Genomic DNA, 56,647 nt, shown 5'->3' with positions numbered 1-56,647 from the left:
GGCAGGACGTCAAGCTCAATAACATCGGCCTTGTCAGCGCCGCGCTGTCTTTCCTGCTCGCCATTTTCCTCGCCGCGAACTTTCCGAGCGTGCCCGTACCCTTGCTCGGATTGTTCCTCGGGCTCGATCTCATTTCGATGGCCGTGGTGCCGCTTGCCGGACGAGAGAGCAGGCGCGGCCCGGTCTGACTGGACCGCCGACTGCAGGGCCGCGTCATCCGCGTGAGTCGTGCCGCATATGGCGCATACGGCGTCGACGCGCGCCTGCGAAGCCCGTGTTAGCCTGCGGTTGCAGTTCCCCACACGAAAAACCGACGGAGGGCATTCATGATCTTCGCAAATGGCTTTACGTTTTCGAACTTTATTATCGATGCATTTTCGATATTCATGTTCATTCTGTGGTTCTGGCTGTTCATCACGATCACGAGTGACCTGTTTCGCCGAACCGATATATCGGGATTTCTCAAGATCGTATGGGTGATCTTTCTCATCGTGCTGCCTTATATCGGCATATTCGCCTATATCATCACGCAAGGCAGGGACATGGCGCATCGCAACCAGGAGCGGGCGCAGAAAGCGCGCGACGAATTGCGCCACATGGTGGGCTACAGCGTCGCCGACGAAATCGAGAAGCTGGATAAACTCAAGACTACGGGTTCGATCACGGAAGACGAGTACAGGCGCCTTCGCGCGCGGCTCGTCGATTAAGAAGGGCGTCAGGCATGGCATTCGTGCATGCCTGGCTATCGCAAGTCATGGTGGATAAATCGCGGCGCGGGCTATGATGGCATAGCCCGCCGCGCCATCCGACCGGTCACTCGGTACCCGCAACGATCTTCGCGATCTTCCAGTTGCTGCGGTTCACCAGCACGTAGTCGCCGTTCACCCCCAGCCATTGCTGGCCACGCTTGGGCGCGTCCAGGTTGTGCGATTTCCAGTCGTTTCCGTTCATCACAAAGTTGTAATGCCGGTATTTCGAAGGGACTTGCTGGCCCTCGTGCCAGTCGCGATGCGGCATGGTCGGCATGACCTGCTGGCGACCTGTCCCCTGGCTTTGGTCGCCACCGGATGTGCCTTGCGTGTCTTGAGCGATTGCGGATGAGGACACACCGACGACGAGAGCAGCAATGACCGAGAGGACGAGTTGGCTTTTCATGATCCGATCTCCTGAGGCAAGAAGATGATTAACGTCGCCATGAGTGATGGCTTCTTCGGTTATAGAACATCCTGAAAGCCGTGATAACCGACAGTGCGAATGTGCCCTAAATGAGCAGGGGCGATGGCTTGAAAATGAAAAAATTTTGGGGCGTGAGTCGTCTATCCATAGTAGTAGAGGGAATTCCGACTTCAAGTAATTTGCGACTGGCGAATTTTCTCGAAGTTCTGGGTAATTCCTGTGAATGAGTGAACTTATCGTTAGATAACAATTAGCAGTCCCCGCTCGTACTGCGCACATCGGAGGCTGAAAGACGCCGTTTGAGTGAATATCTTGATGAGCCGGTCACGCGCCTGCGCAATCAGTGATCCCACGGCGGAGCGTACCGTCTCCATTGAATTGGGGAGCCTGCGTGCCACATCAGTGCCAATTCAGAAGCTATCGCCCCTGCCTGCTCGCCGTCGCGACTGTAGTGCTGCTGGCGGCTTTCGGATGCCGCGACCGGCAAGCCCCCACTGGCGCCGTGCCGCCGCCGAGCGTGCTCGTCGAAACGGTCAGGTCGAAACCCATTCCACGCGTGATCGAACTGCCCGGACGCATTGAAGCGATCCGCTCCGCAGAGGTGCGCGCGCGCGTGGACGGTATCGTCGAGCGGCGCCTTTATGAAGAAGGCACCGATGTGCGCGCCGGCGCGCCGCTCTTTCTCATCGACTCGCGCGATTACGAAGCCGCGTTGGGGCAGGCGCAGGCGGCGCTTACCCGGGCTCAGGCCGTGCAGGGCAATGCAGCTTCGGAAGTGGCGCGCTTCAAGCCCTTGGTGGCGCGCCAGGTGGTCAGCGCGCAGGAGTACGAAGCCGCGTTGAGTGCGCGGCAACAGGCCGACGCGAACGTTGCGGACGCACGCGCCGCGCTCACGCTGGCGCAGTTGCGGCTCGATCGATGCACGGTGCGCGCGCCCATTGCGGGCCGTGTGGGGCGCGCGCTCGTTACAGAGGGAGCGCTCGTCAGTGCAGCCGGCGCGACCTTGCTCACGCAGATCAATCAACTCACGCCCGTGAACGCCGTTTTCACGCAATCGAATGTTTCGTTGCTGGAAGTACGCAAACAAATCGCTTCGGGCGCGCTCGCGGCGCCAACCGACCGCGTGCAGGTGTGGCTCACGCTTTCGAACGGGGAGGAATTCAAGGAGCCCGGCGTGCTCGACTTCACCGATCTCGTAGTCGAGCCTTCAACTGGCACGCAGATCCTGCGCGCGCGTTTCAACAATGCGCAGCGCATTCTCTTGCCCGGACAGTTCGTGCGCGGTCGGATCGTAATCGGCACGATCCCGAATGGCATGGCCGTGCCCGTGCGTGCCGTGCAGTTCGACAACAACGCGACGAGCCTCTCGCTCGTGGCCGACGATGGCACCGTCGTGCGGCGTAACGTCGTGCTCGGCCCGCAGGAAGAGGGGCAATGGGTCGTCAAGGACGGCCTCGAGCCGGGCGAGCGGGTCATCGTCGATGGCTGGCAGAGGGTGCAGCCGGGGCAGCGCGTCGACGCGCATCCCGTTGCCGCGAACCCCTCCTGAGCGCCGCACCCATGAAGCAATTCTTTGTCTACCGGCCGGTTTTCGCGTGGGTGGTCGCGCTTTTCATCGCGCTCTTTGGCGGCCTCGCGCTCATGCTGCTGCCGGTCGAACAGTACCCGGACGTCGCGCCGCCATCGCTCACGATATCGGCGGTCTACAGCGGCGCTGACGCGCAGACGCTGGACCGCACCGTGACGTCGATCATCGAAAACGAAATGAACGGCGTGGACAACTTCCTTTACATGTCGTCGCAGAGCCGCTCGAACGGCACCGCGCAAATCACCGTCACGCTCAGGCCCGGTACCAATCTCGATGTCGCGCTCTCGCAGGTGCAGGACCGCTTGAGCCGCGTGGAGCCGCGCCTGCCGCTGGAAGTGCGCCAGATTGGCGTGCGGGTCACGAAAGCATCGTCGGGCTTTCTGATGCTCGTGGCGCTGCAATCCGCCGATGGTTCGATACCGGCCGTCGAACTCGGCAACTTCGCGGCGAACAACATCGTCAATGAATTGCGCCGCATTCCCGGCATTGGCGACGCACAGCTTTTCGGCTCGTCGTATGCGATGCGGATATGGATCGATCCGGAGAAGCTCAGCAGCTTCGGTATTTCGGCTAACGAAGTGATGACGGCGATTCAGGAGCAGAACAGCCAGACGGCGGGCGGCGGTCTCGGCGACCAACCCACTGCGCCGGGTGCGGAGCTCAACGCGCAGATCGTCATGCGCGGCCGTTTCTCGACGCCCGAGCAATTCCGCGAAGTGATCGTGCGCTCGAATCCCGATGGCTCCACGGTGCGGGTGGGCGACGTCGCTCGCGTGGAACTGGGCAACGACAGCTACGGATTCGCCTTTCGCGTGAATGGAAAGGAGTCCGCGGGAATCGCCATTCAGCTCGCGAGCGGCGCCAATGCGCTGGCCGTGGCCAGCGCCGTGCGGCAGCGTCTCGCGCAATTGCAGCCGACCTTTCCGAAAGGCGTGACATGGGTGGTTCCGTTCGATACGACGCCGTTCATCACGACCTCGCTGAGCGGCGTGTTGCGCACCATGGTCGAGGCGCTGCTGCTCGTGACGGTCATCGTTTTCCTGTTCCTCCAGAAGTGGCAGGCCACGCTGATCCCCACGCTGGTCGTGCCGATCGCGCTGATCGGAACCTGTGTTGGCATTTATCTTTTCGGACTCTCGATCAATCTGCTTTCGTTGTTTGCCATGGTCGTCGCGATCGGCGTTCTCAATGACGATGCGATCGTGGTGGTGGAAAGCGTCGAGCGCGTGATCCAGGTAGAGGGGCTCGGTTCGCGGCGCGCGACCGTCAAGGCGGTCGGCCAGATTGCGGGCGCCGCGATTGCCAGCACGCTCGTGCTCATTGCGGTGTTCGTTCCGATGGCCTTCTTTCCCGGCTCGACGGGCGCGATCTATCGGCAGTTCTCGATCACGCTCACCGTTTCGATCTTTCTGTCTACCTTGCTTGCGTTGACGCTGGGCGTGGCGATGTCGGCGACACTGCTGCACCGCAAAGCGAAGGCCGGTGACGGCTCGCACGGGCATACCGTCATACGTTGGCCGGCGCGCGTCCAGCAGCGCGTTTTCGACGCATTCAATCGCGGCATGGACTCGGCCACCGAGCGCTACGTGCGCGCCGTGGAGGCCATGCTGCGCGCGCCGGTGCGCTGGCTCGCCGTCTTTCTCGTGGTGTGCGTCGCGACGGGGTTTCTCTTCACGCAACTGCCGCGCGGCTTCATTCCGGGCGAAGACCAGGGGCATATCTTTGTCGCGTACACGGCCGCGCCTGGCGCGACCGCGCAGCGCACGCAACAAGTCGTCGATCGGGTCGAGGCCTTTCTCAGGCAGCAGCCCCAGGTGCGCAATATCGCGTCGGTCACCGGATTCAGCTTCTTCGGCCAGGGGCAGTCGGCTGCGATGTCATTCGTCGACCTGAAGCCCTGGGCGGACCGGCCAGGCGCGGCGAACTCCGCGGCGGCGCTGGTCGGGCGCGCGAACGCCGCCTTCCGCAACATTCCAGAGGCGCTCGTGTTCGCGCTCGATCCGCCGCCCATTCCCGCACTCGGCAATGCCAGCGGGTTCACGATGAAGATACTGGATCGCAGCGGGGTAGGCGGCGCGGCGTTGCAGCAGGCCAGCGCGCGCATGCTGACGGAGGCGTCGCGCAGCCCGCTGCTCGTGGGCGTGCGTCCCGACGGTTTGCCGCCCGCGCCGCAACTGTACGTCGATATCGATCGCGTGAAGGCGCGCGCACTGGGTCTGCAGATCGGGCAGGTCAACAGCGCGCTCGCGCTCGCGTTCGGCTCGAACTACGTGAACGATTTCGTCTACGAGGGAAATGTGCTGCGCGTGCTCATGCAGGCCGACGCTGACCAGCGCATGCGGCCCGAGGACATCAGCGCGCTGCGACTGCGCAACAACCTTGGCGAGATGGTGCCGTTTTCGGCGTTCACGAGCGTGCACTGGACGACGGGCCCGCAGCAGGTGGAGCGCTATAACGGCTTTCCTTCGGCGACGATATCGGGGCAGGCGGCGCCAGGCCGATCCAGCGGCGCGGCGCTCGCGGAGATGGAGCGCATAGCGGACCAGGTTCTCACCGGCAACATGACCTATGAATGGACCGGCACGGCCTACGAAGAGCAGCAGGCAGCCGGGCAGATCGGGGCATTGCTGCTGCTTTCGCTCGTCGTGGTCTTTCTCCTGCTGGCGGCGCTCTATGAGAGCTGGGCGATTCCCGTTGCCGTGCTGCTCATCATTCCGCTGGGCGTGCTGGGCGCGGTGCTTCTCACCATGGCGCGGGGCTTTTCCGCCGATGTCTACTTCAATATCGGCCTCGTGACCATCATCGGGCTCGCGGCCAAGAACGCCATTCTGATCGTCGAGTTCGCCATCAAGGAGGAGGCCGCGGGCAGCGATACCGTGACCGCCGCCACAAACGGCGCGCGCCAGCGCCTGCGGCCGATCCTGATGACGAGCGTGACCTTCGTGCTGGGCATGCTGCCGCTCGTGCTCGCCACGGGCGCGGGCGCAGCGGGGCGGCAGGCCGTGGGCACCGGCATCATGGGCAGCATGTTCACCGCCACGCTGCTCGGCATCTTCTTCACGCCGGTGTTTTATGTGGTTGCGCGCAGGTGGCTGAGCCGCAAGCGGTCGCCCGACGACGAGGAAGCGGATGCGCTGCCCGCGGGAGAGGGCGATGCTTAAGTATGCCAACCATTCAGCGGGAGCCGGGGTCGTAGTGTGCCTGCTGCTCGCCGCGTGCAATTTCGCTCCGCGCTACCAGCAGCCGGATTTGCCCGTGGCCAACTCGTATGAGAGCGCGGATATCGCCACCTCGGGGGGCGACCGGCTCGCTTCGGAGCTCACGTGGGAGACGTTCTTTCGCGACCCCATGCTCAAGCGGCTCATCGCTTTGGCGCTGGAGCAGAATCGCGATCTGGCCGCATCGGTCGCGCGCATCGAGCAGGCGCAGGCGCTTTATCGCGTGCAGCGTTCCGCGCAGTTACCACAAGTAGCGGCGGGCGCGGACGCCACCCGCACGAAAACGCCGCTTACCTCGGTCGAACCTGAACTGCCCGACAACAACACCTCGATCCACTTCACCCAGTACAGCGTGCAGGTGGCCGTCACGTCGTTCGAACTCGATTTTTGGGGGCGCGTGGCGAACCTGAGCGAATCCGCGCGCCGCAACTTTCTGGCGACCGTGGAGGCCAATGAAGCGTTTCGTCTCTCGCTGATCAGCAACGTGGCGGCGACCTACTACGCCATTCTTTCGGGCAACGAGGGTATCGACCTCGCGCAGCATACGCTCGAGACGCGCCAGTACGCACTGGAAGTCGCACAGCTGCGCCTCGAAGCAGGCGCGACATCGCTTGTGGACTATGAGCAGGCGCGCATTCTCGTCACGCAGGCGCAGACGCAGCTCGCCGAACTGCAAAGAACGACGGGGCAGCAGCGTAATCAGTTGGCGGTCCTGATCGGTGGTCCGCTGCCAGCCGGCACGACGGAGCACCACGCGCTCGCGGACGCCGATCAGTTCGGCAATCTCGACGCGGGCCTGCCTTCTTCGCTGCTGACGTTGCGCCCCGACATCCGTGCTGCCGAGCAGTCCTTGAGAGCGGCCGACGCGGATATCGGGGCCGCGCGTGCGGACTTTTTCCCGCGCATCTCGCTCACGGGCAATTTCGGCTACGTGTCTCCCGAATTGAGTGACCTGTTCGTGCCTGGCAAGCAGGCATGGCTCGTTTCCGGATTCGTTACGCTGCCGATATTCGACGCGGGGCGCCGCAGCGCGCAACTTGGTTTGTCCAAAGCGCGCCGCACCGAACTCGTGGCGAACTATCAGAAGACGGTTCAGGTGGCCTTTCGCGAAGTGTCCGACGCACTGATCGCTCGCCAGCGCCTGAACGAGCAGATCGCGGCGCAGGAACGCGCGGTGGCCGCCGAGGCGCGGCTCGCGCAAGCGGCCGATCTTCGCTACCAGAACGGCATCTCCATCTACCTCGAAGTGGTCGATGCGAAGCGCAGCCTGTTTGCCGCGCAACAGCAATTGATCCAGCTGCGAGCGGCTGCTCTGCAAAACGGCGCTTCGCTGTATGTGGCACTTGGGGGCGGGCAGCTTGCCCCACAGCGCTAATCGTCGTTGCCCGGCAGGCGCGGAGCGTTGTGCCGCGATGCGCGCGATTCGGGACTTCGCCGCCGTCAACACCCACGCGATTACATTTCTATTACGCCTTATTTTGTCAGCACAGGCGTATTTATCCTGATTGCTTCGGCTTGCACCGCTGTGCAGAAATGCGCATGGATATTGTCGAGAATGGCCAAGACGAAGTGATATTGGCTTCCTATAGTCGTTTTCAGCGAGCGTTCCGGCATGTCTCGTTTGGAGCGGTCGTTCAATACCACGCCTTTTCAGGAGGAGCATCACACGCAGTCAATGCAAACGGGAGCCGCGAACCGGCAGCCGCCGCGACCGCAAGAAAGCGGGAAAAGCGGGTGAGCGAAGCCGGCGTGCGCCATAGCAGTGAACATATGCTTGCCGACAAAGGATAAAAGATGCGTTTTGCGAAGACTCTTTCCCCTATCGCAGTGGCAGTTGGAGCACTTCTCGCAGTTGCACCGCTCGCTTCTCGCGCGCAATCGGTTGTCAAGGTCGGCTTTGCCGCGCCGCTCAGCGGACCGAACGCCAACTACGGCAAAGACCTGGAAAACGGCGTCAAAATGGCCCTTGAGGACGCCAAGGCGCAAGGCGTCAAAATCAACGGTCAGCCCGTCTCGTTCGAACTCGTCGCCGAAGATGACCAGGCCGACCCGCGCGTGGGCGTGCAAGTCGCGCAAAAGCTCGTGGACGAAGGCGTGTCGGTTGTGGTCGGCCACTTCAACTCGGGGACGACCATTCCCGCGTCCGATCTCTATGAAAAGGCGGGCTTGCCCGACATCGATCCGGCCGCCACGAACCCGGTCATCAGCGGCCGGGGCTTCAAGAACATCTTCATGGTGATTTCGAGCGACGCGCAAAACGCCGGCACCGCGGGCGCCTATGCAGTCACGACGACGAAGGCGAAGCGCATCGCCGTGATCGACGACCGCACGGCATTCGGCCAGGGTGAAGCCGATGAGTTCGTGAAGGCGGTGAAGGCGCACGGCGGCGAGATCATCGATCGCGAATACACCACGAATCAGGCAACGGACTTCAAGACCCAGCTCACGAACATCAAGAGCAAGAACCCCGATCTGATTTTCGTGGGCGCCCTCAATCCTCAGGCGGCCGGCATCATGAAGCAGATGAGCCAGCTCGGCATCAAGGCGCAGTACGTGGGCGGCGGCGGCGTCAAGGACGTCGACTTCATCAAGCTCGCGGGCGACGTGTCGGAAGGCGCGATGGCATGGGAGTATGGCCGCCCGCTCGACAGCACGCCGGTGGGCGCGAAGTTCGCCGAGCGCTTCAAGCAGAAGTACGGCGACGACGTGCTCTCCTACGCGCCGTTCGGCTACGACGCCGCCTGGGCTGCCATCAAGGCGATGCAGGCGGCCAATTCGACGAAGCCCGGCGATTATCGCGCGAAGCTGCAAAACATCAGCTTTGATGGCATCACTGGCCATATCGAGTACAACGCCAATGGCTCGCTGAAGAATGGGTCGTCTACGGTCTATCAGGTGAAGAATGGCCAGTGGGTGACGGTCAAGACGGTAAGCGGCCTCTGATCGCAGCGTGCCGGCGGGTGGGCGCCCGCCGGCACGCCGATACCCGAAAGCGGCAATTTCGTTGCCTCCGCACTGACCGGCTCGATGGCGGAGGCGTCGGCATTTGCAAGTCAGCGGACGTGCGAGGACCGCGGGGTTTGCAAGACGCATGGCTCGACGACCGCAAGCCGGCCCGCCGCGAAAGAGCGTTCGCTCTATCGCGGCAACGGTCTCGGGCAACCACGCAGCATCGCGCCAGTGCAGCGCGCTACGCGTTACGGCTTCGTATCGTCATACGGAGTCGTGTGCATACCGTTGGTGTTGGCCGGAACATTCGCGCGCGACGGCGCGTTCTGCTTCGCGCGCGGCGGCCCCAAATACACCATCCCTGTGCGCGTGAGAATCGGCGGGCCGTAGCCGCCCGTATCCAGCGCGGTGCCGGCCCTGGCGTCTGTCCTGGCGCCTCCGGGCGGGCCATAGTCGTTTGCGGCCGGCGATGGAGCCGCATGCGCGCTCATCGTGCCGCTCTTGCTGGTCGCGCCTGGCGGTCCGTAGCTGTTCACCCCGGGCGGCGGAGCCGCACGGACGCTCATGGCGCCGCTCCGGCTGGCGGCACCCGACGGGCCGTAGCTGTTTGCGACAGGCGGGGGAGCCGCCCTTACGTTCATGCCGTCGCCCGAATGGGCCACGCTCGGGTGATCGTAGCTATTCGTATGCGGTGCGCTGGGGGGCTCGACTTTTACAATAGTTGTAGTGACCCCCAAACGCGCGCTCGTAGCTGCCAACGCGCCGCCCATCGGTCCGCCTGGGCCACCTGAACCGGCACTACCTGCACCGCCGCTACCTGCACCCGCGCCGCCTGCACCGGCACTGCCTGCACCCGCGCCGCCTGCACCGGCACCGCCTGAGCCTGCACCGCCTGAACCGGCCCCGCCTGCACCGGCACCGCCTGAGCCTGCACCGCCTGAACCGGCCCCGCCTGCACCGGCACCGCCTGAGCCTGCACCGCCTGAGCCTGCACCGCCTGAACCGGCACCGCCTGCACCGGCACCGCCTGAGCCTGCACCGCCTGAACCGGCACCGCCTGAGCCTGCACCGCCTGAACCGGCACCGCCTGCACCGGCACCGCCTGCACCGGCACCGCCTGAACCGGCACCGCCTGAGCCCGCACCGCCTGAGCCTGCACCGCCTGAGCCTGCACCGCCTGAGCCGGCACCGCCTGAACCGGCACCGCCTGAACCGGCACCGCCTGAGCCGGCACCGCCTGAGCCGGCACCGCCTTTGCCAGCACCGCCTGAGCCCGCACCGCCTGAGCCCGCACCGCCTGAGCCAGCACCGCCTGAGCCAGCACCGCCTGAGCCCGCACCGCCTGAGCCCGCACCACCTGAGCCCGCACCACCTGACCCGGCACCAGCGCCGGCGCCACTAGATCCGGCGCCTGCACCCGCACCCGCGCCGGCACCAGCGCCACCAGCGCCCGCTCCGGCTCCAGCCCCAGCTCCGCCGCTGCCATGACCGCCGCCATTGCCAGCGCCGCCACCCGCACCGTTGCCGCCATTGCCGCCGCCACTTCCGCCGCCACTTCCGCCGCCATTGCCGCCGCCACTTCCGCCACCACTGCCGCCCCTGGCCGCTGCGGGGTAACCCGCGCCCGATAGCGCCAATGCCAACGCCCATATCACTGCGCGTTTCGTCGACTGCTTCATTGTCCTCCCCTCCATTTCCAAGCCGCTTCACAAGCGCGTCCGAACTGTCAAAGCCGCGCCGCGCGCATGCCGACAAAGCGGCGCGCAAGGCATGTGCCGCGATGCAGTGGGGGAGCCGTATCGCTATTCCTCAGAACAACCGGTATGACCGCTGCCTGCCATTCGTCGTGGAATGCACGCGGTCGCTGAAGGACGGCGCAACGATTTCAATGAAGCAAGCCGCCGGAGATAGGATTCGGATCGCAAATCAATGCGGTGATTGCGGTGCATTGTCATCGCATGACGCCGCAATCACTGCCACATGGCCGCAGATGCCAGGCGCCAGCATCGGATAGGCGGACGACGAACAGCATGGGGGCGAGAGCGGCGTCGAAGCGCCACTTCCCAAGGGACGGCTGTTGGAAGCCTCATAAAGGGGGCCGGAAAGCATGCCGCCAAAGTTGACGATGATATCCGGGCCTTGCATTCGGATATGCCCGAGCAACGCTCCAACGGGGGACAGGGTGTCGCCGCGATCTTCATGGTGAGTTCGAAGGCGGCCGGCCCGAGGAAGCCGTCAAATGGCGATGCTCGCCGACCCCACCGTCGGGCGCGCGATCGTGAGGGCGTTCGCCGGGCCGCTGGCCCGGCTTGCGAGCAAGGAGAAAACGGCATGGCGCCGCGCCATCGACGGTAGCTAAAGCACAGCACCGCGCCAAGCCTGGCGGCGAAGTATCAGGCGCGCTGCGCGTAGACGTTGCACCAGCCGTCGGCCGCGACCGCCTTGCCGGAAAACATCGGGCATGCGCCTGCTGCTTCGCCCGCGGCGCCCGTAAAGAAGCGGCAATTGGCGCAGCGCTGACCTGCGGCATATTTCGGAAATTTGCTTGCGTCGACGCTGCTCGCCTTGGCACGATAGCCCAGCGACTTGGCCGTGGCGTCGTTCTCGTCAACGAGCGCTGGCGCTGCGAGCGCCCGCCCGGCCGTGGCGAGTGCGGCGCAGAGGCCGGCGGCGTGAAGAATGAAGGTTCTGCGATTGCGGGTATTCATGCGGATGTCCGGAGTGAGATTGCAAATATTTCGTACTGCCATGGTTAAAGGGAAGCCTAGTGCCGAGGGCCGGCATTGAGCGGCGTGGTCGACGATTGCGCGGCTTCCGAAGTCAGCTTCGCGTCGCCCGCGTCGTAACCGTTGGTGTAGAGCAGGAACGCCATCAGGTCCGCGTACTCCTGATCACTCATCTTGCCGGGGCGGTCGGCCGGCATGTTGGTCGACATGTACTGGTAAATGCCACCGATCGTCAAATGCGAATTCGCGGCCGGGGCAAAGGCCGGTCCGCTCAATGCGGGCGCTGTAATGCCTTCAAGCTGCGCGCCGTGGCATTTCGCACAGGAGTCCGAATAAAGGTGTTGGCCGTGTTCCACCTGTTCGTGATCGAATGCCGGTGCGTTGCCGCCGGTGGTTGCGGCCACCTTGATGATGTGCCCCGCTGCGCGTACGTTGTCGCGCGCTCGCCGATACGAAGTCATTGCGTCGTCGAAATGTGGAGCATCCGCACGCGCCTCGCTCGTAGCACCTTCTGGCAGTGTCCAGCCGCGCGTGAGTGCGGCGAGGCGTCCATCGCCATTCATATGCGTGAGCGCGTCGTCGATGCGCGCTTGCAGCGCACGCATGCCGGGTCCCGAAGCGAAGACGAGATTCCAGTCGGCATACGGGGAGGGCGCCGCTGCCACGGCGAATTGCTGCTCGGGATGTGTGCGCTGGTAAGCAACGACGGCCGGGTACCAGACGATCGCGCGCTGGGCGCGTCCTTTGGCGACCGCGTCGACAGTCAGTTCGGACGTGTTCTCCAGGTCGAAGCGCACATTCTTCTGCTGCACGGCGATCAGCTGCGATGGGCTCGACCAGGTCGCCGCAACGGTTTCCTTGCCGTCTGCGGCAGCCGTTGCGGCGTGCGGACCGCGCAAGGTGATGCTCACATAGCCGGAGCGCAGATAGCCTTGAGAGAAGACCATCTGCGAGCCCGACGCGTCGGCGATCGACGAGCGCGGGAAGCCCGCAACGAGGTCGCAGTCGCGGGCAAGCGCACGGGAAAGTTCGTGCGCGGAGATGCCGTCGTCGCCGCCATCGTCGTCGATGCCATGCGCGGCGAACGTCGCGGGTATGCCGGCGGCCTTTAGCACGGCGCGCGCAACGGCCACGTCGAGTACGGCCGTTGGGCTGCCCGGCAACGTGCAGACGCGCACGGCGTTGGTCGCGGCATGTGCGTTCATGTGCGCGCCGCCCGCCGCGAGCGCAGCGGCCACGGCGATGTGGGTGATGCGGAAATTCATGATCTTGTGCTCCAGTGGAGGCGAGGCCGCCGCGCGCGCGGCGTGCGCGTGCGGCGCAAAGCAGGGATGACAGGCGCCGGATGAAGCGCGGAACGCTCGCTCAGCCCCGGTTCAGCGCGAAAACATAGAGCGTGCCGCCGCGCGGAACATCCTTCGCTACGTCGGCCATCGGACCGCCCCAGATCGGATTCGCACCGCCGTAGCCGGCGAGCACCGCGACGTACTCCTTACCATCGACTTCGAACACGGACGGTTGCGCGATGATGCCGCTAGCGAGCTGCGGGCTCTCCCACAACACCTTGCCGGTGGAAACGTCGAAGGCATAGAGATGGCCGTCGAGCGAGCCGCTGAATGCGAGTCCGCTCGCCGTCGTCGCGACGCCGCCGTTCCAGGGCATCTTGCTCCAGTGACCCCAGAGCTTCTTGCCCGTGTTCACGTCGATGGCCTGCAACTCACCATAGCCCTCGCTACCGGGTTCAGGCTTGATTTCGAAGCCCTCGCCGAGATAGGGCAGGCCTTCCATGTAGCTCACCGATTTGCCAGAAAGGCTCATGCACGCGTGGAGCGCCGGCACGACGGCGATGTGCCGCTCAGGATCGTAGGACACGGACCACCAGTTCTTGCCACCGAGAAAGCTCGGGCAGGTGTCGATGGTCGAGCCGGCCTTGGGGAATTTCGAGGCATCCTCAATCGGCTTGCCCTCGGCGGTGTAGCCCGTCACCGAGGTCGCCTTCACGAACGGCTCCGCGTAGATCAGCTTGCCTGTTTGCCGGTCGATGGCGTGGAAGAAGCCGTTGCGGTCCGCGTGGATGATGGCGTCGTAATCCTTGCCTTTGTACTGGATGTTCGCGAGGATCGGCGTGTTGACGCCGTCATAGTCCCACGTGTCGTTGCTCGTGTACTGATAGTGCCATTTGAGATCTCCGTTCTTCGGATCGAGCGCGAGCAGTGAATCGGAGTACAGATTATCGCCAGGGCGCAGCGCGGCGAGCCACGGGCCGGGATTGCCCACACCCCAGTACAGGGTACGGCTCGCGGCGTCGTAGGTGCCGGTGAGCCACGCGGCGCCGCCGCCGTGCGCCTGCATGCCGTCGGGCCAGGTCTCCGCGCCTTTTTCGCCGGCGCCAGGAATGGTGTAGCGCTTCCAGACGATCGAGCCGTCGTCCGGACTGAGCGCGGCGATGTAGCCGCGGATGCCGTACTCGCCACCCGAGGTGCCGACCACGAGCGAGCCGTCGAGCGCGAGCGGCGCGAGCGAGAACGCATAGCCGAGACCCGGCTCGAACATCTGTTTCTTCCAGACCACGTTGCCGGTTTTCGCATCGAGCGCGGCGATTTCGCCGCTCAGCATGGCGATATAGACGTTCTTGCCATAGAGCGCGACGCCGCGGTTGACCACGTCGCAACATGCGGTCTTGAACGACTCCGCGCTGAGTTTCGGTTCGTATTTCCAGAGTTGCGTGCCGGTTTTCACGTCGAAGGCGTAGACGTTGTCCTTCGGTGTACTGACGAAAAGATAGTTGCCGTTGACGATAGGCGTCGCCTCGAAGCCTTGTTTGAGTTCAGCGGGAAACTGGTAGCGCCACGCCTCTTTGAGCTCGCCGACGTTCGATGCGTCGATCTGCTTGAGCGGCGAATGCGACTGTCCGTTGTAGCTCCGGTAGTACGTGAGCCAGCCCGGATCGCTTTGCGCGCGGGTCAGGCGGTCATAGGTCACGGGTGGGTAATCCGAGGCGGCATCCACGGGGCCCGCGTTCAAGGTGATCGCCGCCGCGATACCCATGGCACAGGTCGCAAGCCGGCTTGCCGCAGCCGAGCGTCTCTTCATCTTCGTCTCCTGATTAGTTGTCGATGCACGGCCGGGAAGCGGTCAGGCTGGATGCGCGGGGGTGGGGCCGGTCCGGGTGCGAAACCGTTCTTGCAAGTCGTATGCCATTTTCCGCGTCGCTTTGCGCAGCGGGGGATGCAGCCCGTTCCTCAGCTCACGGCCGAGGTGTCCGGCAATGGTCGATCTGTTGCATTCAGGTACAAGGCGCAGCGGAAACTGTTGGCGAACGTGACAGTCGGGCGGCGAAGCGCGCTTGCCGGACAGCGGCAAGCACGCTTTCCCGTGTGCTGGCACGTTCCTGGCTAGACCACAGCGAAGAGGAGACAGGTTGTGTACGCATCGGCCGGCGGCAGACGCCTTGGCGTTTGACCGCCGTGACCGCATAAGACAGGTGGAGACGGATGTCGACAACGGAGAGGGACGCTCGCGTGGGCGCCAGGCGCTCGTATGCCGTGCTTGGCGCATGGCTCACGCTCGCCGTGTTTTGCGCGGATGCGTCCAGGGCCGCCACGGCTGACGCCGGGGGCGAGCCGCAGGGGGCGCCCACGCCGCTCGTGCTGCCCGGCGTTGTCGTGGTCGGCACGACGCCGCTGCTCGGCATCGGCACGCCGCTCGCGCAGGTGCCGGCGAATGTGCAGACGGTCCGCGCGCAGGACATCGAAACGCAGCACCGCGAAACGCTGACGGACTTCTTCGCTGCCAACCTGCCGGGTGTGAGCGTGGAGGACGCCCAGGGCAACCCCTTCCAGATGAACCTGAGCTATCGGGGCTTTACGGCCTCGCCAGTGCTTGGCACGCCGCAGGGGTTGTCGGTGTTCCTGGACGGCGTGCGCGTGAACGAGCCGTTCGGCGACGTCGTGAACTGGGACTTGATTCCATCCGGGGCGATCGACAAGATCCAGCTCATTCCCGGCTCGAACCCCGTGTATGGACTGAACACGTTGGGCGGCGCAATCGCGATCACGACAAAGAACGGCCGCACGAGTCCGGGCGGCAGCGTCGATCTCTCAGGAGGCTCATGGGGGCGCAAGAGCGCGCAATTCGAGCAGGGGGGCGTGTTCGGGCCGCATTTCGACTATTACGCGAATGCCAACGTCACGAACGACAACGGCTGGGCCGACCACAACGCGAGCCGCGTGCGCCAGGCATTCGGCAAGCTGCGCTACACCGATGACGACACCACGCTCTCGATTTCCGGCGGCGGCGCGGACAACTCGCTCTACGGCAGCCAGACCATTCCCCGCTCGTTTCTCGACAACCCCAAGCAGGCCTACACGTTCCCGGACCTGAATCGCAACAGCGTGGGCTATCTCACGCTATCGGGCGAGCATTTCTTCACCGACAACGTCGAACTGAGCGGCAACGCGTACTATCGGCATCTGCGCAACGAGAACACGAGCAGCAACAACAATGCGAACTACGGATCGATCGACGAAAATGGCAATGTCGACACGCTGGAGGGAAGCAACGTCGATTCCGTCGTCACGACGGAGCGCTTCGGTGCGAGCCTGCAGCTCACGCTGCTGGGCAAACTGGGCAGCATTGGCAGCCAGCTCGTTGCGGGTGTGGCGGCGGACTTCGCCAACTCGCACTACGTTTCGTCGTCGCAGAACGCCTCGTTCACGTCCGACCGCGCGACGGTAGGCATCGGAAATTTTAGTCAGCAGACCGATGCGAAAACACGCAACGTGAACTATGGCCTCTATCTGAACGAGACGCTCACGCTCACGCCGCAATGGACGCTCACGCTATCGGGCCGCTACGACTGGTCGAGCGCGCGCATTGGCGACGAAAGCGGCATGCAGCCGCTGCTCGACGGCTATCACACGTTCTCGCGTTTCAATCCGGCTGTCGGCCTCAACTGGAATCCGCTGCCGGCCCTCACCATTTATGCGGCCTACAACGAAGGCATGCGCGCGCCGACCGCCATCGAGCTTGCGTGCGCGGACCCGGCCGCGCCGTGCTCACTACCGAACAACTTCGTGGCCGACCCGGCGCTGCAAGCCGTGGTTTCGAAGACGTTCGAAGCGGGGGCGCGCGGCCATCCCGGCGCGGCGACCACCTGGAGCGCCGCCGCGTTCAGCACTACGCTGTCCAACGACATCGAGTTCGTGAGCGCGGCTGGCAGCACGCAGGGCTATTTCCAGAACGTCGGCAAGACGCGCCGCCAGGGTATCGAACTGGCGGGGCACACGGTATGGGGCCCCGTCGGCATAGGTCTGAACTACAGCTACGTGAATGCGACCTACCGCTCGACGTGGACGGAACATAGCCCCGCGAATTCCTCGGCGGATGCAAACGGCGTCGTGACGGTGCGGCCGGGTGACCACGTGCCCGGCATTCCCACCCATGCCGTCAAGCTTCGGCTCGATTACGCGGCCACGGCGAAGTGGAGCATCGGTACGAACATCACGTGGCGCAGCGGCGTTTATGCGCAAGGCGACGAAAACAATCAGGACATCAACGGAAAGATAGCCGGCTACGTGCTTGTCGATCTGGATACGCGCTACCGCATCACGAAGCGGCTGGAGATCTATGCGAACGTAACGAACCTGTTCGACAGACGTTATGCGAGCTTCGGCGTGCTGGGCCAGAACTTCTTCAACGGCCCCGGCCACACGTTCGACGGCGCGAACCCCGTGAACGAGCAATTCGTCGGACCAGGTGCGCCGCGCGGCTTTTGGGTGGGCCTCCACTATGCGTGGGACTGAGCCGAAGGGAACTCGACCATGCGCGCATCGGGGTGAGTCCGCATTTGTCCACGCGGGCGATTTGCGGTAATACACGGAATGGCGAATCGATTGTGTGCGTGTTCGACTCGACACCCGCGCCTTTGCATACGGTTCGCTTACACAGCGTGTTGCGCGTCGCGCGCGCGTTTGCCGCAAGCCGGCCGTTTCGTGCGCTGGCCGGATGGCCCGGAGCTCGCTAATAGAGACACCGAAATGTGTCCGGCAAGGTACCGGCCAATCGTGGAGGAGAGAATGCGCGACGAAGTTCATATGGCCGCAGGGCAAGCGGTCGCGATGTCCAATGGCTGGCCCGCGCCAGCGATCCAGAAAGCGCACGAGCGATCGGAAACTTTCGGTCTGCGAACGACGGTGAAGCCTGATTACGATGTGCTTACGTGCGCGAGCCTCGAACTGAAGCGCGAACAGAATCGCGTGCTGTGCCTGCATGCGATGCCGGTCATGGAGACGCTACACGAGCAGATCGTCAATACGCAAAGCATGATCGTGCTGACCAATGCCGAAGGCTTGATCCTGCATTCGATCGGCGACGACGACTTTCTCCAGCGCGCCGAAAAGGTCGCGCTGCGTCCCGGCGCGAACTGGGCCGAGGACCGCCAGGGCACCAACGCGATCGGCACCGCGCTTGCCGAGCGCTGCGCGATGGTCGTGCACGGCGACCAGCATTACCTCGCGGCAAACCGTTTTCTCACGTGTTCGAGCGTGCCGATCTTCGATCCGTATGGCGACGTGATCGGCGTGCTCGACGTGACGGGCGATCATCGGAGCTACCACCAGCACACCATGGCGCTCGCGCGCATGTCCGTGCAGATGATCGAGAATCATCTGTTCGCCACGACTTTTCAGGAGACGCTGCAGGTCTCCTTTCACGGCCGAGCGGAGTTCCTCGGCACGCTGATGGAAGGCATCGTCGCGTTCACGAGCGATGGGCGTTTTCTTTCGGCGAACCGCAGCGCGCAGTTTCAGCTCGGCCTGCCGCTCGCCGCGCTGCGCGCGCATACGCTGTCGTCGCTATTCCAGACCACGAGCGCCCAACTCATCGACCGCATGCGCGCGAGCCTCGAGCCGCACCTCATGCTCAATCTGACCAACGGGGCGGTCGTTTGCGCGCGCGTCCAGTTCAGGCGCGCGACGCAAGCGCCGGGCAGCCGGCCAGCGGTCGTGCACGATGCGGCGGCCGTGCCCGCCTGTGCGGCGGCGCAGCCGCCTTCCATGGGTCTCTCGCGCCTGAGCTATCTCGACACGGGCGATCCGCAGGTCGCGCTCGTGATCGCGAAGGTGCGCAAGGTGATCGGCAAGGACATTCCGGTTCTGATCACCGGCGAGACCGGCACCGGCAAGGAATTGCTCGCGCAGGCCATCCACAACGATTCGCCGCGCCGCGATCAGCCGTTCGTGGCGGTGAATTGCGCGTCGATTCCCGAAACGCTGATCGAATCGGAACTGTTCGGCTACGAAGAGGGGGCGTTTACGGGGGCGCGGCGCAAAGGTGCGGCGGGGAAGCTTTTGCAGGCCAACGGCGGCACGCTGTTTCTCGACGAAATCGGCGACATGCCTTATCCGCTGCAAGTGCGCCTCCTGCGCGTACTGCAGGAACGCATCGTCAATCCGCTCGGCTCGACGAAGACGATTCCCGTCGATATCGCGATCATCTGCGCGACCCACCGCGATTTGCGCGAGATGATCGCGCAGAACCGCTTCCGCGAAGACCTGTACTACCGGCTCAATGGCCTCGTGGTCCGCTTGCCGCCGCTGCGCGACCGCACCGATCTCGCGGTCGTGATCCAGAAGCTGCTGCATCAGGAATCGCACGGGCGTACGGACCGGGAGCCGCTCACTGTCGCGCCGGATGTGATGGCGTTGTTCGAGCGCTGCGCCTGGCCGGGCAACTTCCGGCAACTCGGCAACCTGTTGCGCACCGCCGCTGCCATGGTCGACGACGACGGCCAGATCCGGCGCGAGCATTTGCCCGACGACTTCTTCGACGATCTGCGCTGCCGCGGCGAAGCGCAGGCCATGGCGGCGTCGCCCGCGCCTGCGGATACCCTGGTGCAGGAGGACGCGCGCCTCGAAGACGTGACCGCCTCAATGATCGCCGCCACGCTCGCGCGGCACGGAGGCAACGTCTCGGCGGCGGCGCGGGCGCTGGGCGTGTCGCGCAATACCATCTATCGCAAGATGCCCGCTGTCGATCCGGGCCGTGGCTCTGGCGGCGCTTGAAGCGCGTTCTGCGCCAGTCGCCGGGCTGACCTCTCCCCCTTCCTCTGTCCCACGGGTGTTGCATCTTGTAGCACCCGTGTTCCGAAACGCAACACCCTTTGCCGCGCGCCCGCACTGAACGTATCAGGCGGGCGCGCGCTCACATCGGCATGGGCTTTGCTTTGAAGAGACTGGCCGCACCCATTCGATGCGGTATTGCGATGCAACCTCAAACAAGGAGACATGTCATGCAGTGGACCACCCCTTCATACACCGACCTGCGTTTCGGCTTTGAAATCACGATGTATATCGCCAACCGCTGAGCGCACGGCAGCGTGCCGTCCGCGCGGCCATGAAGGCGTGGCGGGCGGCCTGCGAAGAGAACGATCATGAAGATCAGGATACTGGGTTCGGGTGCGGGCGGCGGCCTGCCGCAATGGAACTGCAACTGCGCGAACTGCCGCCGCGCACGGCATGCGCGCGGCGACGTGCTGCCGCGCACGCAGTCGTCGATCGCGGTGAGCGGCGACGGCGTGGACTGGGTGCTCGTCAATGCTTCGCCGGATCTGCTGACGCAATTGCGTTCGCATTGCGACCTGCAGCCCGCGCGCGCAATGCGCGACAGCGCACTCGCGGCCGTCGTGCTGACGGACGCGCAGATCGACCACGTCACCGGCTTGCTGATGCTGCGCGAGCGCACCTCGCCGCTGCCGCTCTATGCCTGCGCGCCGGTGCTCGACGACCTTTCGAGCGGACTGCCGCTCGTGCCGCTGCTCGGCCACTACTGTGGCGTCGAGGCACACGCGGTCGCGCCAGGCGAGCCCTTCACGATTGCGGCATGCGATGGCCTGCGCTTTACCGCCATGCCCGTGGAGAGCAAGCCACCGCCCTATTCGCCGCGCCGCGAGGCCTCGGTGCCGGGCGATAATGTGGCACTCCTGATCGAAGACACCAATGCGGGAACGCGCGCATTCTATGCGCCCGGTCTCGCACAAGTTAGCACCGATGTGCTCCACACCATGCGCAACGCGGACCTCGTGCTCGTGGACGGCACGTTCTGGACGACCACCGAGATGATCGATCTCGGTCTATCCACGAAGCACGCGGTCGACATGGGACACCTCGCGCAGCGCGGCGACGGCGGGCGGCCGGGCATGATCGACTGGCTCGATACGCTGCCGCGTGGCACGCGCAAGGTGCTTACGCATATCAACAACACGAACCCGATTCTCGACCCGCATTCCGTCGAGCACGCGCAGCTGCGCGCGCACGGTATCGACGTGGCTCACGACGGCATGCAGTTTCAGGTATGAAAATGAACGCACCTTTTACATTGCCAGATGCGCATGAAATACCGTGGACTGCGAACGAATTCGAGTCACGTCTGCGCGCCCTTGAATCGCGGTATCACATTCACCATCCGTTCAACCGGATGCTCAACAGCGGTCGCTGCTCGCCGGCGCAGATCCGCGGCTGGGTCGCGAACCGCTTCTACTACCAGATCAATATTCCGCTCAAGGACGCGGCAATCCTCTCGAACTGCCCCGATCGCGAAACGCGCCGCCGCTGGATTCAGCGCCTCGTGGACCACGACGGGCAAGGCGCAAACGAAGGCGGCATCGAAGCCTGGGTGCGGCTGGGAGAGGCGGTGGGCATCGATCGAGACACGTTGTGGTCGCAACGGAATGTGCTGCCCGGTGTGCGCTTCGCAGTCGACGCCTATGTGAACTTCGCGCGGCGCGCGCCGTGGCAGGAGGCGGTGTGCTCGTCGCTCACGGAGATGTTCGCGCCGCAGATCCACCTCGACCGCCTGGCCGGCTGGCCTTCGCATTACCCATGGATCGAGTCGCAGGGGCTCGGGTATTTCCGCAGCCGGGTACCGCTCGCGCAGCGCGATGTCGAACACGGCCTCGAAGTGACGCTGGGCCATTTCCGCACGGCCGCCGAGCAGCGGCGCGCGGTCGAGATCCTGCAGTTCAAGCTCGATATTCTCTGGTCGATCCTCGATGCGGTCGAAAAGGCATGGCCCATATGAACCCGATAGTGACCGATGCAGGCAGCGGCGTGCCGCTGCGGCCGCGTTTGCGCGGCATGTACCGCTTGCAGTGGGAAGCAGCCCAGGACGCGTATGTGCTGCTCTATCCCGAAGGGATGGTGAAGCTCAATTCGAGCGCGGGCGAGATACTCGCGCGATGTGACGGCGCGCACGAACTCGACGAGATCATCGGCGAACTGGAGCGCCTTTTCAGCACGTCGGAGCTGGCGCCCGACGTCTACCGGTTTCTCGATCATGCGCGGCTGCGCGGCTGGCTCGACTGACATGGCGCCCGATCCCGCTCTCCTGCCCAAGCCGCTGTGGCTGCTCGCCGAATTGACGTACCGGTGCCCGCTGCACTGCGCGTTCTGCTACAACCCGGTGGACTTCGCGCGGCACGGCGAAGAACTCGACACCGAAGCCTGGCGCGCGACCATCAGCGCCGCGCGCGAACTGGGCGCCGCGCAAATCGGCTTCTCCGGCGGCGAGCCGTTGCTGCGCGACGATCTGGAAACGCTGGTCGCTCATGCGCGCCAGATCGGCTTCTACACGAATCTGATAACGTCGGGCATCGGCCTGGACGCCGGGCGCATCGAGCGGCTCAAGGCCGCCGGGCTCGATCATATCCAGGTGTCGATGCAGGACTCCACGCGCGAACTCAACGACTTCCTCACGAACACGCGCACCTTCGAACGCAAGCGCGATGTCGCGCGGCTCGTGAAGGCGCACGGTTATCCCATGGTGCTCAACTGCGTGCTGCATCGCTTCAACCTGCCGCACGTGGCAGAGATCATCGACATGGCGCTCGAACTCGGCGCCGATTATCTGGAGCTTGCGAACACGCAGTACTACGGCTGGGCGATGCTCAACCGCGATCAGTTGATGCCTACCGTCGAGCAGCTTCGCGAAGCCGAGGAGACGGTGAACCGCTATCGCGCCCGCATAGGCGGGAAGTGCCGCATTTTGTTCGTCGTGCCCGATTACTTCGAGCAACGGCCCAAAGCCTGCATGAGTGGCTGGGGCAACGTGTTTCTCGGCGTTGCGCCGGATGGCGCGGCGTTGCCGTGCCACGCGGCGCGTTCATTGCCCGGCCTCGTGTTGCCGAACGTGCGCGACGTTCCGCTGCGGCAGATCTGGTACGAAAGCGACGCGTTCAACGCGTTTCGCGGCGACGGCTGGATGCGTGAGCCGTGCCGCAGTTGCGACGAACGTCACGCCGATTATGGCGGCTGCCGGTGCCAGGCGTACTTGCTGACCGGCGACGCGAGGGCGGCCGACCCCGTATGCGAGAAATCGCCGCACCATGGCGAGATCGTGCAGGCCGTGGAGTTCGCGCGGCGGCCGAAGCGCGACGACGAGCGGCCTATCGTGTTTCGCAGCAAGCAGAATTCGCTGGCGCTTTGAGCGGGGGGATCGTCATGGGCTCGGCCGTTGCGCGCTTCGATCGTGGGGATGGCCCGCGGTTTGAGCGCGGCGCATTCGCGCGGCGGGAAGCAGCGGGGCGGCGGCTGTCGATCGCCGTTGTCGTTGCGGGCGTGCTTGCGCTGCATGCGGTGCTCCTTGCCGTAGTGCAGTGGGAGGCCCCGCTACAGCGCAGCGAGCCTCTGCGCGCGAGGACGATCGAGGCGGTATTGATCGCACCGCTGCCAGCGATTCCAACGATTCCAGCGATGCCGCAAAGGAACGAAGCGCACAGGCAAACGCCGTCGGCCAATCGACCAATTCAGCATGCAGTGCGAAGTATTGCCGAGGCGCCTCCACCGCATGATGCGCCACACACGCGTGCCCAGACACAGGCAAGGGCCGCGACGCCAGTGACTGCCCCGACGGATGTCCACGCCGCGACGCAAGCCGCTGTGCCAGCGCCGCCCGTAGCCGTCGCACGGCAGCCCCAACCGCAGGCGGCAGCCGAACCCGTCGCCGAGACACCGCATCGCGTCGCTCATCTGGACTGCTCACTAACGAAGCCTGATTACCCGGCGCAGTCTTTGCGCCGCGCGGAAGCGGGCACTGCCGTCATCGAACTCGAAACCGCAGCGGATGGCCACGTAGTCGCCGCGCGCGTCGCGACGAGCAGCGGCTATGCGCGGCTGGACGAAGCGGCGCGCAACGCGGCGCTCGAAAGTCACTGCCAGCCTTACGCGCAGAGCGGCAAACCGGCGCCGGCTCGCGCCGACGTGCCGTTCACGTTCAATCTCAGCGAATGACCCGGTGAATAAAGCGGAGGACGTCATGCCAACCTATGGAATCACGCACCTGTGGGCTCAGGGCGATCCGATGACGCGCTTCGTCGCGGCCTTGCTCGCCGCGATGTCGATTGCGTCGTGGTCGGTGATGGCGTTGAAGGCGATCGAGTTCGCGCGTCTGCGCCGGCGTGCGGGCGCCGCGCAGCGCTGCTTCGGGGACCCGGGCACCGGCGCCGATGGCATGGAAGCGCTGGGCCAGCCAGGCACGCCGTTCTTCGAACTGGCGAGCGCGGGCCGGCGCGCGCTCGCACAGCACGAGGCGAGCGGGGCGGGGCACCGGGCGCGCGTGGATCTGAGCGACTGGCTGCAGCGCAGCCTCAAGGCTTCGGTGAGTGAGAGCGCGGCGCATCTTCAGCGCGGCCTGGGCCTGCTCGCCTCGATTGGCAGCACCGCGCCGTTCGTGGGCCTGCTCGGCACCGTGTGGGGCATTTACCATGCGCTGCTGGGGCTCGGCGCGAGCAGCGAGGCGAGCCTCGACCATGTGGCCGGGCCGGTGGGCGAGGCGCTCATCATGACCGCGCTTGGCTTGTGCGTCGCGATTCCCGCGGTGCTCGGCCATCACACGCTGGCGCGTGTGTCGCGCGATATCGTCGGGCAGCTCAACCGGTTCGCGTTCGGACTGCACGCGCTGTTGCTGACCGGCAGCGCACCGCTGGCGCCCGCCGTGGCGAAGGAGCGGGCATGAACGAAGATCGGGAGTTCGATGACGAAGCGATGCCGGCCGCCGACATCAACATGACGCCGCTGATCGACGTGATGCTCGTGCTGCTCGTCATTTTCATGGTGACGCTTCCCGTGCTGCATCAGTCCGCGAAGCTTGCGCTGCCGCGCGCGAACAGCCAGCGCGAGGATGTGGCGGCGCCGCATGTGGATATCGTCGTCGATGCGCAGGGGCGCATGAGCTGGAATGCGCAGCCTGTTCAGGACTCCGGTCTATCGGCGCGGCTCGCGGCAGCCGCGCGGCTCTCGCCGCAGCCCGAGATCCGCCTCTCGGCCGACCGAGCGACACCCTACGGCCGCATTGCGAAGCTGCTCTCGGCGGCGAGCGCGGCGGGGCTCGCCAGGGTCGGCTTCGTGACCGAGCCCGATGCGCCCCGCCGCGCCGAATGACGGTTAGAGCTTCATGCGTTGCAGGACGCCATCGTTGAGCACGAAACGATGGAAGAGCGCGGCGGCCACATGCAGGCAGACGAGCGCGAACAGCACCCACGCCAGCACGCCGTGGACGTCGCCCATAGCGTGCCCGAACGACGAGCCCGCGGGCGAGAGCGCGGGCAAGGGAATGGCGCCGAACAGCGTAACGGCCCACGCGCGCGACGACGCGTTGATCCACCCCAGCACCGGCACCGCGATGAGCAGGGCATAGAGGGCGAAATGCGTGAGGGCTGCCACGGCGCGCATGAATGGCGTCTGGTCGTCGGGCGGCGGCCGATGGGTCGCGCGCCAGATCAGACGGCATGCCATCGCGGCGATGAGCGCCGTGCCGACGCCGAGGTGCCAGGCGATTTCACCTTCCGGGCGCGTATCGCGGTGCACGTCCGGCATGGTCCAGCCGATGATGAACTGCGCCACCACGAGGGCGACGATCAGCCAGTGCAACAGACGCGCTACGAGGTCATAGCGCTGGACGGCGGTGTTTTGCATGGGGGCTCCTTGCGGAATAATGGTCCGTTGACAGCGGCGATTGTAGAGTGCCGAGATTAACAGATCATTAACGGCGCGGTTCGCTGCCCCGTCAAAGCCACGTTCCACCCTGGCGTTCGTTCGGCTCCTGCGCGAGCGCATCGAAGTCGTGAATCCAGTCCAGGTGATGGAGCACGCCCTCGCGCGAGCCGAGCCGCGCATTGCGCTCGTGAGCCGCGGGGCCGTCGGGCAGATGCAGCACGTCCGCCGTCGAAATGGAAGCGTACTGCACCTTGCGCGTGCGGCCCCGGCGCAGGCGCTCGTAGGCTTCCTGCGCTTCGCGCCAGTTGCCCGGCCCCGCCTTGCCCAGCTGCGCGGCCAGCACGACGGCATCTTCGATCGACTGGTTCGCGCCCTGGCCGTGGTGCGGCACGAGCGCGTGCGCGGCGTCGCCGATCAGCGTCACGCGCCCCTTGCTCCAGCGGCCGAGCGCTGGCCGATGGAACAGACCCCAGCGCTGGCTGATCGGCACCGCCGTGATCATCTGCACGACGGCCGGATGCCAGTCCTTGAAGAGGCGCAGTTGCTCGCCTTCGCTGGCGGGCATCACCCACTCGCGCGACGGCCACGGCGAGGGGTGGCGCTCGACCAGCAGGAAATTCTGGTCGCCTTTATCGCCAATCGGGTAGTGCAGCAGATGGCCGCCGGGCCCGACCCAGAACTGGATGGTCTCGGGATCGGGCAACAGGTCGAGGCGCTCCGCCGGCACCACGCCGCGAAAGCCCGAGCAGCCCGAGTACAACGCGTCGTCGTAGCCCAGCATCCAGCGCCGCGTGATCGAGCGCGCACCGTCTGCGCCGATCACCAGATCGGCCTCGACGCGTTGGCCGTTCGCGAACGCCAGGCTCACGCGGTCGGGATGCTGGGCGAGATCGACCAGCCGATGGCTGAGCTTGATGCGCTCGAGTCCGACCGCATTCGACAGCACCGCCTGCAAATCGGCGCGATGCACGCCCCAGTAAGACCCGCCGAATTGCTCGCGATAGTCGGGTGCGCCGCGATGATGGCCGATCAGGGCGCCGCTGCGTCCATCACGGTAGACGAGCCCGGGCACTTCCGCGCATACCTTTTCGAAGGCGGGGCGCAGGCCCATGCGTTCGTAGAAGCGCGTGGCGTTGGCCGAGAGCGCGACGGCCGCGCCCACTTCGCGCAGTTCGTCTGTCTGTTCGTAGAGCTGAGCATCGATGCCGTGCTCGCGCAGCGCGAGCGCCAGCGTGAGGCCGCCGATGCCGGCGCCGACGATCGCGATCTTCAGGTCCATCTGTTTCATGACTTGTCTCCGATATCCAGATTTATGGCTGGCGTGAACGCACACCCGTGCGCCGGGTTGCGATGGGATGCGATGCGCCGTCTCCGCGCCGTGTCCGCGCCGTGTCCGTATTGTCAGCGGCCGATCTTCATTCCACAATAAAATGGAATGAATCTGCTTCATCACTGAGGAGAATGTATGGAACTGGGCGACATCGACCTCAATCTGCTGCTGCTTTTTCATCGGCTCATGCGTGAGCGGCGCGTGGCGAGCGTGGCCGAGCAGATGAACATGAGCCAGCCCGGCGTGAGCAACGCGCTCGCGAAGCTGCGGCGCCTGCTGGACGATCCGCTCTTCGTGCGCGGGCCGGGCGGCGTCGTGCCCACGCCGTTCGCGCAGCGTCTCGCCGAGCCGGTGGCGCAGGCGCTCGCCACGCTGCATGGCGCGCTCAATCCCGTGACGGGCTTCGACCCGCTGCGCGCCACGCGCACCATGACCATCGGCATGACCGATATCGGCGAAGTCGTGTTCCTGCCCGCGCTGCTCGAGCGCCTCTCGCGCGCGGCGCCGGGGGTCGCGCTCAATACCGTGCGCAACACGGGCGTCAATCTCAGCGAGGAGATGGCCGACGGCCGCGTCGACCTCGCCATCGGCTTGCTGCCGCAGCTCAAGGGCGGCTTCTATCAGCGGCGGCTTTTCGATCAGCGCTATGTGTGCCTCTTCAGGCGCGGCCATCCGCTGGAGGAGGCCGCGCTCACGCTCGCGGCCTGGCGCGAAGCGGAGCATCTGGTGGTGGTGTCGGCCGGCACCGGGCACGGCCAGGTCGACGAGTGGCTCAAGCGGCGCGGCGTGAAGCGCCAGGTGCGGCTCACGGTGCCGCATTTCATGAGCGTGGGCTACATCCTCCAGCGCACGGACCTCATCGCCACGGTGCCCGAACGGCTCGCGCTGCAACTGGCCAAGCCGTTTTCGCTGGGCATGTGCGCGCTGCCGATGACGCTGCCCGCGGCGCCCATTCACCTCCTCTGGCACGCGCGCGTGCAGCACGACGAAGGCAATCGCTGGCTGCGCGAACTCGTGATCGAACTCTTCGCGGATGCTGCGGCGCCCGCTCGCAAGCGCAGCGGCGCAACGCGCGCGTAAGCGGGCCGCGCCGGGCCAGCGAACGTTGGTCGGTGAATTGGCGCCGCGTTAGCGGAACTTGCCCGCGCGCTGCGTCGCCGCCGGAAACTGCCGCGTCTCGCGCACCGAGCGCGGATGCCACAGGCGCGCGCCGCCCTCGATGCCGCGGTCATTCGGCACGGTCGCCACATTGGGCGGCAGATCGAACACGAGGCGACCCGCGTTGCCGCCGCCGATCCACAGCTTGTCGTAATGCACGAGCGATTGGAGGATGCCGATGATCTTCTCGACGCGCGCATTCCAGCGCTTGATGCCGGCCTTGTGGCGCGCGGCGTCGCCGATGTACTCGTCGTACGCGTGCTTCTTGCTGACGGGATGATGCGCGAGTTCGAGGTGAGGCATCAGTTCGCCGTCGCGGAACATCGCGGTGCCCACGCCCGTGCCGAGCGTCATGACGAATTCGAGGCCGTGGCCTTCGATGGCGGCGAGGCCCTGCATTTCCGCATCGTTGATCATGCGCACCGACGCGATGCCGAGGCGCTCGCCCAGCATCTGCGCGAGCGGCACGTCGCTCCAGCCTTGCGGGCCGAGATGCGGTGCCGTGAGCACATGATTGTTGCGCACGAAACCAGGAAAGCCGATCGAGACGTGCGTTGATGGATACGCCTCGAGCAGCGGAGCGACGAGCTTTTCGAGCGTATCGACGAGCAGCTCGGGCGGGCAGGGATGCGGCGTGGGCACCCGCACGCGCTCGGTGCGCATGACGCCCGCGGCGTCGACGATCGCGGCCTTCAGGCCGGTCCCGCCGATGTCGATGGCGAGAATGTCGCCGATGTCCTGCGATGCGGTCGTCACGCGGATCGGGCTTTTCCTTTTGACCATTCGTCCTCCTTGGCTATCGGGTTCACGTCTTCGTCGGTTCGGCCCGCGCGAGCGGGCGCCATGCCCGGCCGTCGCGCGCGAGCAGCGCATCGGCTTGCGCCGGGCCCTCGCTGCCCGCGGCGTAGTCGTACACGCGAAGCGCCGCGTCGTGTTCCGGATGCAACACGCCATCCACCGCCGCCCACGCCGCTTCGATGCCGTCGGCGCGCTGGAAGAGCGTCTGGTCGCCGAGCATGCAATCGTACAGCAGCGTTTCGTAGCCGACATTGGCATGGGCCGCGAAGAAGTCGTCATAGTCGAACGTGGAGCACACGGCGCCGATCTGCATGACCGGCCCCGGCGTCTTCACGTTGAAGTCGAAGCTCGTGCCGTGCGTCGGGTCGATGCGCAGCGTCAGCACGTTGGCCGCGAGCGTGTTGACGGGCGTGTCGCGAAAGAGGAGAAATGGCACGCGCTTCAACTGGACCGAAATCTCCGTGCGCCGCGCGGCCAGCCGCTTGCCGGTGCGTAGATAGAACGGCACGCCCGCCCAGCGCCAGTTGTCGATGTGCACGCGCGCGGCGGCATAGGTTTCGACGCGGCTCTCTTTCGCCACGTCCGGTTCTTCGCGATAGCCCACGCCCGCCGGGCCTCTTGCGTATTGCCCGAATACCACGTCGGCGGGGGTGAGCGGCTCGAGCGCCTCGAAGACCTCGACTTTCCGGTTGCGCACGGCTTGAGCGTCGAAAGAATTGGGCGGCTCCATCGCGATCATGGCGAGCAACTGGAAGAGATGGTTCGGCACCATGTCGCGAAACGCGCCGGTCTGCTCGTAGAACCTGCCGCGGCCTTCCACGCCGATCACTTCGGAGGCCGTGATCTGCACGCTGTCGATGCATTCGCACCGCCACACCGGCTCGAACATCGCGTTGGCGAAACGCAGCGCGAGAATGCTCTGCACCGTGTCCTTGCCGAGGAAATGGTCGATGCGGTAGACCTGCGACTCGTTTGCGTAGCGCAGCACATGCCGGTTCAAGTCGCGCGCCGAAGCGAGATCGGCGCCAAAGGGTTTTTCGATCACGAGACGGCGGAACGGGCCATCGCCGTCCTTGCCTTCGTGGAGCAAACCGGCGTTGCCGAGCCGTTCGCTGATCGGCTTGAAAAAGCGCGCGCCCACCGCGAGGTAGAACACGACGTTGCCGGGCGACTTGCCGTTCAGCTGCTGCGCGAGACGTTCATAGGCGGTGTCGTCCTCGAAATCGCCGGCCATGTAGGTGAGGCGCTGCGCGATCCAGTCCCACGCTTCATCGTCGAGCTTGCCGGCGTGAAAAGTGCTCGCCTTATCGGCGGCGAACTTCAGCAGCGCGGCGTGCAAATCGTCGGACCAGGCCTTCGTTTCGCGCTCGCCATGATTGACGCCGATGATCTTCGTGCCCTCGTCGAGCAGGCGATCGGCGGCGAGGGTGTAAAGGGCGGGCATCAGCAGGCGTTTGGTCAGATCGCCCCCGGCGCCGAAGATCACGAGCGTGCAGGGCGGCGCGGGTTGCTTGCGCGCGGGCAACGCAGCGGCAGACGGCGCGCTATGGGGGCGGTCAGGCGCTTTTTTGCTGGCCGCCGCGCTGGAAGCGCGGGAGGCGTCGTTGGCGGAATCGCGGCTGGAATGGTTCGTCGACATGGCCAGGTTCAATGCACCGAAATACACGCAGCGCGCAAATGCGATACCTCGAATGATCGGGGTTTGCGCGCATCGGGTTCCATTCGTTCTCGCAGGCATTTTGTAATATCGTGGTGCCTGCTCATTGCGCGTGTTCGCTGTACGCTCTCAATGCGCTGATTGGCGACGGCATTCGAAACGAACCGAGGATGTGCCCATGTCCGAGAAGAGCTTCCCCAACGAAAACAACCAGAGCGACGAAAACGATTCCCATGGCCCCCATGGCATGCGCGGCGGACTGACCAGTTACGGCGACACGGACTTCTCGCTATTCCTGCGCAAGGCCTTCATCAAGGGCGCCGGCTATACCGACGACGCGCTGGAGCGTCCGGTGATCGGCATCGCGAATACGGGGAGCGCGTACAACCCGTGTCACGGCAACGTGCCGCAACTCGTCGAGGCGCTCAAGCGCGGCATTTTGCTGGCGGGCGGATTGCCGATGGAGTTTCCGACCATTTCCATCCACGAGAGCTTTTCGCAGCCAACAAGCATGTTCATGCGCAATCTCATGTCGATGGATACCGAGGAGATGATTCGCGCACAGCCCATGGACGCGGTCGTGCTCATCGGCGGCTGTGACAAGACGGTACCCGCGCAGTTGATGGGCGCCGCATCGGCGGGCATTCCCGCCATTCAGCTCATCACCGGGTCCATGATGACGGGCGCGCATCGCGGCGAACGCGTTGGCGCGTGCACGGATTGCCGCCGCTACTGGGGCAAGTTTCGTGCGGGCGAGGTCACGGCCGAAGAGATCGCCGAGGTGAACGAGCGGCTCGTGCCGGGCGTGGGGACGTGCGCCGTCATGGGCACGGCCAGCACGATGGCTTGCGTGGCGGAAGCCATGGGCATGACGGTGCCGGGCGGCGCGACGCCCCCGGCCGTGACCTCGGACCGCATGCGCGTTGCCGAGCAAACCGGCGCACAGGCCGTGGAGATGGCGAGACGACGGCTCACTGTCGATCAGGTGCTCACCGCGGAGTCGTTCGAAAACGGCCTGCGCGTACTGCTCGCCATCGGCGGGTCGACGAACGGCATCGTGCATCTTGCTGCCATCGCCGGACGCATGGGTTTCGACATCGATCTCGATGCGGTGGACCGCATGGGTCGCGAAACACCGGTGATCCTCAACCTCAAGCCTTCCGGCGAGCACTACATGGAAGATTTCCATCGGGCGGGCGGCATGGCCACGCTCCTTCGTGAACTCGAGCCGTTGCTTCATCTCGACGCCATGACGGTGACCGGCCGAACGCTGGGCGAGGAGATGGAGCGCGCGGGGCCCCGCTTCGCGCAAGACGTGGTGAAGCCGCTTGGCGCGCCCGTCTACCCACAAGGCGGCCTGGCCGTGCTCCGCGGCAACCTCGCGCCCGGCGGAGCCATCATCAAACAGTCGGCCGCCTCCGCGGCGCTCATGGAGCACGTTGGCCGCGCTGTCGTGTTCGAGGACGCGAGCGACATGGCGAACCGCATCGACTCGGACGACCTCGACGTGCATGCCGATGACATCATCGTCCTCAAATGCATTGGGCCGAAAGGCGCGCCGGGTATGCCGGAGGCCGGCTATATCCCGATCCCGAAGAAATTGGCGCGCGCCGGGGTGAAGGACATGGTGCGGATCTCCGATGGCCGCATGAGCGGCACGGCATTCGGGACGATCGTGCTGCACGTGACGCCGGAAGCCGCGATAGGCGGCCCGCTTGCGCACGTCCGCAGCGGGGACCGCATCCGCCTGAGCGTGGCGAACCGCGAAATTACCTTGCTCGTGGACGACGAAGAACTGCGGCGTCGGCGAGAGTCGAACCCGGTTACGGTGCCCACGGCAAGCCGGGGGTATCACAAGCTGTACCTCGATACCGTGACCCAGGCAGACAAGGGCGCCGACTTCGATTTTCTGAGAGCGGCCGAATCTCGTGGCCCGATTCCCAGGAAGTAGGCGCCTCGCGCAAAGCGTCACGGCTTGTTCCGTTCCTCGATTTCGGTATAATGAAAGCTCGTTCGAGATATCGAACGAGAGTGAAGCAAGCACGAGTAGCAATGCATCCAGAGTCGGACTGACCGACGCCAACCTGCCCTCCCGGGCAAGGTGGACGCCTTCGAGGCGATGCGGCCGATTTGCGGCAACGAAACGGGAGCAGCGCAGCTGGCACCGGTTCGATCAACTTTCTTCCGGAGCCACCATGCGCCAGGATATCGCAGCCTCCTCTTCCTCCACGCCCTGCGAGGATCTCTCGCACTGTCTTCCTGGTTTCACGCTGACTCATACGGTTCATCTCGTCTCCGGCCTGAATCTCGGCGTCGTTTCGACGGCCGCCGACGTGCTCGAAGGGGAACAGATCGTGGTCGACCGGTGGGCCGTTACCCGCTTCGGCGACGTTCTCGAACAGAGGATCGTGTTCGGCGAAGTTTCGGAGCGTGAAGCGGTTCGCCTGCGCGAACAACTCGCGGCTGTCGATGGCGTCTTGCGCGCGAAGATAGAACATCATTTCGTTCGTGCCCGCTGAACAAACGTGAGCGTGCGAGCGGTGCGAGGCGCATCGATCACGCGCGCTTGACGCACAGGCCGCGCGCCGTGATGCGCCGCGTCAACGTGGGCCGGAAAAAACGGCTTCCGACGCCTAAACTGTCCTATGGGGCTAGAGAGCGCTCGGGGTGAGCATCATGAAAAGGCGTGGATTGTGCAGTCTCCTGCTCGTGCTTGCTGCGTTGTGCATCAGTGCCGGTGCGATCGCGGGCAGAGGCGGCGGCTGGGCGCATGGCGGGGGCGGCTGGCACGGCGGCTATCACGGCGGCGCGTGGTCGCACGGCGGCTATTACCACGGCGGTTACTATCACGGCGGTTACTACCACGGCTACGGCTGGTACCATGGCGGCCACTATCACGGCTGGTATGGCTGCTGCGGTTCGGCGAGCGTCGGCTTCTACTTCGGCCCGGGTTTCGTCTACGGCTATCCGTTCTATCCGTATTACTATCCGCCTTATGTCGCCAGCGTCTATTACCCATACGTTTCCGGCGACTTCTCGCAATCAACGCAATGGATCGAGCAAGGCCAGGTACAGGATCAAGGCAGCACCCCCGCCGTATACGACCCGTACCAGCAACAGGGTGGACAGGGCGGCGGCGCGCCGCAATTCGGCGTCTGGTACTACTGTGTGGCGTCTCAGACCTACTACCCCTACGTGCAGTCCTGCCCCGGCGGCTGGCAGGAGGTGCCCGCACGGCCGCCCGACAGTTGAGCCGTCAAGCCGGCCGGACCTCACGAGCGGATGTCAACGGCAAGCCGTCCCACGTGGACACCGCGGCGGCGCAAAGCTCGCCGGCCAGGGCGATTGGCGAAGCTCATCGCCAGAAGCGCATGGATAGTGCCGTGTGCGACATGAATGGCGCCGCACGGCAGCGCGCGGCGCGGCGGTCACTCGCAGCGACTCATTCGAGATCGCGCGTTTCCAGTTCCACCGACTGCCCCCCGTTTTTCTCCAGTGCATGGCGCGCTGCCAGCTCGATGCTGGGGCGATTCGCCTCGAACGCGCTCAAGAGTGCATGCGCCGAAGTGCCGGTATTGCCGAAGCGATCGTTCAGCGCATCGAGCGATACGCTGCACCATACCGGGCGGTCATCCACGTGGGCCTCGAACGCAACGCGCGCGGCCGCCACGGCGTGACGGCGACTCGTAAATTCGATTCTCATCCTGGTCCTCCGCGAGTTTCATTGTTCAGGGGGCGACCGTTTTTGCGGGTTCACCCTTGCTTAAGGGTAGAGCTTTGCGCGGCTCGCGTTAACTCTTTTTCCGCTATTTCGCCTTGGACGCGCTGGCGGGGTCGCTGCGCATCATGTCGTCGTTCGCGGCGGGGCCTTTCGGCTTCTTTACGGGCATGTTGTCGGGGTTCGTTGCACTCGCTGCGCCCGGAGCCGCCGCTGGGGGTTTCACCATCGGAGGCGCTGCCGAATGGTCAGTTGGATGCGCTTCGGTCTGGGCCTGCGCGGCAGGGAGCATGCAAGCGGCGCCGAGCGGCATGCAGACGATCGCGCCCCAGATGAGTGCCTCATGTGAGTTCATGGCTGCTCCTTTTTTCCCTGGTCGTCTTCATGGAGGACTTCGCGAATGGCGCGGGGGCGTATCGCGCGGCAGCAGACAAGGACCAGTGTCCCGGCGTTGAATGACGCAACTCGCGTAGCCAGCCCCAGTGAGCGCCAAGGCTTCGAAGGCAACGATATCCGACCATATCGACAGTGAGCCCATCATGCGCTGTCGTTCCTCCAACGTCAGCAGGGTCTTTCGCATCGCGCATGCCTGGGTTTCCACCCGTACGCGTTGCGCCAGAGCGCGCTTAACCCCGGCCATGCCAGGGTTTTGACAGCGGCTCTAGAATGAAATCCTGAGTATCAAGGAGACCGTAATAACGTCATGGATACACACGCGACCAGAATCGAGGAAATGCTGCGGCGGGAATACCGGCACGGGTTCGTTTCGGACGTGCAGGCGGACACCTTGCCGCGCGGCTTATCCGAAGACGTCATCCGGCTCATCTCCGCGCGCAAGCAGGAACCGGCGTTCATGCTCGAATGGCGGCTCGCCGCATACCGGCATTGGCTCACGATGACGGAGCCGCATTGGGCGAGCATCGAGCATCCGCCGATCGACTTCCAGGGCATCGCCTACTACTCCGCGCCCCGCACGCAGGCGACGCGGCCGACGAGTCTGGACGAAGTCGATCCGGAACTGCTACGAACGTACGAAAAGCTGGGCGTGCCGCTTCAGGAGCGTGAAATGCTGGCGGGCGTGGCCGTGGACGCGGTGTTCGACAGCGTTTCCGTCGCCACGACATTCCGGCGGCAGCTCGGGGAGCTGGGCATTGTGTTTTGCTCGTTTTCCGATGCGGTGCGCGATCACCCCGACCTCGTGCGCCAGTATCTGGGTTCGGTCGTGCCTTACACCGACAATTTCTTCGCGACGCTCAATTCGGCGGTGTTCAGCGACGGCTCGTTTTGCTACATCCCGCCGGGCGTGCGCTGCCCGATGGAGCTGTCCACGTACTTTCGCATCAACGCGCGCAACACGGGCCAGTTCGAGCGCACGCTGATCGTGGCCGACAAAGGGGCTTATGTGAGCTATCTGGAAGGCTGCACCGCGCCAATGCGCGACGAAAACCAGCTGCACGCCGCCGTGGTCGAGCTCGTTGCCCTGGAGGGCGCGCAAATCCGCTATTCGACGGTGCAGAACTGGTACCCCGGCGACGCGCAAGGGCGCGGCGGCATCTACAACTTCGTGACCAAGCGTGGCGACTGCCGCGAAGCCAACGCCAGGATTTCATGGACGCAGGTCGAAACCGGCTCCGCCATCACATGGAAATACCCGAGCGTGATCTTGCAGGGCGATAACTCCATTGGCGAGTTCTATTCGGCGGCGCTCACCAATCACTACCAGCAGGCCGACACCGGCACGAAGATGATTCACATCGGGCGCAATACGCGCAGCACGGTGATTTCGAAGGGGATATCGGCGGGGCGCGGCAAGAATGCGTACCGCGGGCTCGTGAAAATGGCGCGCTCGGCTCAGAACGCGCGCAATTACACCCAGTGCGATTCGCTGTTGCTCGGCGATCGATGCAGCGCTTTCACGTTTCCCTATATCGAGGTGAAGAATCCGAGCGCGAAGGTCGAGCACGAAGCCACGACGTCGCGCATCGGCGAAGATCAGTTGTTCTATTGTCAGCAGCGCGGGCTTTCCGAAGAAGACGCGGTGTCGATGATCGTCAATGGCTTTTGCAAGGACGTCCTGAAGGAACTGCCCATGGAGTTCGCCGTGGAAGCGCAGAAGCTGCTGGGTGTGAGCCTGGAGGGCAGTGTAGGTTGACAGGGAGCGACGAATGCTGGAAATCCGCAATCTGAATGTCGAAGTGGAAAACAAGCCGATCCTGCGTGGTCTCGATCTGCGCGTGAATGCGGGCGAGGTGCACGCGATCATGGGGCCGAACGGCTCCGGCAAGAGCACGCTCGCCCATGTGCTGGCGGGGCGCGAGCATTACGTGGTCACGGGGGGCAGCGTGCAGTACGACGGCTGCGACCTGCTCGCGCTCGCGCCCGATGAACGCGCGCGCCGGGGGATCTTTCTCGCCTTTCAGTATCCGGTGGAAATACCGGGCGTGAGCAATATCTATCTGCTCAAGGCCGCGCTCAATGCGCAGCGCAGGCATCGCGGCGAGCCGGAACTCGACGCGATGGATTTTCTCGCCCTGGTGAAGCAGAAGCTCGCGGACATGGAAATGAAGGAAGACCTCCTGTACCGCGGCGTGAACGAAGGATTCTCGGGCGGCGAGAAAAAGCGCAACGAAGTGCTGCAAATGACCGTGCTGGCGCCGCGTCTGTCCATACTCGACGAGACCGATTCCGGCCTCGATATCGACGCGCTGCAAGTGGTCGCCCGCGGCGTGAACCAGATGCGCGACGCCAACAGGGCCATCGTACTGGTTACCCACTACCAGCGCTTGCTCGACTACATCGTGCCGGACCACGTGCACGTGCTGTCGCAGGGGCGCATCGTGCGCTCCGGCACGAGCGAGCTTGCGCGCGAACTGGAAAGCAAGGGCTATGGCTGGCTCGGTGCGCACGAAAATGATGGGCTGGAAGCCGGGGCGGCATACCCCGCGTCCGGCAGGGAGCAACGATGAGCGAATCAACGCGCGAGCATTACCGCGGGGCTTTCCGCACGATGGCGGGAACATTGGCGGGCGTCGAGCTGCCCTGGTTGCGCAAGGCGAGGCGCCACGCGTTCGACCGTTTCGAAACGCTGGGCTTTCCCGGTACGCAACTGGAAGCGTGGAAATACACCAACGTGACGCCGATTACGAAACCGCACTGGAATTTCGTGCCATCAGATGGCACACATGCCGACTACGCGCGCCTGATCGACGATCTCGTGCCCGCCGAGGCGGCTGGCCGGCTCGTGTTCGTGAACGGCCGCCACGTGCCGAAGCTGTCGTCTTTGCCGCCGTTGCCGCAAGGGGCGTTCATCGGCTCGCTCGCCCAGGCCATGCGCAGGATTCCTGATCGTCTGGAGGCGATCATGGCGCGCCGCGCGCCGGAGGACGGCTTCGCGGCGCTCAACGCCGCATTTCGCAGCGACGGCTATGTGGTCGTGCTGCCGCCCGGCTGCGCGATAGACTGGCCGATCCATGTGCTGTTCTTCAGCAGCGAAGCCACGCTCGCCATGCATTCGTTCAATGCGGTGGTGGCGGAACGGGGCGCGCGCTGTTCGATCGTCGAGCAGTTCACCGGCATCAGCGACGAAGCCTATCTCGTCAATACCGAAACGGAGATCATCGTCGACGACGAAGCCAGGGTCGAGCATTGCCGAATCCAGCAGGAGGCTCGCAGCGCCTTTCATATCGCGCACATCGGCGTTTCGCAGCAACGGGCGAGCCAGTTCACCTCGCATTCGTTCGCGTTTGGCGGCGCGCTGTCGCGCACGCAGATCGACACCCGGCTCGGCGCAGAAGGCGCCCACGTCGATCTGAACGGTTTGTACTTCGTCACCGCGCGGCAGCACGTTGACCACCACACGCGTATCGACCACGAAATGCCGCGCGGCACGAGCCGCGAATACTACCGGGGCGTGCTCGATGGTGCGTCGCATGGCGTGTTCGATGGCCGCGTGATCGTTCACCAGGACGCGCAGCAGACCGACGCGCACCAGGGAAACGACAACCTGCTGCTCTCGCGCAACGCCGAGATCGACACGAAGCCGCAACTGGAAATTCACGCCGACGACGTGAAATGCACGCACGGCGCGACCGTCGGCCAGCTCGACGAGAATCCGCTCTTTTATCTGCGCTCGCGCGGTATCGACGAACGCATGGCGCGCGCGCTCCTCGTATGGGCGTTCGCGCGCGCGAGTGTGGACCGCGTGGATAATGCGGCGCTGCGCAGCCGGCTCACGCAGCGATTGCTGGCGCGCCTGCCCGGTGGCGAATGCCTGCGGGGACTTTCATGAACCTGATCGAACCGGTGAGTCTTCCCGACGCGCAAACCGTGATGGCATGGCGTCGCGACTTCCCGATCTTGCGCGAAAGCGTGCATGGCCGGCCGCTCGTCTACCTCGACAACGCCGCCACCACCCAAAAGCCCGCGAGCGTGATTGCCGCCATAGAGGCCTATTACGAGCATGACAACGCCAACGTCCATCGCGGCGTGCACTTGCTGTCGCAGCGCGCGACCGATGCGTACGAAGGCGCGCGCGCACGCATTGCGCGCTTCATTCACGCGGCGAGCGAGCGGGAAATCGTCTATACGCGCGGTACCACCGAGGCGATCAACCTCGTCGCGCAAAGCTTCGCGCGGCCGCGCCTGCAACCCGGCGACGAGGTGCTCATCACCGCGATGGAGCACCACTCGAATATCGTGCCCTGGCAACTCGTCTGCGCGCAGACAGGAGCGGTGCTGAAGGTGGTCCCCATCGACGATGAGGGGGCGCTCGACGTCGATGCATACGAGCGCATGCTCGGGGCGCGCACGCGCATCGTCGCGCTCGCGCATGCGTCGAACGCGCTGGGAACCGTGAATCCGGTCGCGCGGCTGATCGAGGTTGCGCATGCGCGTGGCGTGCCGGTGCTGATCGACGGGGCTCAGGCGATCGCGCATCTGAGCGTGAATGTGACCGCGCTCGATTGCGATTTTTATGCGTTCTCGGGGCACAAAGTCTACGGGCCGACCGGCATCGGCGCGCTGTACGCGAAGGCCGCGCTGCTCGAGGCCATGCCGCCGTGGCAGGGCGGCGGGGACATGATACGCGCCGTCTCTTTCGAAAAGACCGAGTACAACGTCATTCCGTGGCGCTTCGAAGCAGGCACGCCGAATATCGCGGGGGCGATCGGGCTTGCGGCGGCGCTCGATTATGTGAGCGCGATTGGCCTTGAAGCGGCGCAGCGGCACGAAGCCGATCTGCTCGCCTATGCGGACGATGCGCTCCGCTCGAACCGCCATGTGAGAATGATTGGGACTGCCATGGATAAGCTGGGTATCGTCTCGTTCGTCATGGACAACGCACATGCCCACGATATCGGCACGATACTCGATCAGTGCGGCGTGGCGGTGCGCACGGGACATCATTGCGCGATGCCGGTGATGGCGCGCTATGGCGTGCCCGCCACGGTGCGCGCCTCGTTCGCGCTGTACAACACGCGCGCCGACATCGACGCGCTGGTGAACGGCCTCGCGCGCGTGGAGGAGATGTTCCCGCTATGAGCAATCTACGCGAGCTGTATCAGGAAACCATATTCGACCATTACCGGAGGCCGCGAAACTGCCGCACCGTGCCCGGCGCGAACCATTGCGCCGAAGGGTACAACCCGTTGTGCGGCGACCGCATCACGTTGTACTTGCGTATCGAAGAGGGCGTCGTCAAGGACGCCGGGTTCGAGGGCGCGGGCTGTGCGATCGCAACGGCTTCGGCTTCGTTGATGACCGAGGCGCTCAAGGGCCGCACGCAAGCGGAAGTGGAAGCGCTATTCGAACGCTTCCACGCAATGGCGACGGCGCCCGCTGACCGGCCCGTGCCCGATGAAGGGCTCGGCAAGCTGGCGGTGCTGGCAGGGGTGCGCGAGTTTCCCGCCCGCATCAAGTGCGCGACGCTCGCGTGGCATACGCTGCACGCCGCGTTGCGCGACGAGCGCGGCACGGTCTCCACCGAATGAGCGCGCGGCACGCGTGCAAGGAAAGGCATGACGATGAGCACCGATAGCACTTTGCAGAGCCACCCGCGCAATGAACCCGATTCGGCCGCGAGCAGCGCCTTGCGCGAACGCGTGATCGAGGCGCTTCGCACGGTGTTCGATCCGGAGATTCCGGTCAATATCTACGATCTCGGGCTCGTTTATCGGCTGGACGTGGATGCACAGGCGGGGCGCGTGACGATCCACATGACGCTGACCGCGCCGGGGTGCCCCGTTGCGCAGACGTTTCCGGCGACGGTCGAAGACTGCGTGCGCGACGTTGAAGGCGTAAGCGCGGCGAGTGTCGAGCTGGTGTGGGAGCCGCCATGGACACGAGCGCGCATGTCCGAAGCGGCCCTGCTGCAACTGGGGATGCTTTGACATGGCAGATTGGGTGGACGTGGCCTCATTGAGCGATTTTCCGCCGGGCTCGGTGCGCAGCGTGGACGTGGACGGCACACAGGTCGCGGTGTTCAATCTCGGCGGGACCTGTTACGCGATCGAGGACACCTGTCCGCACGACGGCGGCGTGCTCACCGGCGGCGACGTGGAGGACGATGTGGTCATTTGTCCGCGCCACGGCGCGCGTTTTTGCATCAAGACGGGGAAGGTGCTTGCACCGCCTGCGTATGAAGACGTTGCGGTATTCGCGGTGCGCGTGGAGGCCGGCGTCGTGCAGGTGAGGGACGAGCGGTGGGATGAGGGGGATGCCTGAAGGCGCGAGGTGCGCCGTTTCAACCAGACAACGAGGGAGAGCGAAAATGGTCGAATCAGGATGCGGACGTTGGATGCGCACCGCTGCAATGCTGGCCGCAGCCGGACTCCTCACGCTATCGGGCGGCGCGCTTGCAACCACTCAGTCGCAACAGCGCCAGCAAGGCAGGAACGTCAACCAGGCGGCCAAACAACAGGCGCGCTCGACCAAGGTCGACTGCCGGGCCGCGAACGAGAAGAGCAACGCCCAATGCCGGCAAGACAAGCGCAATACGAAGCAGGAAGGCCGCCAGCAAAAGCGGAACATCAAATACTAGTTGAACGTGCCGTTCCCGCCACAGAGCCCAAACGCCCCGCGCCGTGGGGCATATCCGAAAGGTACGGCAACGCCGCGATGGCAGCGCCGTCTCAGCGGCATAATGTGGGCGCGGACCGAATGAACCGGCGTTTGGGGCCATTGCAGCGAACGCGCCGATGTCCGCGCTTTGCATGCGTTGCAACCATCGAGAGGCATCCATGAAGGCTCTGATCCATCTTGCGGCAGCGGCCGCGGCAGGCACGCTCGTCATGTTTTACATGGACCCGGTTTCCGGTCCGCGGCGCCGTGCACGGTTGCGCAAAGGCACATTGGCTCGCCACGGCCGCGCGAGCGCCCGCCATGCCGCGCAAGGCCCGGCAATGAGCGAATACGGTGAACTGGCAGGCCCGGGCGGCGGCATCGGCACGGCGCCGTGAGCGCGCGAAACGGGTGTTTTGCGCGGAAAACATCGTGAATCAGGAGTGTTTTGCTGGAGAGAGGAATCCGCCATGCCCGCCGATATGCCCGTTCTGCTGCCCGATCTGAATAATCGCGTTGCGCTGGTGACCGGAGGGTCGCGCGGCATTGGACGCGCCATCGCCGTTGCGCTGGCCTCGGCCGGCGCGGCTGTCGCCGTGAATTACCGGCAGCGCGCGGACGAGGCCGCGCAGGTCGTGACGCTGATTCAAGGCGCCGGGGGTCGCGCGTTGGCGGTGCGCGCCGACGTATCGGCGGCAGATGAAGTCGCGCGCATGGTCGCCGAGGTGGAAGGCGGCCTGGGTGCGATCGACGTGCTCGTGAACAACGCGGGCACGGGAACATTCCGCGACATCGACGTGCTCACGGAAGCCGAATTCGACCATACGCTCGCCGTCAATCTCAAGTCGGCGTTTCTCTGCACCCAGGCGGTGTTGCCTGGGATGCGCGCTCGCCGCTGGGGCCGCATCGTCAATCTCTCTTCGGTCGCGGCGCGCGGCGCCGGGGCGGTCGGTGTTCACTACAACGCGTCGAAAGCGGGCCTTGAAGGCCTCACTCGCGGCTATGCGGCGCGCGTGGCCCGCGAAGGCATCACCGTGAACGCCGTGGCACCGGGGCCCATCGACACCGAAATGGCCGCGCCGCTGAAGGCAGCGAACATCGCCGAGCGACTGCCCGTCGGACGGCTGGGCGCTGCAGAGGAAGTCGCGCAGATCGTGATGATGGTGGTCGGCAACGGCTTCGTCACCGGACAGACGATTGCCGTCAACGGGGGCCTCAGCTTCATCTAAGCGCGGCAGCGTTGCAGCGTGACCAGCGACGCGTCCCGTGCCCGCACAACTCCCCCGTTCCCGTTTCACCTCGTTTGCTAACCAGCTCATCCTTCTGGTCAATGGCTCGCGCCGCAAAGCGGCGCCCTTGCGCCGATTCGAACGCCAGGCTCACCCAATCGAAAATATTTCGTAAGGTGTTTGTCTCCAGGTGTTCATACCCCGATGCTCTAATCCCCTAGCCGTGTAGCCACCGTATTCGACTGGCATGGACGCCACGATGCGGATTGGATCCTCCCTGTGCCTCGGCTTCGCGGTGATCCCGACAATACGAATCCAACCTGGAGCCGAATATGCAATGGCGTCACATCGCAGTGGGTTCGCTCACCGCTGCAGCGTTCGCATCGACAATCGCGTGGAGTGCCAGTGAAGATCATGACTGGAACCACCAGCCGCACGAAGGTCGCACCGCCACGCCGATCAAGCATCTGGTCGTGATCTACGGCGAGAACGTTTCGTTCGACCATTACTTCGCGACTTATCCGCACGCAACCAACCCGTCCGGCGAGCCGGCGTTCAACGCGCAGCCCGGCACGCCCTCGGTGAACGGCCTTTCGGGCACGCTGCTGACGAGCAACCCGAACACGAATCCCGCGAATGGCGCGGGCGCGTCCAATCCCTTCCGCCTCGATCGCACGCAGGCGGCCACGGCCGACCAGAACCACGCCTACACGGCGGAGGAGCAAGCCTACGACAACGGCGCGGCCGATCTCTTCCCGAAGTACACGGGTAGAGGCACGAGCGGCGGGGCCAGCGCGTTCGGCACGACGGGCCAGGTGATGGGCTATTACGACGGCAACACGGTCACCGCGCTGTGGAACTACGCGCAGCACTTCGCGATGAGCGACAACGCGTACACGTCGACCTACGGGCCTTCGACGCCGGGCGCGCTCGAAGTGATCGCGGGGCAGACCAACGGCATGAAGGTTGTGAAGACAACGAAGCAGCCGTCCGCTGCCGGTTCGTACTACGTAAACGACGGCCAGGGCGGCTTCACGATGATCAATGACGTCGACCCGGCCTACGATCTCTGCTCGAGCGCGACCGACCAGGCGCAAATGCAAGGCAAGAACATCGGCGATCTGCTGAACGAGCGCAACATCTCGTGGGGCGGCTTCATGGGCGGCTTCAACCTCGCGACGACGAACAGCAACGGCACGACGGGCTGCAAGCGCAGCACGCTGTCGACGGTCGTCGGCTCCGCAACGGCCGACTATATTCCGCATCACAACTGGTTCCAGTACTACGCTTCGACGTCGAATCCGCAGCATCTGCGCCCGAGCTCGATTGCCGCGATCGGGCATAGCAGGGGCAAGGATGGGAATCCTGATCCGGCGAACCACCAGTACGATTCCGACGACTTCTTCAATGCCGTGAAGGCGGGCAATTATCCGGCGGTGAGCTTCCTGAAGGCCCCGGCCTACCAGGACGGTCACGCTGGCTACTCGGATCCGCTCGACGAGCAGGCCTTCGTCGCCAAGGTGGTCAACTTCCTGCAGCAGCAGAAGGAATGGGACGAGACCGCCGTTGTCGTGACGTGGGATGACTCCGATGGCTGGTACGACCACGCCTACGCGCTGCCGACCAGTGCATCGTTCGACTCGGTTGCCGACCAGCTCGATGGCCCCGGAATCTGCGGCACGGGTTCGGCGCCCAACGGCTTGAACGGCAAACCGGTGAACGGCCGCTGCGGCCCCGGCACGCGCATTCCGTTCGTGGTGATCTCGCCGTGGGCGAAGGAGAACTACGTCGACCACACGCTGATCGACCAGGCCTCCGTGGTGCGCTTCATCGAGGACAACTGGCTTGAGGGCAAGCGTATTGGCGGCGGTTCGTTCGATGCGACGTCGGGCAGCATGATGGGCATGTTCGACTTCGATCGCCGCGGCAAAGGCCACGACGACCGCAAGCTGTACCTCGATCCGGTGACGGGCCTCGCGCTCGACACGGCGCCGAAGATCTGATCGCCCGGGATCGCAAGCTGTAGCGGCATGACCTGCGCGCGCCCCTACTCATCATGAGGCAGGGGCGCGCTTCGTTTTTCAGGCGTCGTTCATGCTGGCCGCGAAGCGTGCCCGCGATCGCGTTGTGTGCGCATGTCGTCGTATTCGAGCGAAATGTCCTTGTTGGTGTAATCGCCCATGCGCCAGGCGGCGAAGAGGCTGACCGCCGCGCACGCGAGAATGTAGATGGCGATCGCGTAGCCGGAGCGGTAGTACGCGAACAACGCGGTGGCGATCAACGGTGCGGGACCGCCCGCGATCACCGAAGCCAGCTGATAGCCGAGCGAGGCGCCGCTGTAACGCAGCCGCCCCGTGAACGATTCGGCGATGAGCGCCGCCTGCGGCCCGTAGAGCATGGCATGCGGCACGAGCGAAAGCACGACGGCCGCGAAAATCCACGCCGGATTCCTCGTGTCGACCATCGCGAAGTAAATGAAGCCGAATAGGCCCACGGCTACGGCGCCGATCATGTACATGCGCTTGCGGCCAATCACGTCGGATACGTGCCCGAATAGCGGAATGGTCACGAGCTGCAGCACGGCGGCCGCCATCACGGCCGTGAGCATGAGGTCCCGCGAAACGTGCAGCGTCTTGACGCCGTAAGTGAAAACGAAGGCGGTGTAGATGTAGAACGGCGCCTGTTCGGCCATGCGCGCCAGCGCGGAAAGGAGGATGTCCCTGGGCTGGCGGCGGATGACTTCGAGCATCGGCGTTTTCTCGATCCTGCGTTCGGCGAGAAGCTTCGCGAAAATCGGCGTTTCGAGAATGCTCAACCGGATATAAAGGCCGATTGCAACGAGCACGATGCTCAGGAAAAACGGCACGCGCCATCCCCATGTCGTGAAGTTATCGCCGGAAATCCGGCTGATGGCCAGCACCGCGAGATTGGCGAGAAAGAGTCCCGCCGGCACACCGAATTGCGGCCACGAAGCGACGAAGCCACGGTGCGAATTGGTGCGAGCCCATTCCATCGACATCAGCACCGAGCCGCCCCATTCGCCGCCTACGCCTACACCTTGTATGAAGCGCAGCACCGTGAGCAGAACCGCGCCCCAGATCCCGATCGACGCATAAGTCGGAACAAAGGCCACGGCGAAGGTCGCGAAGCCCATGAGCAGCAGCGTCACGATCAGCGTGGCCTTGCGGCCGACGCGGTCGCCGTAGTGGCCGAAAATGGCCGCGCCGACCGGGCGGGCAACGAAGCCCACGGCGTAGATCAGAAAGGCCTGGAGGGTGCCGACGAGCGGGTCGGATTCAGGAAAGTACAGTTTCGCGAAAATGAGCCCGGTGACCGTACTGTAGAGAAAGAAGTCGTACCATTCGATCGTCGTGCCGATCGTGCTGGCGATGACAGCGCGGCGCAGCTGGCGATGGGCGTCTTCCTCCGAAAGGAGCGGGGCTCCTGATTGATCGGCATTCATTGCGCACCCCCAAAATACGTGGGCGATATGGCCATCTGCAAATCGCAAGGCCGTGAGTCCCGGTGGCGCGCAAAAACCGTGCCCCAACAGAGCCGGGACGGTGACAGCGCCGGTTCGTTTGGAAGTGCTTTGTGGTGCTATCGCTTCGTCCCGAGCGGTAGGGTTTGAGATGTTCTTGTACCGCTCGTTTTATATGGCGTTGTGAGGCAAATGGCGAGGGGCCGCGTGGTGCTGCGTTTCAAACTGTAGCGCCGCGAGCTGCGCATAGAGCGGTGAAGTTTGCAGCAATTCGCCATGGCGGCCTTGCGCGACGATGCGGCCTTCTTCCATGACGACGATACGGTCCGCCTGCTGCACCGTGGCAAGGCGATGCGCGATGACGAGCGTCGTGCGGTTCTGCGCAGCATTGTCCAGCGCCGTTTGCACGAGCCGCTCGCTCGCGGCGTCCAGCGCGCTGGTGGCCTCGTCGAGCAGCAGAATGGGCGGGTTCTTGAGGATCGCGCGGGCGATTGCGATGCGCTGACGCTGGCCGCCTGAAAGGCGCACGCCGCGCTCGCCGAGGAACGTGTCGTAGCCTTGCGGGAGTGCCTCGATAAAGCCCGCGGCGGCGGCCATCGTGGCGGCGCGCTGGACGGCTTCGAGCGTGGCATCCGGCGTGCCGTAGCGGATGTTGTCGAGCACGCTGCCCGAAAAGATCACGGACTCCTGCAGCACCACGCCGATGGCCTGGCGCAACGCCGCGAGCGACACCTGCTGCGTCGGCACGCCGTTGATGCCGATGCTGCCCGACTGCGGATCATAAAAGCGCAGCAGCAATTGAAAGAGCGTGGTCTTGCCCGCTCCGGACGGTCCCACCAGGGCGACGTGCTCTCCCGGCCGCACGTCGAGCGAGAATTCGCTGAGGGCGGCAGTGCCGGGCCGCGACGGATAGGAGAAGCTCACGTTGTCGAAGCGGATGCCTGCTCCGAGCGCGGGAAGCGGCACGGTGGTCGCGGCCTGCGCCACGGGCGAGCGCGCGGCGAGCAGTTGCAGCAGGCGTTCGGTGGCACCGGCGGCGCGCTGCAGATCGCCCCATACCTCGGCTACCGCGCCAACGGCGCCGGCCGTGAACACCGCATAGAGAATGAACTGGGACAGCTGGCCGGCCGTCATCTCGCCGTCCAGCACCGCCTGCGCGCCCAGCCAGAGCACGAACACGATGGCGGCGAACACGAACACGATCACCACGGCCGTCAACCCGGCGCGTGCGCGAATGCGCTTGAGCGCGGTTTCAAACGCCGTTTCCACCGCGCCGCCAAAGCGCTTTGCCTCGAATGCCTCCTGTGAATACGACTGCACGGTCGGCATCGCATTGAGCACCTCGCCCGCCAAAGCGCTTGCGTCCGCAACCTTGTCCTGGCTCGCGCGCGAGAGCCGCCGCACGCGCCTTCCGAAGATGACGATGGGCGCGACGACCACGATCAGTGTCGCGATGATGTAGCCGGACAGCACGGGGCTCGTGGCGACCAGCATCGCCACGCCGCCGATCATCAGGAGCACGTTGCGCAAGCCGAGCGACAGGCTGGTGCCCACTACCGTTTGAATCAAGGTCGTGTCGGTGGTGAGACGCGAGAGCACCTCGCCCGTTTGCGTGGTCTCGAAGAACTGCGGGCTCATCTGTATCACGTGGCCGTACACGGCGCGCCGCAAATCGGCCGTCACGCGCTCGCCGAGCCAGGAAACCCAATAGAAGCGCAGCGCCGTCGCCGCGGCGAGAATCAGCGAAACGACGAAGAGCGCAATGAAATAGCGGTCGATATGCGCGCGGTTCCCGCTCGCGAAGCCGCGATCGATCAGGTATTTGAACGCCACGGGCAGCGCGAGCGTCGCGCTCGCCGACGTCACGAGCGCGAGGAAGGCGAGCGCCCACCGCCCCGCATAAGGACGCAGGAAGGGAAGGAGGGCGAAGAGGGGCGCGACGCGTGACGGACGGGCGGCGACTTCTGGCATGGATGGTTCCTGCGGATCGACGAAAAGCGGGATTGTGCCAGCGCGTGGCCTGGCCGGTCGTTCAGGGCGTGGGTTGCTGCGACGGCGGCGTCGCCCCGTCGCGAATCTGCTCGCGCTCCTCAGGCGTCATGCGCTGCCACGCTTGCCAGTGCTGCCAGTGTTCCCGGCGCATGTGCCGGTGACAGCCGCCGTGACCGCGAAAGCCACCGAACAGGATCCGGCAGAGCACGAGCAGGCCGAGCGCGTGCGGATAGTCGATGGCGCGCGCGTCGGTGACGAGGGCGGGCGCGATCCAGTTCCACAGGCCCATGACGATGCCGCCCAGCAGTGCGATGACCACGACCATCAGCAGCGCCTTGGCGAATATTTTCCGGCGAAACTTCATTCGATATCTCCTTCGGTTCAAAACTCGAAGCCGTCCCACGACGACCGCAGTCGCGCGCGCAGATGCAGCACCGCATAACGTTTGCGCGCGAGCAGCGTGTTGATGCCGATGCCCGTTGCCGCCGCCATCTCCTTGAAACTGCGTCCGTCCAGTTCGTGGGCGATGAACACCTCGCGCTGGTTTGCGGGCAGCTCGTCGAGCGCGGCGCGCAGCGTGTCGAGCAGCGCCGCGCGGGCGTAAGCGGCTTCCGGCCCGGCGTCGGGCGAAGGCAGCGCGAGGTCCAGACGGTACTCGCTGTCGTCGTCCGCCTGGTCGGGCAGCGGCGTTTCCTTGCGCTTGCGGAACCGGTCGATGATGCGGTTTCTCGCAACGCGAAAGAGCCACGCGCCCACCTGCTCGATGGGCTCCGGCAGCCGCCAGGCTTCGACCAGTTCCTCGAATACGTCCTGGAGAATGTCCTCGGCTTCGTCCTGATCGATCACCCGGCGACGGATGAAATTGCGCAGCCTCGGGCGCTCGCGGGCAACGGCGTCGGCGATTTCGCGGTCCTGCGCGGTGAGCGGGTTCGGGGTGTGCAGCGGTTCCATACCCGTGATGACGATTCGGGAAGAAGAATATTGTGGCGTCGGTTGCGGTACCTGGGCGGGGATTCCGCCGACTGCGCGAACGGCGGGCCTGCGCGTGCGCATGCAACTCGCAGTGTGCCACCGCGTGTAACTGACCGGCGTGCGCCCGCCGGGCCAAGCGTCACGCCAGAGCGGCTACGCTACCTGCCATTCGTGTTACCGGGCATGGGCGTAAAGGTGCAGTTCGGACTTTTATGTGATTTGTCGGCGCAGCAGTCGAGCAAGGCTTTGACCGATGCGACGTTGGCCGCCTCCCACTCTACCTTGCTCATGTTGTTGTCGGTCGGCATCCAGTGGCTGAGCGGATAACGGTTGGCGAGCGCGTTGCCGCCTGGCGCGTTTTTCCCGCCAGTCGAGAGCTGGAGATAAGAAGCCGTGCAGCTCTGCTCGCTGCCGATGCGGTGGCAACCTATGCACGTGTTACCTGGCGTGCTCATCGTCCAGAGGTGATACGACGAGAAAGCCGGGCCGATGCTCGAATACTTTCCCCATGGATCGGTGGGCACCTTGTCCCACACCTGCCCGATATATGGGCTGAAGATGACGGGCCCCGCATCGTGACATTGGAGGCAGGTAGGCTGGCCTGGCTTGCTGGCGGCAACGTCTTTGGGTGACTTCCAGAATTCCACCGCGGTGAGATGCCCGGCCGGCGTCACTCTCTCGTTCGGTGGCGGCACGCGTGTGGCGTCGATGCCGCTTGCGGGCACCGCCGTTTTCGACTTCGGAAGCGGCGGTGGGTTCGATGCGAACCAGCAGGTCTTACCGCTGCCGGAGTGATGCATCACGACGACCACCAGGTCATAGTGAGGATCTTTGTCGTCGCGCAGGATGTCGCGGCGACAGTACGCCGAAATCTGCGTATTGCCGCGCGAGAGATTCAATATCTTCGAAAAGGGCATGCATTGTCCTGCTGTTCCTGAAGCGGGAGAAAGCAGCGATGGCTTGTCGCAATGCGTCGGTGACTCGCGTGGGCCGGGCGGCTTCCCGTCGATCGTAATAGGGATGTCGGTGCCGTCATTGCAGTCGAAGGGGGGAATTTCGCCGATCTCCTTAGCACATTGATCGCCGTATTCGAGCAAGGTTTGTTCGTGCGTCATGGCCGCGAGCGGCGCGGCAAGCAATAGGCACGCGGCGGCGAGGCGGAGTGTGACCGACATTGTCATCCTCCGTGTTTCATCTGCAGTTGCGCGACTTTGCGGATCGCCTCCCGGTACTTGACGTACCCCGTGCACCGGCACAGGTTCCCGCCCACCCACATGTCGATTGCCGCATCGAGCTGGTCCGCCCCGATACGATACGCCTTCAGATGTTCGAGCATGGCGGTGGCCGCCATCAGGAAGCCCGGCGTGCAGTAGCCGCACTGAAACGCGAACGACTCGAGAAAGCTTTGCTGTAGCGGTGAAAGCTGGTTGCCGTCCGCGAGGCTCTCGACGGTGAAGACATATTGATTCGCGACCGCGCTCACGGGTGTCACGCACGCCAGCGTCTTTTCCATCAGCGCGTCGCTGCTGCTGCGCATGCCTACGGTGCACGCCCGGCACACGCCGATGCCGCAGCAAACCTTGGTGCCCGTGAGATCGAGGCGTTCGTGAAGGAATTCGGCGAGGCTCATATCGGCATCGGCCGCGGGCACCGTGACCGGGTGCCCGTTCACGTGAATCCGGATCCCTGCCTCGCTCATGTGAGGGCCCCCCGGAGCTGCTCTGGCGTGACGGGCGTTTGCGTGAAGCGATGCCCGGTCGCCATCGCCAGCGCATTCAACAGCGCCGGCGCAATGGGACACATCACGGCTTCGCCGATTCCACGCGCGCTGTGGTGCTCCTTGCCCACGGGCGGCGGCAGGGGGATCAACTCCTGACGCGGGACGTCGGTCATGCGCGTAATGAGGTACCGGTCGAGATTCCACGTGCCGTTGCCGGGGCCGTCATTGCCCAGCGGACACGTTTCGCTCAGCACGTTGCTCATCGCCATCGCCACCGCGCCGTGCGACTGGCCTTCGACGATCTCCGGGCAAATCAGGCGCCCGGCGCTGAGCGTCGTGACGACGTGCTCGACTCTCACGCGCCCGCTCTCGGGGCTCACGGACAGCGCGACCAGCGCGGCAGCGGGCGCGTAGTTGGTGCGGCCGAAGCCGACGGCATTCGGCGGTGCGATCACTTCGCCGTGCGGCACGCTGTGCAGATGGTGCGTGTCGTTGCCGACTGCCACGAAGTCGCAGTCCATCTCGACGGCGCCCGACTCGAACGCGTATTTGCTCGTCCAGAAAGCGCCTGCGTAAGTGACATGGACGGCGGCCACGGTGGGCAGTTGCAAGCGATTGATCTTGTCGAGCAAGGCCGGCCAGCTGATCGGCGGGTGGCCAGCGGTAGTGAGCTTTGCCTTGACCCACTTCACGTCTTGCCGTTCGATACGCGGGCTACTCCATATCGCGCGTGCGGCGGGCAGCACGCTTTGCAACAACAACACCATGGCGGCGCGGTCCACTGCCTGAAAATGCTGGAATGCCCCGAGGCAGGCGCTCGACGAGCCATAGGCGCTGTAGATGGATTTGCTTCGGCTGTCGGGCCATATGCCCAGCGTCGAGACATCGAAGCCCGGGATCGCGGCAAACGCCTCCACCTCGCTCATGGTGATCTCTTGCGCGTTTTGTCCGAGCCAGGTGGCGGGGGCGAGGCCCAAGGTCGTCGCCGCGCCGTTGCCCATGTCCGTGTAGTGAGTCAGCACCCGCACGCCCGCGTTCGGCTGAATCTGAACCATCGCGAAGACGGGGTCTTTGCCGGTGCCGTACGCCTGATTCGACATGGCAAGCCCGACGCCATAGCGCAGCCGCTGTTTGTGTCGTTGCGCGCGCACACTTTCCCGGTTGCGCCACAAGACATGATTTTCAAGCGGAATCAGCAGCTCCTTGAGTTGAAGGTCGAACAGAATGGGCGCGCCAGTCAGGGTTTTGCCGCTGCCTTTGACGAGCAGATTGCTGCGCCGGATATCGAACGGGCTCTTGTGCAGCGAGTGCGCGGCCTCGTCCAGCAGCGTTTCGATGGCGATGTAAGCCTGCGGGCCCCCAAAACCGCGCTGCGAACCTCCGAAGACCTCGGACGTATAGGTCACGGAGCTTTGTGCAATCGCGCGCGGAATGTCGTAGCAACTCATTGCGCTCATGGCGGCCAGATCGCCAACGGCGCCCGAAAGGTTTTCCTTGCCACCGCCGTTTAGACGGAAAGAACTGTCCAATGCCTGAATCTTCCCCGAGTTGTCGACCCAGATGGATTCCGTGAATTGGGTCTCCGAGCGTTTGAGCCCGACCTGGAACTGCTCATAACGTGACTGCTGCCAGCGCAAGGCGCCCTTTGCGAAAGGTGCCGCAAGCGCGAGATAGAGCGGGAAATACGATTTGTCGCGACCGCCGAATCCGCCGCCCGGGTAGCAGCCCAGCACGTGAACGTGGGTAACGTGGATGTTGCTGTTCGAGAACAGATTGAGCGCGGAAGTACCGTCGTCGCGCGGCGATTGCGAGCCCAGCACCATGTGCAGACGACCGGCGTCCGCTTCAAACCAGGCCAGCCCCGCTTCCGGTTCCATGAACAGGGGATCGATCGCGGGCGTCGTGAATTCCGCCCGGAACGGGTGCCACGCCCTGCTTTCGACGTGCCGCGCCGCCACATCGCGAACATGGTTTGCCATGTTGTGGCATGTGTCGACGAATGCCGGGGTGGGATTGCCGTGCTTGTCCGCGTCCATCAGGAGGTTCGAAAACGCCTTTTCGTCGTCGCGCACGTAAATCTTGGGCGATGAATAGACGGGGGGCGGCTTACCGTCCGGCGGCACCGTGGCGCCATAGCGGATCATGGAGGCGTTGAAGTCGAGCAGCTTTTTCGCGCGACGCCAGGTATCGAAGTCTTCGAAAATCAGCAGGGCGGCAGGCTGACCATAGCAATTGGCGGGCGCACCTTCCTGGGCAAAAAGAAAGATATCTTGGTTGTGAATCGGATCCTGCCTGGTCGAAAGCGCGACGCGATTATTGTTCAGCGTCGAGTTCGATATCACGGCGATGGGGCGCAGATCGTGAGGCAATATGCCCAGATCGAAACCTTCGAATTTCTTGTCGACGCAATTGCATCTCAGGGCGTAAAGCCAGTTTTCCTCTTTTGGCCAGCCGTCGAAGTCGCGCGCCTTGAAGTCCCGCGCGTAGATTTTCGCACCCGTGACCTTGCGTACGCCCTCGATCCGCCAGCGCGCCTTGCCCGGTTCCGGCGCCCATTCGGGTGCGCCATCCGCCGTCTCGGGCGTGGGGTGGGCGTTCGCGGCGATGTTCGAGCCGGGGCCGAAGGCCGCACGCTGCGAAGAACATGCACCTGTGAAGCTCGCGACGGAACTCACCGACACCGTAAGCGCGCCGCTCCCCATGGCCTTGAGGAACGTTCGGCGGGTGACGGGAACCCAAGCCATGCTGCGCCTCCACGTACGGCGGTCGGAACCCTACGCGCGTCCAACGACGGTAGAGCGCTTGACTATCTAATACCTTGAATGTCGGAAGTGGGATATTGGGTTGCGAGCGATTGCCCCTGGTTCATTAGTCTATTAAATGGGATAACTAAATTCAAGGAAGCGAAAACGCGCGACGATAAGCCAGACGCGTGGGCTCGTTATTTCATATCGCGCGCCACCCGAAATCCATTGGCGTTGTAGCGTACGCTGCTGTCGTACTTGAAGCGCGTGGCCGCGAGCATATAGCCCGCGCCGTCGCGCCATGATCCGCCGCGAATCACGCGCGCCTGGCAGTTGGGTTCGTCCCACGAGTGACCGTCGCTCGGCGCATTCTTGTACGAGTTGTGCCAGCAGTCGCTGACCCATTCCCAGACGCCGCCCGCCATGTCGTAGAAGCCAAAGGCATTGGCTGCAAAGGAGCCGACGTCGTCGGGCGCCTCGACATGCCAGGGCGGCCCGCAATCCTTGCAATTCGCGGTTCCCTTGCGCATGTCGTTGCCCCACCAGTAACGCGTTTCAGTGCCGGCGCGCGCCGCATATTCCCATTCGGCCTCGGTGGGCAGGCGGTACGGCTTGCCGCTGATTTTAGAGAGCCATTTCACGTATTGTTGCGCGTCGTCCCAGCTCAGATCGCGCACGGGAGCATTCGGCGAAGCGTTGTTCTCGTTCGACAAGCGCGGGCAGGCACTCGCGGTAACGCAGGCGTTCCACTGCGCCACGGTCACCGGGTATTTGGCGAGCGCATAGCTATGGCCGATGGTCACGCGGTGCGCGGGCCTTTCGGATGCGTCGTCGGTATCGATGCCCATCGTGAAGTTGCCGGGCGTCACGGGTATCAAGATCGGACAAGATGAGCAGTCCTGAATGTCGTGCGGTCCGGGTTTGGCGGCGGCAACGGCGGCCTTGGGCGGAGCGGGCGCAGGAGCGGATGCCTGAGCGGATGCCTGAGCGGGCGGCGCACTGGCGGGTGCCGCCTTGGTCTGTGCGGCTGCCGCTGGCGGGGCTTTTGACTGCGGCGATTGCGCGGGCGAGGCGGCCGCCGGGTTGCTGGCCTCGTGCGTGGCAGGCGCGGCGGCAGGGTTCGATGCGTTCGCATGCAAGCGTGCGAGGCGCGCCTGGGCGAGCGGAGCGAAACGTCCGTTCGGATAAGCCTTCAGATACGCTTCATAGTCGCTGGCGTACTGACTGTCCTTGATCGAATTCCAGAACGTGATTTCGTACTCTTCGGACGTGTCTTTCGGCATCAACCCGACGCGGATGACCGCAACGCCATGGCGTTGCCGGGCGGCCTTGTACACGCCGGAATCTTGCGCAACGGGCTCGGCCACGCTTGAAGTCGAGGTCACGCCGAGCGAGATCAATACACACAGAGGCACCCATAGCCGCCACATATTCGTTCTCCCTGTCAGGGGGCCAGCGAGGCGCCATGCCGGTACGAGCCAGGCGCCATCGCCTTTCAATGCCGACGGTGCGCTACCCCGCGGCAGTCGCCGGGGCGATCGACTCGGACCGCCATCGGTGCAAGCACTGTTAGCGCACAACTACAAAATAGCACGCGCACCGGGTGATGCAGTAACGGGCTTGCTTGCGCGCAACGCGCCGATTTATGTCCATGCGGTTGAATCCGTCCTAAGCTGTAGAACACGCACCGAATTCGAAAGCCGAGTGGCCGTCAGCCGAACGAGGAGCACCAAAATGCAGCGAAGAGAGATCCTGCTGGCCCTGGCAGCGGCCGCCCTGACGCCGCGCCTGGCGTTCGCCGAGCGCACCGCGTCGCCGCCCGGCGCGGAGGTGTACATCATCTGGCCGCCGGACGGCGCAACGATTCCCACCGGCAAGTTCTGGGTGCGCATGGGCTTGCGCAACATGGGCGTTTGCCCGAAGGGAATCAACCGCCCCAACGTTGGCCACCACCATGTGCTCGTCGACACCGACCTTCCGCCGCTCGATCAGCCGATACCGTCGGACCGCAATCATCTTCACTTCGGAGCGGGGGAAACGGAGGCCCGTATCGAGCTTCCGCCGGGCAAGCACACGTTGCAGTTGCTGATGGGCGACTATAACCACGTGCCGCACGATCCGCCGGTGTATTCGAAGAAGATCACGATCACGGTGAAGTAGTCCGACCTCAGCCGGAAGCGGGAGTGCATGCCATGAACAGGTTCCTTGTTTTTGCTGCCAGCCTTGCGCTGCTTGCGGGCGGCGCGGCGCACGCGGGCACGACGCCGGCCGACCCCAAGGCGCACGTGTACATCGGGTGGCCCAACGACGGCCAGGTGATGCCGGCCGGGCGGCCCTTTCGCGTCTGGTTTGGCTTGCGCTACATGGGCGTAGCGCCTTCGGACGTCGAGTTTCCGAATACCGGGCACCATCACTTGCTGGTCGACACCGACCTGCCGCCCATGGATCAGCCCATTCCTTCCGATCGCAATCATCTGCACTTCGGGGCGGGGCAGACGGAGACTATGCTGCAGTTGCCGCCGGGCAAGCATACGCTGCAGTTGCTGATGGGGGATGCCCATCATGTGCCGCATAATCCGCCTGTTTATTCCAGGAAGATCACCATATACGTTAAGTGATCCATACGGATTTATCTTCTGGCGTTTTTTTATTGCGGTTCTTTGCCCTTTTGGCATTTCCTTCTATTCGCGTCGGTATGCAGGCGTTGCCCCTGTGCGGGGCGGCACCTACTTTTCTTTGCCGCGGCAAAGAAAAGTAGGCAAAAGAAAGCCGCTCAAACCGCCAGCGCCAGCCACCATTCACCTCTCGCCGTAAATGGTGAATGGCTCCGGAGCGTCCGTCACCACTCGCCCACAGACGGAGTGACAAGGCGCTCGTCCGTCCGGCGGCGCTCCGCGCCCCGAATGGCATAACGAAAAAAACATTGGCGTGCGTGCGTTCTCGCGACACTTGCCATGCCCCTCGGTTTCCCATGCAGACCCTTCCGCAGCGCGCGTAGCGAGCGGCGGGATGAATGAGCGCCTTGTCACTGGCTTTGAAGGTGCGAGGTGACAGACGCTCCGGAGCCATTCACGATTTACGACGAGAGGTGAATGGTGGCAGGCATGGGCGGTGTGAGCGGCTTTCTTTGCCTACTTTCTTTGCCGC

General features: G+C 64.5%; 53 protein-coding genes, 1 pseudogene and 1 riboswitch (1 of these 55 cut by a window edge). Of the genes and pseudogenes, 34 read left to right on the top strand and 20 right to left on the bottom strand.

Annotation, left to right across the window (positions count from 1 at the left end; genetic code table 11):
• Both BMI01S_RS16795 and BMI01S_RS16790 read left to right on the top strand, forming a co-directional pair.
• Window positions 1-188, top strand: the final stretch of a protein-coding gene (locus BMI01S_RS16795) for a DUF308 domain-containing protein (protein WP_028230920.1). Its footprint begins 385 nt before the window's first position; 188 of the gene's 573 nt are visible here — the last part of the coding sequence; its start codon lies off the left edge, out of view; it ends in the stop codon at window positions 186-188.
• Between the two features lie 138 nt (window positions 189-326).
• Entirely contained in the window at window positions 327-707 is a 381-nt protein-coding gene (locus tag BMI01S_RS16790) for an SHOCT domain-containing protein (protein WP_028212473.1), read from the top strand.
• A gap of 106 nt (window positions 708-813) precedes the next feature.
• Here BMI01S_RS16790 and BMI01S_RS16785 read toward each other — a convergent pair whose 3' ends face one another.
• On the bottom strand, window positions 814-1,155 hold the full coding sequence (locus BMI01S_RS16785; protein ID WP_028212474.1) for an RcnB family protein: 342 nt from the start codon (window positions 1,153-1,155) through the stop codon (window positions 814-816).
• Between the two features lie 412 nt (window positions 1,156-1,567).
• Here BMI01S_RS16785 and BMI01S_RS16780 point away from each other — a divergent pair, with 412 nt between their 5' ends.
• From BMI01S_RS16780 to BMI01S_RS16765, 5 genes are all read left to right on the top strand, one after another.
• Window positions 1,568-2,725 (top strand): efflux RND transporter periplasmic adaptor subunit, encoded by a 1,158-nt coding sequence (locus tag BMI01S_RS16780; RefSeq protein ID WP_028212475.1) that lies wholly within the window; start codon window positions 1,568-1,570, stop codon window positions 2,723-2,725.
• Window positions 2,726-2,736: 11 nt separating this feature from the next.
• Window positions 2,737-5,925, top strand: a complete 3,189-nt coding sequence (locus BMI01S_RS16775) for a multidrug efflux RND transporter permease subunit (protein WP_028230919.1) — start codon at window positions 2,737-2,739, stop codon at window positions 5,923-5,925.
• Window positions 5,918-7,357, top strand: a complete 1,440-nt coding sequence (locus BMI01S_RS16770) for an efflux transporter outer membrane subunit (protein WP_036044918.1) — start codon at window positions 5,918-5,920, stop codon at window positions 7,355-7,357. Before BMI01S_RS16775 ends, BMI01S_RS16770 begins: the two co-directional genes overlap by 8 nt.
• A gap of 164 nt (window positions 7,358-7,521) precedes the next feature.
• A complete protein-coding gene (locus BMI01S_RS40850) occupies window positions 7,522-7,773 on the top strand; it encodes a hypothetical protein (protein WP_154671237.1) in 252 nt (83 codons plus the stop codon).
• 3 nt (window positions 7,774-7,776) lie between these two features.
• Window positions 7,777-8,925, top strand: coding sequence for a branched-chain amino acid ABC transporter substrate-binding protein (locus tag BMI01S_RS16765; protein ID WP_028212477.1), 1,149 nt, complete (start codon window positions 7,777-7,779; stop codon window positions 8,923-8,925).
• Window positions 8,926-9,179: 254 nt separating this feature from the next.
• On the opposite strand, the gene BMI01S_RS16760 is transcribed toward BMI01S_RS16765, so the two are convergent.
• From BMI01S_RS16760 to BMI01S_RS16740, 5 genes and pseudogenes are all read right to left on the bottom strand, one after another.
• The gene (locus BMI01S_RS16760; RefSeq protein WP_028212478.1) at window positions 9,180-9,497 is read right to left on the bottom strand and encodes a hypothetical protein; all 318 of its coding nucleotides are present in this window, start codon (window positions 9,495-9,497) and stop codon (window positions 9,180-9,182) included.
• Window positions 9,498-9,744: 247 nt separating this feature from the next.
• Window positions 9,745-10,131, bottom strand: a pseudogene (locus BMI01S_RS44040) (pentapeptide repeat-containing protein); the annotation flags it as partial.
• Between the two features lie 1,193 nt (window positions 10,132-11,324).
• A complete protein-coding gene (locus BMI01S_RS16750; RefSeq protein ID WP_028230917.1) occupies window positions 11,325-11,639 on the bottom strand; it encodes a high-potential iron-sulfur protein in 315 nt (104 codons plus the stop codon).
• Window positions 11,640-11,695: 56 nt separating this feature from the next.
• Window positions 11,696-12,922, bottom strand: a complete 1,227-nt coding sequence (locus tag BMI01S_RS16745; RefSeq protein ID WP_028212480.1) for a c-type cytochrome — start codon at window positions 12,920-12,922, stop codon at window positions 11,696-11,698.
• Between the two features lie 100 nt (window positions 12,923-13,022).
• Window positions 13,023-14,750 carry a methanol/ethanol family PQQ-dependent dehydrogenase gene (locus tag BMI01S_RS16740; protein WP_028230916.1) on the bottom strand — a complete coding sequence of 576 codons (1,728 nt, stop codon included), beginning with the start codon at window positions 14,748-14,750 and terminating at the stop codon, window positions 13,023-13,025.
• Between the two features lie 401 nt (window positions 14,751-15,151).
• Between BMI01S_RS16740 and BMI01S_RS16735 the strand changes: the two genes are divergently transcribed.
• The 10 genes from BMI01S_RS16735 to BMI01S_RS16695 all read left to right on the top strand — a co-directional run bounded on the left by BMI01S_RS16735 (window position 15,152) and on the right by BMI01S_RS16695 (window position 25,090).
• The gene (locus tag BMI01S_RS16735) at window positions 15,152-17,461 is read left to right on the top strand and encodes a TonB-dependent receptor (protein WP_042289925.1); all 2,310 of its coding nucleotides are present in this window, start codon (window positions 15,152-15,154) and stop codon (window positions 17,459-17,461) included.
• 273 nt (window positions 17,462-17,734) lie between these two features.
• Window positions 17,735-19,720, top strand: coding sequence for a sigma-54-dependent Fis family transcriptional regulator (locus BMI01S_RS16730; RefSeq protein WP_028212483.1), 1,986 nt, complete (start codon window positions 17,735-17,737; stop codon window positions 19,718-19,720).
• 227 nt (window positions 19,721-19,947) lie between these two features.
• The gene (pqqA, locus tag BMI01S_RS39065; protein WP_006485436.1) at window positions 19,948-20,022 is read left to right on the top strand and encodes a pyrroloquinoline quinone precursor peptide PqqA; all 75 of its coding nucleotides are present in this window, start codon (window positions 19,948-19,950) and stop codon (window positions 20,020-20,022) included.
• Window positions 20,023-20,088: 66 nt separating this feature from the next.
• Entirely contained in the window at window positions 20,089-21,012 is a 924-nt protein-coding gene (gene pqqB / locus BMI01S_RS16725) for a pyrroloquinoline quinone biosynthesis protein PqqB (protein WP_028212484.1), read from the top strand.
• A 2-nt stretch (window positions 21,013-21,014) separates the two neighbouring features.
• Window positions 21,015-21,734, top strand: coding sequence for a pyrroloquinoline-quinone synthase PqqC (gene pqqC, locus BMI01S_RS16720; protein WP_028230914.1), 720 nt, complete (start codon window positions 21,015-21,017; stop codon window positions 21,732-21,734).
• A complete protein-coding gene (pqqD, locus tag BMI01S_RS16715) occupies window positions 21,731-22,018 on the top strand; it encodes a pyrroloquinoline quinone biosynthesis peptide chaperone PqqD (RefSeq protein ID WP_028212486.1) in 288 nt (95 codons plus the stop codon). The genes pqqC and pqqD overlap by 4 nt, the downstream gene beginning before the upstream one ends.
• Before the next feature lies 1 nt (window position 22,019).
• Complete coding sequence (gene pqqE / locus BMI01S_RS16710; protein WP_028230913.1) at window positions 22,020-23,138, top strand: pyrroloquinoline quinone biosynthesis protein PqqE; 1,119 nt, start codon at window positions 22,020-22,022, stop codon at window positions 23,136-23,138.
• Window positions 23,139-23,548: 410 nt separating this feature from the next.
• Window positions 23,549-23,941 (top strand): energy transducer TonB, encoded by a 393-nt coding sequence (locus BMI01S_RS41945; RefSeq protein WP_161635525.1) that lies wholly within the window; start codon window positions 23,549-23,551, stop codon window positions 23,939-23,941.
• 25 nt (window positions 23,942-23,966) lie between these two features.
• Window positions 23,967-24,665, top strand: a complete 699-nt coding sequence (locus tag BMI01S_RS16700) for a MotA/TolQ/ExbB proton channel family protein (RefSeq protein ID WP_028230911.1) — start codon at window positions 23,967-23,969, stop codon at window positions 24,663-24,665.
• Window positions 24,662-25,090 (top strand): ExbD/TolR family protein, encoded by a 429-nt coding sequence (locus tag BMI01S_RS16695; protein WP_028230910.1) that lies wholly within the window; start codon window positions 24,662-24,664, stop codon window positions 25,088-25,090. The genes BMI01S_RS16700 and BMI01S_RS16695 overlap by 4 nt, the downstream gene beginning before the upstream one ends.
• A gap of 3 nt (window positions 25,091-25,093) precedes the next feature.
• On the opposite strand, the gene BMI01S_RS16690 is transcribed toward BMI01S_RS16695, so the two are convergent.
• Entirely contained in the window at window positions 25,094-25,624 is a 531-nt protein-coding gene (locus BMI01S_RS16690; RefSeq protein ID WP_028230909.1) for a cytochrome b, read from the bottom strand.
• Window positions 25,625-25,715: 91 nt separating this feature from the next.
• Window positions 25,716-26,933 carry an FAD-dependent monooxygenase gene (locus BMI01S_RS16685; protein WP_028230908.1) on the bottom strand — a complete coding sequence of 406 codons (1,218 nt, stop codon included), beginning with the start codon at window positions 26,931-26,933 and terminating at the stop codon, window positions 25,716-25,718.
• 177 nt (window positions 26,934-27,110) lie between these two features.
• On the opposite strand from BMI01S_RS16685, the gene BMI01S_RS16680 reads away from it, so the two are divergent.
• Window positions 27,111-28,055 carry a LysR family transcriptional regulator gene (locus BMI01S_RS16680; RefSeq protein WP_028230907.1) on the top strand — a complete coding sequence of 315 codons (945 nt, stop codon included), beginning with the start codon at window positions 27,111-27,113 and terminating at the stop codon, window positions 28,053-28,055.
• 48 nt (window positions 28,056-28,103) lie between these two features.
• Here the strand turns inward: BMI01S_RS16680 and BMI01S_RS16675 are convergent, their stop codons facing one another.
• Window positions 28,104-28,916, bottom strand: a complete 813-nt coding sequence (locus BMI01S_RS16675) for an ROK family protein (protein ID WP_028230906.1) — start codon at window positions 28,914-28,916, stop codon at window positions 28,104-28,106.
• 22 nt (window positions 28,917-28,938) lie between these two features.
• Entirely contained in the window at window positions 28,939-30,570 is a 1,632-nt protein-coding gene (gene zwf, locus BMI01S_RS16670) for a glucose-6-phosphate dehydrogenase (protein WP_036044915.1), read from the bottom strand.
• A gap of 265 nt (window positions 30,571-30,835) precedes the next feature.
• Here zwf and BMI01S_RS16665 point away from each other — a divergent pair, with 265 nt between their 5' ends.
• From BMI01S_RS16665 to BMI01S_RS43020, 3 genes are all read left to right on the top strand, one after another.
• Window positions 30,836-32,539: an IlvD/Edd family dehydratase gene (locus BMI01S_RS16665; protein WP_244145253.1), complete on the top strand. Its 1,704-nt coding sequence runs from the start codon at window positions 30,836-30,838 to the stop codon at window positions 32,537-32,539.
• 98 nt (window positions 32,540-32,637) lie between these two features.
• A riboswitch (SAM-I-IV-variant riboswitch) is annotated at window positions 32,638-32,741 on the top strand.
• A 42-nt stretch (window positions 32,742-32,783) separates the two neighbouring features.
• Complete coding sequence (locus BMI01S_RS40845; protein WP_154671235.1) at window positions 32,784-33,107, top strand: hypothetical protein; 324 nt, start codon at window positions 32,784-32,786, stop codon at window positions 33,105-33,107.
• A gap of 157 nt (window positions 33,108-33,264) precedes the next feature.
• Window positions 33,265-33,840, top strand: a complete 576-nt coding sequence (locus BMI01S_RS43020) for a hypothetical protein (protein ID WP_028230903.1) — start codon at window positions 33,265-33,267, stop codon at window positions 33,838-33,840.
• A 190-nt stretch (window positions 33,841-34,030) separates the two neighbouring features.
• Here the strand turns inward: BMI01S_RS43020 and BMI01S_RS16650 are convergent, their stop codons facing one another.
• Both BMI01S_RS16650 and BMI01S_RS16645 read right to left on the bottom strand, forming a co-directional pair.
• Window positions 34,031-34,291 (bottom strand): DUF1488 family protein, encoded by a 261-nt coding sequence (locus BMI01S_RS16650; protein WP_028212497.1) that lies wholly within the window; start codon window positions 34,289-34,291, stop codon window positions 34,031-34,033.
• Window positions 34,292-34,394: 103 nt separating this feature from the next.
• Window positions 34,395-34,661, bottom strand: coding sequence for a hypothetical protein (locus tag BMI01S_RS16645; RefSeq protein ID WP_036019257.1), 267 nt, complete (start codon window positions 34,659-34,661; stop codon window positions 34,395-34,397).
• Window positions 34,662-35,009: 348 nt separating this feature from the next.
• Between BMI01S_RS16645 and sufB the strand changes: the two genes are divergently transcribed.
• The 11 genes from sufB (at window position 35,010) to BMI01S_RS16590 (ending at window position 44,594) form a co-directional block, all read left to right on the top strand.
• Window positions 35,010-36,458 (top strand): Fe-S cluster assembly protein SufB, encoded by a 1,449-nt coding sequence (sufB, locus tag BMI01S_RS16640; RefSeq protein WP_028230902.1) that lies wholly within the window; start codon window positions 35,010-35,012, stop codon window positions 36,456-36,458.
• A 13-nt stretch (window positions 36,459-36,471) separates the two neighbouring features.
• Window positions 36,472-37,272 (top strand): Fe-S cluster assembly ATPase SufC, encoded by an 801-nt coding sequence (gene sufC / locus BMI01S_RS16635; protein ID WP_028212499.1) that lies wholly within the window; start codon window positions 36,472-36,474, stop codon window positions 37,270-37,272.
• Window positions 37,269-38,594, top strand: coding sequence for a Fe-S cluster assembly protein SufD (gene sufD / locus BMI01S_RS16630; RefSeq protein ID WP_028230901.1), 1,326 nt, complete (start codon window positions 37,269-37,271; stop codon window positions 38,592-38,594). Before sufC ends, sufD begins: the two co-directional genes overlap by 4 nt.
• A complete protein-coding gene (locus BMI01S_RS16625; RefSeq protein ID WP_028230900.1) occupies window positions 38,591-39,844 on the top strand; it encodes an aminotransferase class V-fold PLP-dependent enzyme in 1,254 nt (417 codons plus the stop codon). The genes sufD and BMI01S_RS16625 overlap by 4 nt, the downstream gene beginning before the upstream one ends.
• Window positions 39,841-40,293 carry a Fe-S cluster assembly sulfur transfer protein SufU gene (gene sufU / locus BMI01S_RS16620; protein ID WP_028212502.1) on the top strand — a complete coding sequence of 151 codons (453 nt, stop codon included), beginning with the start codon at window positions 39,841-39,843 and terminating at the stop codon, window positions 40,291-40,293. Before BMI01S_RS16625 ends, sufU begins: the two co-directional genes overlap by 4 nt.
• 33 nt (window positions 40,294-40,326) lie before the next feature.
• Window positions 40,327-40,692 carry an SUF system Fe-S cluster assembly protein gene (locus BMI01S_RS16615; RefSeq protein ID WP_036019289.1) on the top strand — a complete coding sequence of 122 codons (366 nt, stop codon included), beginning with the start codon at window positions 40,327-40,329 and terminating at the stop codon, window positions 40,690-40,692.
• Window position 40,693: 1 nt separating this feature from the next.
• Window positions 40,694-41,026: a non-heme iron oxygenase ferredoxin subunit gene (locus tag BMI01S_RS16610; protein WP_028230899.1), complete on the top strand. Its 333-nt coding sequence runs from the start codon at window positions 40,694-40,696 to the stop codon at window positions 41,024-41,026.
• A 46-nt stretch (window positions 41,027-41,072) separates the two neighbouring features.
• Window positions 41,073-41,342: a hypothetical protein gene (locus tag BMI01S_RS16605; protein WP_042289915.1), complete on the top strand. Its 270-nt coding sequence runs from the start codon at window positions 41,073-41,075 to the stop codon at window positions 41,340-41,342.
• 199 nt (window positions 41,343-41,541) lie between these two features.
• Window positions 41,542-41,760 (top strand): hypothetical protein, encoded by a 219-nt coding sequence (locus BMI01S_RS16600; RefSeq protein ID WP_028212506.1) that lies wholly within the window; start codon window positions 41,542-41,544, stop codon window positions 41,758-41,760.
• Between the two features lie 84 nt (window positions 41,761-41,844).
• The gene (locus BMI01S_RS16595) at window positions 41,845-42,591 is read left to right on the top strand and encodes an SDR family NAD(P)-dependent oxidoreductase (protein WP_028212507.1); all 747 of its coding nucleotides are present in this window, start codon (window positions 41,845-41,847) and stop codon (window positions 42,589-42,591) included.
• 332 nt (window positions 42,592-42,923) lie between these two features.
• The gene (locus tag BMI01S_RS16590; RefSeq protein WP_028212508.1) at window positions 42,924-44,594 is read left to right on the top strand and encodes a phospholipase C; all 1,671 of its coding nucleotides are present in this window, start codon (window positions 42,924-42,926) and stop codon (window positions 44,592-44,594) included.
• An 89-nt stretch (window positions 44,595-44,683) separates the two neighbouring features.
• On the opposite strand, the gene BMI01S_RS16585 is transcribed toward BMI01S_RS16590, so the two are convergent.
• The 8 genes from BMI01S_RS16585 to BMI01S_RS16550 all read right to left on the bottom strand — a co-directional run bounded on the left by BMI01S_RS16585 (window position 44,684) and on the right by BMI01S_RS16550 (window position 54,930).
• On the bottom strand, window positions 44,684-46,054 hold the full coding sequence (locus BMI01S_RS16585) for an MFS transporter (RefSeq protein WP_028230897.1): 1,371 nt from the start codon (window positions 46,052-46,054) through the stop codon (window positions 44,684-44,686).
• 189 nt (window positions 46,055-46,243) lie between these two features.
• The gene (locus tag BMI01S_RS16580) at window positions 46,244-48,043 is read right to left on the bottom strand and encodes an ABC transporter transmembrane domain-containing protein (RefSeq protein WP_042289912.1); all 1,800 of its coding nucleotides are present in this window, start codon (window positions 48,041-48,043) and stop codon (window positions 46,244-46,246) included.
• 61 nt (window positions 48,044-48,104) lie between these two features.
• Window positions 48,105-48,428: a hypothetical protein gene (locus BMI01S_RS16575; protein ID WP_028230896.1), complete on the bottom strand. Its 324-nt coding sequence runs from the start codon at window positions 48,426-48,428 to the stop codon at window positions 48,105-48,107.
• 17 nt (window positions 48,429-48,445) lie between these two features.
• Window positions 48,446-49,015: an RNA polymerase sigma factor gene (locus BMI01S_RS16570; protein WP_028230895.1), complete on the bottom strand. Its 570-nt coding sequence runs from the start codon at window positions 49,013-49,015 to the stop codon at window positions 48,446-48,448.
• 179 nt (window positions 49,016-49,194) lie between these two features.
• The gene (locus BMI01S_RS16565) at window positions 49,195-50,175 is read right to left on the bottom strand and encodes a hypothetical protein (RefSeq protein WP_255217804.1); all 981 of its coding nucleotides are present in this window, start codon (window positions 50,173-50,175) and stop codon (window positions 49,195-49,197) included.
• 38 nt (window positions 50,176-50,213) lie between these two features.
• Window positions 50,214-50,735 carry a (2Fe-2S)-binding protein gene (locus BMI01S_RS16560; RefSeq protein WP_028230893.1) on the bottom strand — a complete coding sequence of 174 codons (522 nt, stop codon included), beginning with the start codon at window positions 50,733-50,735 and terminating at the stop codon, window positions 50,214-50,216.
• Window positions 50,732-53,500, bottom strand: a complete 2,769-nt coding sequence (locus BMI01S_RS16555; protein ID WP_028230892.1) for a xanthine dehydrogenase family protein molybdopterin-binding subunit — start codon at window positions 53,498-53,500, stop codon at window positions 50,732-50,734. The genes BMI01S_RS16560 and BMI01S_RS16555 overlap by 4 nt, the downstream gene beginning before the upstream one ends.
• 197 nt (window positions 53,501-53,697) lie before the next feature.
• Complete coding sequence (locus BMI01S_RS16550) at window positions 53,698-54,930, bottom strand: formylglycine-generating enzyme family protein (protein WP_081723403.1); 1,233 nt, start codon at window positions 54,928-54,930, stop codon at window positions 53,698-53,700.
• 304 nt (window positions 54,931-55,234) lie between these two features.
• On the opposite strand from BMI01S_RS16550, the gene BMI01S_RS16545 reads away from it, so the two are divergent.
• Together BMI01S_RS16545 and BMI01S_RS16540 are read left to right on the top strand one after the other, a co-directional pair.
• On the top strand, window positions 55,235-55,660 hold the full coding sequence (locus BMI01S_RS16545; RefSeq protein ID WP_028212515.1) for a DUF4399 domain-containing protein: 426 nt from the start codon (window positions 55,235-55,237) through the stop codon (window positions 55,658-55,660).
• 32 nt (window positions 55,661-55,692) lie between these two features.
• Window positions 55,693-56,118 (top strand): DUF4399 domain-containing protein, encoded by a 426-nt coding sequence (locus tag BMI01S_RS16540; protein WP_028212516.1) that lies wholly within the window; start codon window positions 55,693-55,695, stop codon window positions 56,116-56,118.
• The last annotated feature ends 529 nt before the right edge of the window (window positions 56,119-56,647 follow it).

It is taken from the genome of Paraburkholderia mimosarum LMG 23256 = NBRC 106338 (assembly GCF_000739815.1).
GTDB classification, from domain to species: Bacteria; Pseudomonadota; Gammaproteobacteria; order Burkholderiales; family Burkholderiaceae; genus Paraburkholderia; species Paraburkholderia mimosarum.
Note: the sequence above shows the minus strand (reverse complement) of the source record. Positions and strands in the feature narration are given on the sequence as shown.

Coding starts and splice junctions, on each gene's coding strand:
- BMI01S_RS16745 (WP_028212480.1), bottom strand. CDS start 12,922: ATGAATTTCCGCATCACCCACATCGCCGTGGCCGCTGCGCTCGCGGCG.
- BMI01S_RS16700 (WP_028230911.1), top strand. CDS start 23,967: ATGCCAACCTATGGAATCACGCACCTGTGGGCTCAGGGCGATCCGATG.
- BMI01S_RS16570 (WP_028230895.1), bottom strand. CDS start 49,015: ATGGAACCGCTGCACACCCCGAACCCGCTCACCGCGCAGGACCGCGAA.
- pqqE (WP_028230913.1), top strand. CDS start 22,020: ATGGCGCCCGATCCCGCTCTCCTGCCCAAGCCGCTGTGGCTGCTCGCC.
- BMI01S_RS16585 (WP_028230897.1), bottom strand. CDS start 46,054: ATGAATGCCGATCAATCAGGAGCCCCGCTCCTTTCGGAGGAAGACGCC.
- BMI01S_RS16615 (WP_036019289.1), top strand. CDS start 40,327: ATGAGCACCGATAGCACTTTGCAGAGCCACCCGCGCAATGAACCCGAT.
- pqqD (WP_028212486.1), top strand. CDS start 21,731: ATGAACCCGATAGTGACCGATGCAGGCAGCGGCGTGCCGCTGCGGCCG.
- BMI01S_RS16735 (WP_042289925.1), top strand. CDS start 15,152: ATGTCGACAACGGAGAGGGACGCTCGCGTGGGCGCCAGGCGCTCGTAT.
- BMI01S_RS16575 (WP_028230896.1), bottom strand. CDS start 48,428: ATGAAGTTTCGCCGGAAAATATTCGCCAAGGCGCTGCTGATGGTCGTG.
- pqqC (WP_028230914.1), top strand. CDS start 21,015: ATGAACGCACCTTTTACATTGCCAGATGCGCATGAAATACCGTGGACT.
- BMI01S_RS16680 (WP_028230907.1), top strand. CDS start 27,111: ATGGAACTGGGCGACATCGACCTCAATCTGCTGCTGCTTTTTCATCGG.
- BMI01S_RS16590 (WP_028212508.1), top strand. CDS start 42,924: ATGCAATGGCGTCACATCGCAGTGGGTTCGCTCACCGCTGCAGCGTTC.
- BMI01S_RS16765 (WP_028212477.1), top strand. CDS start 7,777: ATGCGTTTTGCGAAGACTCTTTCCCCTATCGCAGTGGCAGTTGGAGCA.
- BMI01S_RS16605 (WP_042289915.1), top strand. CDS start 41,073: ATGGTCGAATCAGGATGCGGACGTTGGATGCGCACCGCTGCAATGCTG.
- BMI01S_RS16560 (WP_028230893.1), bottom strand. CDS start 50,735: ATGAGCGAGGCAGGGATCCGGATTCACGTGAACGGGCACCCGGTCACG.
- BMI01S_RS16770 (WP_036044918.1), top strand. CDS start 5,918: ATGCTTAAGTATGCCAACCATTCAGCGGGAGCCGGGGTCGTAGTGTGC.
- BMI01S_RS16730 (WP_028212483.1), top strand. CDS start 17,735: ATGCGCGACGAAGTTCATATGGCCGCAGGGCAAGCGGTCGCGATGTCC.
- BMI01S_RS16740 (WP_028230916.1), bottom strand. CDS start 14,750: ATGAAGAGACGCTCGGCTGCGGCAAGCCGGCTTGCGACCTGTGCCATG.
- BMI01S_RS16760 (WP_028212478.1), bottom strand. CDS start 9,497: ATGAGCGTCCGTGCGGCTCCGCCGCCCGGGGTGAACAGCTACGGACCG.
- BMI01S_RS16610 (WP_028230899.1), top strand. CDS start 40,694: ATGGCAGATTGGGTGGACGTGGCCTCATTGAGCGATTTTCCGCCGGGC.
- BMI01S_RS16690 (WP_028230909.1), bottom strand. CDS start 25,624: ATGCAAAACACCGCCGTCCAGCGCTATGACCTCGTAGCGCGTCTGTTG.
- BMI01S_RS16650 (WP_028212497.1), bottom strand. CDS start 34,291: ATGAGAATCGAATTTACGAGTCGCCGTCACGCCGTGGCGGCCGCGCGC.
- BMI01S_RS16785 (WP_028212474.1), bottom strand. CDS start 1,155: ATGAAAAGCCAACTCGTCCTCTCGGTCATTGCTGCTCTCGTCGTCGGT.
- zwf (WP_036044915.1), bottom strand. CDS start 30,570: ATGTCGACGAACCATTCCAGCCGCGATTCCGCCAACGACGCCTCCCGC.
- sufU (WP_028212502.1), top strand. CDS start 39,841: ATGAGCAATCTACGCGAGCTGTATCAGGAAACCATATTCGACCATTAC.
- BMI01S_RS16645 (WP_036019257.1), bottom strand. CDS start 34,661: ATGAACTCACATGAGGCACTCATCTGGGGCGCGATCGTCTGCATGCCG.
- BMI01S_RS16555 (WP_028230892.1), bottom strand. CDS start 53,500: ATGGCTTGGGTTCCCGTCACCCGCCGAACGTTCCTCAAGGCCATGGGG.
- BMI01S_RS16775 (WP_028230919.1), top strand. CDS start 2,737: ATGAAGCAATTCTTTGTCTACCGGCCGGTTTTCGCGTGGGTGGTCGCG.
- BMI01S_RS43020 (WP_028230903.1), top strand. CDS start 33,265: ATGAAAAGGCGTGGATTGTGCAGTCTCCTGCTCGTGCTTGCTGCGTTG.
- BMI01S_RS16550 (WP_081723403.1), bottom strand. CDS start 54,930: ATGTGGCGGCTATGGGTGCCTCTGTGTGTATTGATCTCGCTCGGCGTG.
- BMI01S_RS16790 (WP_028212473.1), top strand. CDS start 327: ATGATCTTCGCAAATGGCTTTACGTTTTCGAACTTTATTATCGATGCA.
- sufB (WP_028230902.1), top strand. CDS start 35,010: ATGGATACACACGCGACCAGAATCGAGGAAATGCTGCGGCGGGAATAC.
- sufD (WP_028230901.1), top strand. CDS start 37,269: ATGAGCGAATCAACGCGCGAGCATTACCGCGGGGCTTTCCGCACGATG.
- BMI01S_RS16750 (WP_028230917.1), bottom strand. CDS start 11,639: ATGAATACCCGCAATCGCAGAACCTTCATTCTTCACGCCGCCGGCCTC.
- BMI01S_RS40850 (WP_154671237.1), top strand. CDS start 7,522: ATGGATATTGTCGAGAATGGCCAAGACGAAGTGATATTGGCTTCCTAT.
- BMI01S_RS16580 (WP_042289912.1), bottom strand. CDS start 48,043: ATGCCAGAAGTCGCCGCCCGTCCGTCACGCGTCGCGCCCCTCTTCGCC.
- BMI01S_RS16675 (WP_028230906.1), bottom strand. CDS start 28,916: ATGGTCAAAAGGAAAAGCCCGATCCGCGTGACGACCGCATCGCAGGAC.
- BMI01S_RS16685 (WP_028230908.1), bottom strand. CDS start 26,933: ATGAAACAGATGGACCTGAAGATCGCGATCGTCGGCGCCGGCATCGGC.
- BMI01S_RS16540 (WP_028212516.1), top strand. CDS start 55,693: ATGAACAGGTTCCTTGTTTTTGCTGCCAGCCTTGCGCTGCTTGCGGGC.
- BMI01S_RS16595 (WP_028212507.1), top strand. CDS start 41,845: ATGCCCGTTCTGCTGCCCGATCTGAATAATCGCGTTGCGCTGGTGACC.
- BMI01S_RS16695 (WP_028230910.1), top strand. CDS start 24,662: ATGAACGAAGATCGGGAGTTCGATGACGAAGCGATGCCGGCCGCCGAC.
- sufC (WP_028212499.1), top strand. CDS start 36,472: ATGCTGGAAATCCGCAATCTGAATGTCGAAGTGGAAAACAAGCCGATC.
- BMI01S_RS16545 (WP_028212515.1), top strand. CDS start 55,235: ATGCAGCGAAGAGAGATCCTGCTGGCCCTGGCAGCGGCCGCCCTGACG.
- pqqB (WP_028212484.1), top strand. CDS start 20,089: ATGAAGATCAGGATACTGGGTTCGGGTGCGGGCGGCGGCCTGCCGCAA.
- BMI01S_RS16600 (WP_028212506.1), top strand. CDS start 41,542: ATGAAGGCTCTGATCCATCTTGCGGCAGCGGCCGCGGCAGGCACGCTC.
- BMI01S_RS16625 (WP_028230900.1), top strand. CDS start 38,591: ATGAACCTGATCGAACCGGTGAGTCTTCCCGACGCGCAAACCGTGATG.
- BMI01S_RS40845 (WP_154671235.1), top strand. CDS start 32,784: ATGCGCCAGGATATCGCAGCCTCCTCTTCCTCCACGCCCTGCGAGGAT.
- BMI01S_RS16665 (WP_244145253.1), top strand. CDS start 30,836: ATGCGCGGCGGACTGACCAGTTACGGCGACACGGACTTCTCGCTATTC.